Source organism: Kribbella sp. NPDC004138, from assembly GCF_053603655.1.
Genome location: NZ_JBSGFZ010000028.1, coordinates 1 through 55729, shown reverse-complemented (window position 1 = coordinate 55729; position 55729 = coordinate 1). Strand labels below are relative to the sequence as shown.

The following is a 55729-nucleotide window of genomic DNA, read 5'->3' as shown; positions in this document are numbered from 1 at the left end:
CCGGAGTAGGCGTCGCCGGACTGTTTCTGGTCGCTGTCACCGCCCGCCGGACTGCCGGACACGCAGCCGGCCAGCGCCAGCACGAGAGCGGCAACAACAGCGAGTCGGAGTCTGAGCAGGGGTCGGGCCATCATTGGCTCCTCAGAACGGAATGTCCTAAACCTGGCTTACAGACACCAGAGTGTTCGCCATCTGCCCGGTGGAGTCAACGGAAACTGGGCGGAATTTTCTGGAGTTACCGCTTCCGGTGCTGAAGGTTGTGCGTTACGGTTCCCGTCAGCTTGGTATCTGAAATCTGGGTTTCAGACACGAGGAGCAACATGCCCGGTCTCAAGGGCCGCGTCGTCGGTCAGCACTGGTACACGCCGTACGTGTTCATGCTTCCCGGACTGCTGTTCTACGCCGCGATGTTCGCCTGGCCGGCGGCGATCGCGATCCAGTTGGCGTTCTCCGACTACGACATCGTGCATCCGGTGCGCTTCTCCGGGCTGGACAACTTCGTCCGGCTGGCGCACGACCCGCGGGTCTGGATCGCGCTGCGGAACTCGCTGCTGTTCGTACTGATGTTCCTGCCGCTGACCGTGGTCGCGCCGCTGTTCCTGGCGATGCTGGTGAACCTCAAGCTGCGCGCGATCCAGGCGTTCCGGATGCTGTACTACCTGCCGGTGATCACGTCGATGGTCGCGGTGGCGGTCGCCTGGCGGTACGTGTTCAACCGCGAAGGCGTCGTCAACTGGCTGCTCGGCCTGTTCGGCGCCGGACCGACCGACTTCCTGCTCGACCGGCACTGGGCGCTGCCGACCGTGGTGCTGCTGGAGGCGTGGAAGAACGCCGGTCTGTTCATGATGATCTACCTGGCCGGCCTGCAGGCGGTGCCGTCGGACCAGCTCGAGGCCGCGACGATCGACGGCGCGAATGCCTGGCAGCGGCTGCTGCACGTCGTCGTACCGTCGCTGCGGCCGACGTTCGCGGTAACGCTCGTGCTCAGCATGCTCGAGGCGATGCGCGCCTTCGAGTCCGTCTACGTGCTGACCCGCGGCGGGCCGCTCGACTCCACTCTCACCCTCGGCTACTACATCTGGTCGAAAGCCTTCGAGGACTACGACATGGGCTATGCGAGCGCCGTCGGCCTGCTGCTGTGGGCGATCATGATCGTCCTGGCCGGCTTCAACCTCCTGGTGACCCGGCGGAGGGACGTCTGATGGCCCGCAGATTGTACCGGCCGAAGCGGCGGATCAACGGCCGGCGGATCGGTGTGTACGTGCTGCTGATCGCGGTCGCGGCGCTGTTCGTCGGGCCGTTCCTGATTCTGCTCAGCGCGGCGACGAAGCCGGCCAGTCAGGACGTGTTCGGCTTCCCGCCCGACCTGATCCCGCGGCCTCCGGTGGCCGACTGGTTCCGCGAAGCCTGGACGACGATCCCGTACGCGCGCTTCCTGGTGAACTCGGTGATCTATGTCGGCATCACGGTCCCGGTGTACCTCGTGGTGTCCGCTCTGACGGCGTATCCGCTGGCCCGGATCGCGTTCCGCGGCCGCGGGGTGTTCTTCATGCTGTTCCTGTCGATCATGTTCCTGCCCGGCGAGCTGATGCTGATCCCGCGGTTCCTGGTGATGAGCCAGCTCGGCCTGACCGACACGTTCGCCGCGGTGATCCTGCCGGCCGTCCTGTCGTCGCTCGGGATCTTCCTGCTCCGCCAGGCGTTCTCGCAGATCCCGGACGAGATCGTCGAGGCCGCCCGCGTCGACGGGGCGAACGAGTTCGCGATCTTCTGGCGGATCTGCGTGCCGATCGTCGCGCCGACGCTCGCCGTGCTGGCGATCCTCGGCTTCGTCTCGGTGTGGAACAGCTTCATCTGGCCGCTGGTCGTGCTGACCAGCCAGTCCAAATTCCCGATCGCCCTCGGGATCGCCTACCTCAGCGGCGTCGCCGGCACCGACGTCCGCGGTCTCGCCGCCGGCACCGTGATCTCACTGGTGCCGGTCGTCATCGTCTTCCTCCTGCTACAGAAACGCATCCTCAACAGCATGGGCGGCGCAGTCAAAGGCTGACCTCCCCACCACCCTTGTGAGGCAATCATGAACCCCACCCGCCGCACGTTCGTCCTCGGAACCACAGCGGGCGGTGTCGCTGCCTGGGCCGGCCTCCCGGCCCTCTCAGCGTCCGCCGATCCACTCGTCTACGACTCACCCGAAGCCTTCGACGCCGCCCAGGCGGGCTACCTCGCCTCCAACGCCCAGAACAACGAGGCCGGCCTGTACGCCTGGGGCGAGTCCTACTTCCTGCTCGGCCTGCTCCGGATGTACGAGGCCTACCAGGACGAGCGCTATCTGCGCACGTTCGAGGACCGCGCACGGCACCTGATGAAGACCACTGACCACGCCCGGAAGGTCCGGGACTACGCGGGCCGCTCCGGCAAGGTCTGGCGCACGGCCGGGAACTACACCGCCGGCCACGGCATCCTTGCCGACGGCAATGGTGCCCCCGCGGTTCAGCTCCGCTGGGCCGGCACCCGGTCGGCCGAGTCGACCGCCGAGGTCCTGAACGTTGCCGACGGCACCTTCGACCTCGTCCTCCGCAACCCCGCCACCACGACCGTCGTCACGCTGCCGGCGGTCAGCCTCGATCCGGCTTCCCCGGCGTACGTCGTGACCGCGGTCAACAACGCCTACAACGCGTCCCTGCGCTGGACGGCGGTCGACCTCCGCACGACTCCCGCCGCGGCGCCCGCACCGGCGGCGGCCACGATTCCGTTCACGTCGCAGTACTACGTCTTCGCCGTGCATACCGGGATGATCGCGTTCCCGCTGGCACGCTACGCGCGGATGGTGTTGCAGTCCGCCACGCTCCGGCGCGGGCCGCGGCAGGAGTTCGCGCGAGAGGTCCTCGACGCCGCCACCGCGGCAGTGGCGTTCCACGACCCGGAGTGGGTCTCGCGCGCGGACGGCACCGGCGACTACGTGTGGCCGAAGGGCGCGCCGATCCCGTTCGACGGCACCATCCAGCCGTACAACCAGAGCCAGGGCATCGGTCAGGTGCTGGTCGAGCTGTTCCGCGTGACCAAGCAGCCGAGGTACCGGACGCGCGTGCTGCAGATGCTGAAGGCGTACGAGCCCGCGCTGCGACTCGATGGTGAGGCCTACGTCTGGACCTACTGGCCGCCGTACAGCGAGCTGTACACCGGGTACGCGAAGACCGCGGGGATCTCGGAGTACACCCCGTCGTACCCGGCCGCGAAGCAGATCGAGGACCTGAGCCACGCCGCGATCAGCACCGAGTTCGTGCACGCGGCGTACGACGCGGGGATCGACGGCGGGCTCGCGACCGACATCCAGCGCTTCACGAAGACGTTCACGCAGAAGCTCGTCCGATCGGCGACCGAGGTCTGGTACCGGGTCGACGGGACGGGTGTCGCGGTGCCGGCGAACGCCGTGCAGTGCGCGCGCTGGGGCGAGTACGCCGAGCAGGATCTGCTCGTCTACCAGCAGTCCCTGCGCGTGTACGACGCCGTACAGCTGGTTCCGGTGCAAGGCTCGCACGCGTTGGGGATCGCCTACCTGAACTGGGCCAAGAACTCTGGTTGGAGGAACAAGTGAGACTGCTCCGGATCCACGCCGACGACGGACTGCGCGATGCCGTACTGGCCGACGACGGCCGGGTGGTGACGTTGCCGGGAGCGTCCGAGGCGTTCGACCCGGACCGCTGGCGGGAACGCGCCGCCGCGGCCACCGACGCGCCGGTGGAGTTCGGGGCGGTGCGGCTCGCCGCACCGCTCAGCCCCGGGAAGATCGTGTGCGTCGGGCTGAACTACGCCGACCACGCGGCCGAGGGCGGGCAGCAGGCGCCGGCCGAGCCGATCCTGTTCCTGAAGGCGCCGGACACCGTGGTCGGTGCGTACGACGACGTGGTGATTCCGCGCGGCGGTGAGAAGACCGACTGGGAGGTCGAGCTCGGCGTCGTGATCGGCCGGACGGCGGCGTACATCGAAGACGAGGCGACGGCGCTCGACCACGTCGCCGGATATGTCCTGGTGAACGACGTGTCCGAGCGGCACTTCCAGCTGGAGCGCGGCGGGCAGTGGGACAAAGGCAAGAACTCGGCCACGTTCTGCCCACTCGGGCCGTGGATCCTGACCGCGGACGAGGTGCCGGACCCGCAACAGCTCAAGCTCGGGCTGGACGTGAACGGCGAGCCGCTGCAGGACAGTTCGACGGCCGAGATGATCTTCGGCGTCGCGCACCTGGTGCACTACATCTCGCAGTTCATGACGCTCTACCCGGGCGACGTGATCAGCACCGGGACTCCGGCCGGCGTCGGCGCGGGCCAGAAACCGCCGCGGTACCTGCGCGAAGGTGACGTCCTGCGGGTCTGGGCCGACGGCCTGGGCGAACAACGCAACAAGCTCGTCGCGGCGCCGTGACGAGCGCGTACCTGACCGCGATCACCGAACTGCTCGGGCGGATCGAGGCGGAGGAGCAGGAGTCGATCGCGGCGGCCGCGGTCGTCCTCGCGGACCAGATCGCCGCCGACCGGCTCGTCCACGTCTACGGTCCGGGCGGGCATTCGAACCTGGCGGCGCAGGAGATCTTCTTCCGCGCCGGCGGGCTGATGCACGTCTCCGCGATCCTCGACGAGGGCACCCTGCTGTCGAACGGCGCCCTGCGCTCGATGGCGGTCGAGCGTACGCCGGGGTACGGCCGGATCGTCATCGACACCGCGGGCCTCGGCGCGGACGACGTGCTCGTGCTGGTGAACGCGTACGGGATCAACGCGGCCCTGATCGACGCGGCGCTCGCGGCGAAGGAGCACGGCGTACGGACGGTCGGGGTGAGCTCGCGGCTGCACGCGGAGCGGACCGCGCCGGACCATCCGGCGCGGCACCCGTCGCGGGCAAACCTGCACGACCTCGTCGACGTCGCCGTCGATACCAAGGTGCCGATCGGCGACGCGGTGATCGAGCTCGACGGACTGCCGGAGCGGGCCGGCGCGGTCTCCACGTTCGCGAACGCCTTCACGCTGAACTCGATCGTGCTGCGAACCCTCGAGGAACTGGTCGCCCGCGGCGTCACGCCGCCGATCTGGCGCAGCGGCAACGCCCCGGGCGGCGACGAGGCGAACGCCGAGTTCCTGGAGAACTTCCAGCATCGGGTCAAGTGGCTCTGACGACAGGACGTAGTCGTCTACGTATACGTCGCCGTGAGCGTGCGATGCGCCGCGAAGACGGGCCGGGGCCGGATACCTCCTGTCGTCAGTGCACAGCCGCGGCGATGCTGTCGGCGATCGGGGTGGTGGGCCGGCCGATCAGGCGGGTGAGGTCGCTGCCGCGGCCGGTCAGCAGGCCGCGCTCGACAGCCTTGTCGATGTCGACGAGCAGTTCGGCGAGCGGCTTCGGCAGGCCGGCGCCGGTCAGGATGCCGAGCAGCACCTCGCCGGGCACGTTGTTGTAGGCAACTTCCTTGCCGGTCTTCCGTGAGAGCTCGGCGGCGTAGTCGGCCAGCGACCAGTCGGTGTCACCGTTCAGCTCGTACGCCGCCTTGTCGTGGCCGTCCGTGCTGAGGACGACAGCCGCGGCCGCCGCAAAGTCGCGCCGGGCGGCAGTGGCGAGCCGGCCGTCGCCGGTGCTGCCGACGACACCGTGCTCGAGCTGCGTCGCGAGCTGCTCGGTGTAGACCTCGTTGTAGAAGCCGTTGCGCAGGAAGGTGTAGGTCAGGCCGGAGTCGAGGATCGCCTGCTCGGTCGCCTTGTGGTCCGCGGCGAGGGCGAGGTCGGCCTCCGGGCCGCCGAGGATGCCGGTGTAGGCGATCCGCGCGATGCCGGCGTGCTTCGCGGCGTCGATGACGGCCTGATGCTGAGCGAGCCGGTTGCCGACCTCGCTGCTGGAGATCAGCAGGACCGTGTCGCCGGGGCCGAAGGCCTTCGCCAGCGCGTCCGGGTCGTTGTAGTCGGCGATCCGGACCTCGACGCCGCGGTCCGCGAGCGGGGCCGCCTTCGAGGCGTTCCGCGCGACCGCGACGACCTGCTCGGCGGGCACCCGCTGCAGCAGCTCGTCGATGACGAGCGTGCCCAGGTGACCGGTGGCGGCGGTGACGACGATACTCATTCCTGCTCCTTGTCGTTGACGTTCTGTCATCGACAGTAGGCCGCGTGTGCGAGCCGATCTATGTCCATAGAGCGCTGATTTATGTCCGATCGTCTTGATCGGTGCGCGTATCATGCCAGGTATGGATGTGCTCGCCGATGTCGTCGCCGCGATGCGGACCGGTCCGGCCGCGTCCGGGCGCACCGACGTCCGGGGTCCGTGGGGCCTGCGGTTCGTGCACTCGTTCGGCGCGACGTTCCACCTGATCCTGCAAGGTACGGCGTGGTTGCTGCCGCCCGACGGCGACCCGATCCCGCTGGGGCCGGGCGACGCGGTGCTGCTGCCGCGGGGCGCCGAGCACGCGCTCGCCGACCACCCCGACTCGCCGCTGGTCGACTTCGACCCGTCGGTCGAGGAGCCGCAGCAGGGGCAGGGCGCGCGGTCGCTGCTCTTGTGCGGGACCTACCGGCTCGACCGCGAGCGCCCGCACCCGGTCCTGAGCAGACTGCCCGACGTGGTCGTCGTCCCGGCGAGTCCGGCACGCCACCGGTCGTTGCACACGGCAATCAGCATCCTCGGCGAGGAGCTCGACGCGCAGCGCCCGGGCGCGGCGGCGGTCGTGCCGGCGCTGGTCGACGCGTTGCTGGTGCTGATCCTGCGGGCCTGGTTCGAGAACAACGACTGCCCGACGGATCGCGGCTGGGCGCGGGCGCTGACCGATCCCGCGGTCGTGCAGTCGCTGGAGCTGATCCACGAGCAGCCCGGTGCGGCGTGGACGGTGGCCGACCTGGCGTCCGGCGTCGGGTTGTCGCGGGCCGCGTTCGCCCGGCGGTTCACCGAGGCGGTCGGGGAGCCGCCGCTGACGTACCTGTCCCGCTGGCGGATGACGACCGCGGCGCGGTTGCTGCGCGACCACGACCGCCCGCTCGCCGCGGTGGCGAAGGAGATCGGCTACACGTCGGAGTTCGCGTTCGCGAAGGCGTTCAAGCGCGACTTCGGCGTACCGCCGGGGACCTACCGCAAGCAGCTCATTCCGGCCTGAGGGTCGCCACCAGTTCGCCGCGGCTGCGGACGCCGACCTTGGCGAAGGCCGACTTCAGGTGGTCCTGGATCGTGTGCGGCGAGATCGACAGCCGGTCGGCGATCGCGCCGGTGCTGTGCCCGGAGATGACCTCCAGGCAGATCTCCCGCTCCCGCGTGGTCAGGCCGTACGCCGCGAGCAGCATGCCCAGCAGGTGGTGACCGCTCGCCGGCTCGATCGTGACGACGACCTCGTCGGCGGTGTCACCGAGCAGCCGGCTGCCCTGCAGCAGGACCCATTCGCCGGCCGCGGTCTGCACCCGCGCCTGGAACGTCCCGGACGACGCTGCGCGCGTTCCGGTGACGACGGCCCGCAGCAGTACGCCGAAACGGCCCGGCGCGATCTCGTCCAGCTCGTCCTGCCAGGTCCGGGCGGCCGCGGTGATCGCCCGCGGCTCGCCTGCCGGGCCGGTGACGACGATCGACGGACCGACCCCTCCGCGGTACCCGTGCGCGTCCGTGCGAACGGCGACCCGCGTCGCCGCGCCGATGACCGGCGCCACCGACCCCAGGAACTCCACCTCCCGGTCACTGAAGTCCGGGCCGCTGCGGACGAACCCGGCCGCGCCCCAGCAGTCCCCGTCGACGACGAACGTCGTCCGGACCTCGTGCTCGATCCCGAGCGGCCGCCACACCTCGTTCAGCCGCCGGTGCCCGACGACCTCGCGGTACGGCAGGTCCGACAGCCGGGCAACCTGGTGGGACGTGCGGGCCAGTTCGGCGAACGAGTTCGGCACCGTTCCGGCGTACTCCGTCTCTGCCAGCAGCGGCTCGTACTCCGGTGGGGTCCGGGCCGCGCCGCTGGTCATCGAGCTGATCACGAGCGTTCCCGGATCGATCCCGGCCCAGCAGGTGAGCTCGCTGCCGACGACTTGTTCGACCACCTCGATCGCGGCAGCGTGGAGTTCGGCGACCCCCATCCCCGAGGTTGCGAGTGCCGCGATCTCCCGGCGCGCGGCCCGCGCCCGGCCCTCCCACATGCGCTCAGTATGCGCCGCCGTCCCGGTGCCGCCTATCCCTGAAATGTGGGGATTCCGGCGGCCCGGAGGAGCCCGTCCGCACGGGATACCGCCGGCGTACGGCGCTCCCTACCGTCGCAGCCATGAACGAGACAGCCAGGAACGAGACAGTGCACCTCAGCAACGCGGGCAGCGGCGTCGAGTACGTCGCGCCGGACGCGACCGTGACCGTGAAGATCGGTGCCGAGCACACCGATGCGCAGTACGAGCTGTTCGAGATCGACGCGCCGCGCGCCGACGCGTCGCCGCCGCACACCGAGTCGTGGAGCAAGGCGTTCTACGTCCTGCAGGGCCGAATCCTCGTCCAGGCAGGGGATCGGGGCTACGACCTCGGTCCCGGCGCCTCGATCAGCATCCCGGCCGGCACGGTGAACACGTTCTCCGTGCTGACTCCGTCGGCGAAATTCCTGACCATCAGCCAGACCGGCCGGATGGGTGCGTTCTTCGCCGATCTGGCCGGGGTCGATCCCACCGACTACGCCGCGCTGGGCGAGATCACCGGCAGGCACGGCGTCACGGTGTCGCTGTGAGGTCGCTGTGAGTACCGCCGCGCAGGTCCTGGCGATCGCGATCGCGGTGATGCTGGGATCGGTGTGGCTGATGGAGTCGTTCTTCTACCGCCACCCGCGGCTGTACCCGATGTTCCTGCTCGAGCGGCGGGACTTCGACGCGGTCCGGCTGTGGATCGTGAACCTCGGCTTCTACAACCTCACGACCGGCATCGCGCTGGCGCTCGGCGTCGTCCTGGCCCGGACCGGGCACCTACCGCAGGGTGAGGCGCTGGTCGCGTTCACCGCCGGGCAGCACCTCTTCCTTGCGCTCGTGCTGCTCGCAACGGAGCGGCGACTCTGGTTGAACACCTTGCTCGAGGGCGTTCCGGCCGCCGTTCTGCTGGTGCTCGTCCTGCTGTAGGAAATTTACCAGTTCTGCGCAATCATGGGCACGGAGCACCACGCACACTCAAGGTTCCCGAACGGTCACCAGGAGTTCGACCGGTCCGGGGGCCTACCGCCCTGAGTACCCGTGAAGGTGAGGCTCATGAGCCCAATCAGTCGCAGGACCTTTGTTCTCGGAGGACTCGCCGCAGCCGGGGGTAGCGCCCTCTCGGCGCTCCCGCTGGTCGCGGCCCAGTCATCCGTTATCACCGCCACCGCCGCCGTCCCGTATCCCTTCCAGCTCGGCATCGCGTCCGGCGAGCCGGACGCCACCAGCGTCGTGCTCTGGACCCGTCTGGCGCCGTCGCCGCTGAACGCCGACGGCCAAGGCGGGATGGCGAACGCCGACGTCGCCGTCGACTGGCAGGTGTCGACCACCGACACCTTCAGCACCCTGGTCGCATCCGGAACGGTCACGGCGCAGTACGCCTCCGCCCACTCGGTGCACATCGTCGCCGGCGGCCTCAGCCCGGACGCCGACTACTACTACCGCTTCCGCGCCCAGGGCCATCTCTCACCGGTCGGCCGCACGCGGACCGCGCCGGCCGTCGGCACCAACGGACGTGACCTGGTGATGGCGTTCACCTCGTGCGCACACTACGAGGAGGGCTACTACACCGTCTACCGGCGGATGGCCGAGGAGAACCCGGGCCTCATCCTCTTCCTGGGCGACTACATCTACGAGTACGGCGCGACCGCCGGCCGGCCCCGTCTGCACGCGGGCACGAGCGAGATCGTGTCGCTCGCGGACTACCGCCGCCGGTACGCGCAGTACAAGTCGGATCCCGACCTGCAGGCAGCGCATGCGGTCGCGCCGTGGATCGTCGTACCGGACGACCACGAGGTGGAGAACAACTACGCGAACATGGTGCGGGCGGACAGTACGCCCTCGCTCACCACGGCGCAGTGGACCGCGCGCCGGACGGCGGCGTACCAGGCGTACTACGAGAACATGCCGCTGCGGCCGGCGCAGGCCAACAGCGGCAACTCGATCCCGTTGTACCGCCGGTTGCGCTGGGGGAGTCTCGCGACGTTCCACATGCTCGACACGCGGCAGTACCGCAACGACCAGGCCTGCGGCGACGGCTGGAAGGTGTGTTCCGACGCCGATCTCGCCACCCGCAGCCTGCCGGGCAACACCCAGGAGACCTGGCTGCTCGACGGTCTCAACCAGCACTACGGCACGTGGGACATCCTCGGACAGCAGGTGTTCTTCGCCCGCCGGTTCGACGCGGCCGGTGCCGGGAGCATGGACTCGTGGGACGGCTACCGCGCCTCCCGGGCCCGCATCCAGCAAGGCTGGATCGACCGCGGCACTCGCAACCCTGTGGTGCTGACCGGCGACGTCCACCGGGCTTGGGCCAGCGACCTGAAGGCCGACTACAGCAACGCGAGCTCGGCTGTCATCGGCTCCGAACTGGTGACCAGCTCGGTCACCTCGAGCGGTGACGGCGACGGGTCCACCACGATCCCGAACCTGGCGGAGAACCCGTGGCTGAAGTTCTACCAGAACCGACGCGGCTACATCCGGACGACGATCAGCCCGACGCAGCTGCGGGCCGACTTCCGTGCGGTCGCGAAGGTGTCGGAGCACGACGGCGCGGTCAGCACGGCGAAGTCGTTCGTCATCGAAGAAGGCCGGCCCGGATTGCAGGCGGTGTGACGATGAAGAGAACTCTGGCGATCACCGCACTGGCAGCCACTGCGCTGACCTTCACCGCGACCACGGCCGACGCGCACATTGCCGCGCCCACCTGGGTGACGGCGAACAGTGTGTCCACCGGCGACCAGGACGCCGCATCCGTCGCGATCAACCGGAACGGGTACGTCGCTGTGGCGTGGGAGGACGACCGCGACACGGACAACGCGACCGACCCCGTGCACAGCGAGATCTACCTGCGCCTGTTCCGAAACGGCACAGCTGTGTACGAGACGAAGCTGTCGGCCGGCGGCAGCAGTGGTGTGACGAACTGGCGGCACCTGCACCCGGACGTCGGCCTGGACGACAAGGGCAACGCTGTCGTCGTCTGGCAGGACGACCCGGACGGCAACGGGTACTACAACATCCCGTACCGCGTCGTGAACACTGCCGGCACCGTCACAGCCTCCGGCAACGCCAACAGCAGCGCCACTGGTCAGCAGATCAACCCACGCGTCGCTGTGGACCCGGACGGCGCGCCGTCCGGTGCTGCCGTCGCGTTCACCGTCGCCTGGGAAGACATCCAGACCGGTACGCCGGCCACTGTGAAGGCGGCCGGCTACACCGGTCCGACCACACGTGCCTGGGAGGTGACCGCCTCGCAGACGACCGGCCAGCACCACAACCCGGATGTGGCCGTTTCGGCGTCCGGTGACGCGGTTGTCGTGTGGGACGAGGACGGCGACGCCAACGGCGACTACACCATCGGACTGATCCGGCTGGCGCGCGCGAACGGCGCGGCCACGCTGTCGCGCCGCGTCGCCAACGTGAACACCACCGGCCAGCAGACCCATCCGGCCGCGGCGGCCAACTTCAACGGCGACTTCGCGGTCGCGTGGGAGTCGGCGGGCGTCTGGACGCGCCTGTTCAACAGCGCGGGCACGGCCAGGTACGGCGACGTACAGGTCGCGGCGGCCGGTGCCGGGCCGTCGATCGGTATCGATGACCAGGCGCAGACCGTGGTCGGCTGGACAGTCCCAGGTGCCGACCCCGACGTCTGGGTGCGCGGCTACGGGGCCGACGGGACCGACACAGGCCGACTGTCGTCGCAGCGGCTGAGCTCGGTGCCGGAAGGTCGTCAGGAGCAGATGACAGTGGCGGTCTCGCCGTACGCCGAAGTTGCTGTGGCCTACACCGACGACCATGACAGCAACACCTACGACCAGGTCTACCTGGGCACGGGGATCTCCAACAACAGCTGGTGAATCAGTGCGTCGTGGGGGACACCGTGCTCAGCACGGTGTTCCCTGCGTCGACCACCTCGAGGTGGTCGATGTCGCCGAGCGGGATCGAGGTACTGACCGGGACGTCTGCTTTGTAGCTGCCGTTCGCTGCCCACCAGCCGGCTTTCTCGACGGTCCCGTCGCGGCCGTGGACGACCAGCACGCAGTGCTCGTACGGCTTCAGATCGGTCAGTCGGAGCTGGATGTCTGTGCCCCAGCCCCGACTGGTCAGTTGGGCTGTCGTGTCGATCCCACCGACCCCGTCCGTCGCTGTCCAGGTCGCTGACGCCGGTGCGGTCAGCAGACCCCAGCTGAGGACACCAGTAGTGACCGCTGCCACCGACGCGGCGACAGGCGCGGCCCACCTACGTCGCGCACGCTTCTTGCTCAGCTGGAGCGGCGCAGGCTCCGGCTGATCCGCTTCGATCTCCTCGACCGGCACTGCGTGCAGCAGCCCCGGCAGATGCGCGAACTGCAGCAGGGTCTCGCGGCACGCCGTACACGACGCGAGATGCTCCTCCACCGCACGACGCTCGGACGCCTCCAGCGCACCGAGCACGTAGGCGCCGATCGACATCGTCTCCGGGCACGTCATGATCCGGTCACACCTCGTTCCTCCAGTGCTGCGCGCAGCGCGTGCAGTGCGTAGTAGCTGCGTGACTTCACCGTGCCCGGCGGTACGCCGAGGACGGCCGCCGCCTCGTTGACGGTGCGCCGGCGGTAGAACAGCTCGACGATCACCTGCCGGTGGTCCGGGCTGAGCCCCCGCAGTACGTCGACCACCTGCCACACCTGCAGCACCCGGTCGATGTCGTCGCCGAGCGCCGGGAACTCCCGGTCGTCGATCGGCACCTCCGTCACCCGGGCCCCCTGCCGGCGCCGCCCGGAGATCACCAGGTTGCGGGCGACCGTGAACAGCCAGCGCCCGGCCCGGTCCGGATCCAGGTCGGCCGCGTGCGTCCAGGCGCGCGTCATCGTCTCCTGCACGATGTCCTCGGCGTGCTGCCGGTCGCCCACCGAGCGCAGGACGTATCCGAACAACGGCCGCCGGTACTTGTCGTACAGCGCGCGGATCACTGTGTCGTCATCCACACCCAAGGAGTACGCACGGCGGCGGTGGAAGGTTCAACTGAACCGTCGCGCCGGATCCCGCGTATCTGCTGGGGGAGAGGAGATCCTGATGAAAACCACAATCTTGTTGCTAGGCGCAACGGTGGCGGCGCTGGCCGGGCTGACTGCCTGCGGCGGCTCCCAGCCGGCTGCGGGAGGCGGCGCGGCGCCGGCGGGCGCCGCGGTCTCGGTCAAGGACGTCAACGGCGTCGGGCAGACACTCGTCGACGCCTCCGGGAAGACGCTGTACTTCGCCGACCAGGAGGCCGGCGGCGCGATCAAGTGCACGGGCGGCTGCCTGAGCTTCTGGATTCCCGCGACCGGGAACTCGCAGGCGGTGCAGGGGCTGGCCACGATCAAGCGGTCCGACACCGGTGCGGAGCAGCTCACGTTCCAGGGCAAGCCGCTCTACACCTTCAAGCTCGACACCGCCGCGGGCGAGGCCAAGGGCAACAACTTCTCCGACGCCTTCTCCGGCGTCGGTTTCACCTGGCACGCGGCCACCACGACGGCGGCCGCAGCCCCGACCAAGGCGCCGTCGTCGTCGGGCGGCGGCTACGGCTACTGACGCGCGTAGACCGCGGTCAGCCGGCCGCGGGCGATGCTCTTGCCGTCGATCGCCTCCAGCGCCTCGCCGACGTCGGCGCCGTTGGGGAGACCGGTCGGCCCGGACAACGCGTAGACGGTGAAGCGGTAGTGGTGCGTGCCGCTCGGCGGGCAGGGCCCGTAGTACCCGGTCTTTCCGCCGGAGTTCTTCGCCTGCTTCACGCCCGGCGGCACGCCGCCCTCCGCGAGCGTGGCGGCGGTCGCCTCGAGATCGAGCACGACCCAGTGGGTGAACGTACCGCGCGGTGCGTCGGGGTCGTCGACGACCACGGCCAACGCTGCGGCGTTGGCCGGGATCTGTTTCCAGGTGAGCGGTGGAGCCACGCCCGCGCCGTCGCAGGTGTACTTGCGCGGGATCGTCTCACCGTCGCGGAACGCCGTACTGGTGACGGTGATGCTGTCCGGTGCGGTCACGGCCGGCTCCTTCCCCGACTGGTCGGCACCGCAGGCTGCCGCGCTCACCAGCACGGCAGCCCACAGCACCAGTCGCATACCTTCAACGTACTACCGGTTCACCGGCCCGGGACGAAGACGACTGCGTCGCCGACGGCTCGCTCGGCGCCGCCGGTGCTGCTCGGGTGGTTGACGACGGTGCCGTCGCCGAGCGCCATCGCCGTCGAGCCGCCGCCGTCGAGGTTGATGGCGTCGTGCAGGCCGAGCGCGTTCGCTACCGCCGCGGTCTCGGCCATCGTGGTGCCGACGCTCGTGGTCTGCCGGCCGTCGATCGTGGCCAGGACGATCGTCCCGCCGCGCGTGGTCCCGGCGATCGTGCGCGGATTGCGGTCGAAGAAGCTGCCGGTGCCGTCCGGTACGACGATCTCGCCGTTCTTCGTGAGCTGGTAGCGGCCGGTCACGCCGTACAGTCCGCTGCGCAGCGCGACCTTGCGGCCGCTCTCGTCCGACACCGCGAGATCCGTGCGCAGGCAGCCCTTCGCCAGTTGGAGCAGCGGGACGGTGTCCCGGCCGGTCGCCTGCAACGACGTCTGGCTCGGGCTGAGCGTCGTGCCGCGCGTGGTCGCCGTACGGACGACGCAGCCGCGGCGGTCGAGCACGACCTCGACGCCGGCACCGGCCGGGGTCGAGGCGCCGAACTCCGGCGTGAACCGCACGACGTCACCCGGTACCGCGCACGCGGTCTGATCGGGCAGCGTGGCGCACGCCGTCGGGACGACCGCCGGGTGATTGAGGAACTCGAGCGGGAACTCGGCGCCGGTCGCGCGGTTGCGGACGGTGCCGGTCCAGCGCAGGTGGCCGGTCACGACTCTGTTGCTGTTGGCATCGATCACCAGATTGGCCTCGGTCGGGTCGGTGAGCGGCTCGCTGAGCAGCTTGCCGTCGAAGAGGCCGAGGCCGACCGGATCGCCCGGGTACTGCGGGTTCGCGGTGAACGTGAAGAACGACGCGTTCACGCCCGCCAGGGCGCCGGCCGACTTCACCAGGTCGGAGGTCTTCTCGACGCGGGCCAGGTCGGGCCCGTACGTCGCCTTCAGGTGACCGCGGGCCGTCCGCGGGTCGATGGTGAGCACGTTGACGACCCACGGGCCGCGCGGCGTCGTGTTGATCTGGTCGGCCGGCGCCGGGTCGGTACCGCGCACGATCCGGGTCAGCGTGACGCCGCGCGCCAGCGTCCGGTCGGTGCGCGTCTCGGCCAGATCGGCGTCGCCGAGCGGCAAACCCTGCGTGGCCTGCTCTCCGGCGGGAACCGCGGTGGCGGTGGGAACGCCGACGGTCAGGGATCCGAACACCGCGGCCGCTGCCAGCGCGGTCGTGAAGACTCGAGCGGAAGTAGTCATACCCCATCCTCGAAGGATGTGGTGGAATCTTTCTAGACCTCGCCCCGACTCGTAAGCATCTTCCAGGTTACGGTTCAGCGCCGCTCGACCAGCCGGATCACCGGCAACTCCCGATCGGTCTTCACCTGGTACTCGGCGAAGCGTGGCGCCGCCTCGACGATCCGCTCCCAGGCCGCGGCGCGCTCCGCTCCGTGCAGCTGCTCCGCGCGGACCGCGACGGTCTGCCCGTCGACGTCGATCCGGACTTGATCGGGGTTGGCGGCGAGGTTGTAGTACCAGGCTGGATTGCCCGGGGCGCCGGCCGCGGAGGCGACGATCAACCGGCTGCCGTCGGCTGCCGGGAACCAGCCGACCGGGGTCATGCGCTCCGCACCCGTCTTCCGCCCGACGGTGTGCAGGACCAGCGCGTCGAAGCCCATGAACTTGCCGCCGCGGCGCCGGATCCGGCGGGCCAGCAGCGTGTTGATCCAGCGCAGCATGCGGCCTTTCGGCTGCCGGGCGCCGCGGGTCCCGGGGCGGGTGTCGAAGCTCATCGGCTCGGCACCCCTTCCGGTGTGTGGACGGTGCGGGTCGTGACGACCTTCTCGTCGTGGGTGAAGGGGCGTCCGTCCAGGTTGAAGCTCCAGGACACGGTCGGCGTGATCCGCAGGTACGCCGCGGTGCCGAACTGGCCGTCCCGCTCGACGAGCTCCGCCTCGCCGTAGATCCGCAGGTAGCGGGGGATCCACGGGCGGGCCGACACCAGGTCGTCGACCACGAACGCGACCTTCGTGTTCCCGTCCCGGACGTTGCGGTACTTGCGGGTCCGGACCGGGTCGATCCCGCCGATGTAGAGGTGCGTGCCGTCGTACTCGAAGCCGACCGGGACGGCGTCCGGCTGGCCGTCGTCCGCGACAGTGGCGAGCCGGCCCAGGGGTTGCGACCGCAGGTAGGCGACCTCCGCTTCGCTGAAGGACATCGATCCTCCTCGATAGTTCATGGCATTTACTGTATGCGTCATTAACTATACATCCCATGTACCGTGGAGTGGTGAGTGAGACGGAGACGCCGCCGGAAGCGGCTCGCGCGTGGCGCTTCGCCGGATTGGCGCAGGTGCACGGCGCAGACCTGGACCCTGCGGAGATGGATGCGGTGACTGGGCTCGTGCAGGTGACCGGTCTGGTGCAGGGCCTCTACGGCGGCATCTCCGAGCGCCACGACCTGACACCGCAGCAGGCGAGGCTGCTGTGCGTCCTGCTGGACGGCCCCAAGGGCATGGCCGAGCTCGCGCAGTGCTTCGGCGTCGAGAAGGCGGCGCTGACCGGCCTGATGGATCGCGCCGAGAAGCGCGGCCTGGCCGAACGGTCGCCCGTTCCTGGCGACCGCCGGGCGGTGAGGGTGACGCTGACCGAGCCCGGCCGCCGCGCTGCCACCGCGTTCCATGCCGAGGTCGGAAAGGCGCTCGACGACCTCGTCGGGCAGCTCAGTGCGGCTGACCGGGAACACTTCCGGGCAGTCCTGGCCGGGATCGTCGCGAGGTGCCGCACGTCACCGTCCAGCTCCTGAGCATCCGGGTTCGACGGACAGCGCTTACCTCTACCATCGTCAGCGTGTCCAGCCCGCTGAGTACCTGAGATGTCCGCCGTCGTCGGTGCCTTCGGCGCATTGGTCGCGGTGGCCGTGCTCGGGTACGTCGTCGGCGTTCTCGGCGTACTGCGCTCACAGGACGAGCTCGTCCTGTCCCGGCTGGCGTTCTTCGTCGCGACGCCGGCGCTGCTGTTCACGACCGTCGCGCGGGCCGACCTGCAGGCGATCTTCTCGGTCGTCCTCGTCACCAACCTGATCAGCCTGTTCGTGGTGCAGGTGGTGTTCCTGCTGATCGCGGCGGTGATCTGGCGGCGGAGCAGGTCCCAGGCGACGATCGGTGTGCTCGCGTCGTCGTACGTGAACGCGGGCAACCTCGGCGTACCGGTGGCGGCGTACGTGCTCGGCGACGGTGCGTTGGTCGCACCCATCGTGTTGTTCCAGGTGCTGATGATGGCGCCGGTCGCGTTCGCCGTACTGGACGGTGACCGGCAGGGGAGCGGGCGGCGCATGTCGCTGCGGACCGTCGTCACGCGACCGCTACGCAATCCGCTGACCGTGGCGTCACTGCTCGGGCTGCTGGTGTCGCTGCTCGGGGTGCGGTTGCCGGAGCTGGTGATGCGCCCGATCGACCTGATCGCCGCGGCGGCGGTACCGGTCGCGCTGATCGCCTACGGGCTGAGCCTCAGCGCCGGGACGAAGGACTCGATCACCTTGCGGCGTGACGTCGTACTGGCCGTCGGGCTGAAGACGTTCGCACAGCCGCTGGTCGCGTACGCGGTTGCACGCTGGGTCCTCGACCTGCACGGCCCCGCCCTACTGGCCCCAACCTTGCTGGCCGCGCTCCCCACCGCCCAGAACGTCTACGTCTACGCCGTCCACTACCGAGCCAGCCGAACCCTCGCCCGAAGCGCAGTCCTCCTCAGCACCCTGCTCTCCATCCCAGTCATGATCCTCATCGCCGGCCTCCTCACCTGACCTGGCCGACTGGCTCAGCGCCAGGCGGACAAGAGTTGCTCAGGACCGACCGCTTGGACGCCCTCGACCGCAACCCCCGCGCGGGCGACCGCGATCAGCGGGGTCGCCTCGCTCGCGCCCGGGAGCTGAGATCGATGGACATGCAGCCGGCTCAGGTCGTGTGTGTCGAAGGACTTGCGCTCCAGCCATTTGATCGAGCCGACGGCGGTGATGCGCTGGGCGACCGGGCCGCGATCCGCAGCGACCAGATCGATCTCGGGATCGTTGGTTCGCGTCCAGTAGCCGCCGATCGCGCCGGTGCCGTGGGGGAGCCCCTCGGCCGGCAGGCGGAACAAGGACTCGCGCACCACGGGTTCGATGGCTCGGCCGCGCCATGACGGCCAGGACTCACGGATGCGTGCCAGCGTGAGGTCGCCGCGCCCGCGCTCGACCTCGGTGAGGTGCGGGCCCAGGAAGGCCAGCCAGAAACGAAGGTGTGGATCGACGATGTAGTACCGCGTCTCCTTCGACGGGCGGGTGGACAGCGGCGTTACCGCCTCGACCACACGCTTGGCGGTCAGGAGGTGCAGTGCGCGATTGAGGCTGGTGGCGGGCAGGCCGCCGGCGGCCCGGCCGATCATCGTATGGGTCCGTTCGCCGGATCCGATGGCCGAGAGCACCAGCCTGGCGTGGGCGTCCGCGGGGAACTCGGCGGCGAGCGAGCGTTCGCCGCTGACGATCAGCGCTGTTGTCGGATCGGCGAGTGCCGATCCGAGGTAGTCGAAGATTCCGGCGTTCGTCGGCCAGTCCTCGAGGATCAGTGGGAGACCACCGGAGATGAGGTACGCGTCGAACGCCTCGGCCGGCTCCAGCCGCAGCATGTCCGCGACGTCGGCCGGGCTCAGCGGGGGCACGACCATCTCCGTCCTCCGCTGATGGAACGGCCGGTCGTAGTCGTTCAGGCGCTCCATCATGGCGAGGTCCGACCCCACGCAGAGCAGCAGCACCGGTTTGCGGGACAGTTCACGGTCGTAGAGCTTCTGCAGCGTGCCTTCGAACCCTGGGTCGTTCGCGATGAGGTACGGCATTTCGTCCAGGACGACGACGCTGGGCTGGTCTGCGGGCAGTGCGGCCGCCAGCAGCCGCAGGGCCGCATCCCAGTCGTGCGGCGTCTGTCCGGCGAACAGTTTGGCCTGCGGGAGTGTTGAGCCGGCTCCTGCCTCGACGAACAATCGGACGTCTGTGGTGGCGTTCGACTGGGCGGACGCTGTGAAGAACAGGCTGGGAAGCCCGGAACGCTCGATGAACTCCTCGACGAGCCGCGACTTGCCGACCCGACGGCGCCCACGCATGAGCACAGCCTTGCCCGGACGTCCTGTCCGACCGCGGTCCTCGACCCGACGCAGCAGCCTGTCGAGCGTTTCGAGTTCCCGGATCCGGCCGTAGAAGTGATCCATGTGCACCGTCCCTCAGAGACCCACACATGATACAACCAAAAATGAACGTACCAAACTTGGTTGTCTTTGTTATCGCATTGCTTTGAAGGCTTCTTCGGCGACGGGTTCTACCTGGTCGACCGTGACGCCTTCGTTGGCGACCTGGGCGATGACGGTGAGGCTGTTGGAGCCGCGGTAGCACTGGGTGAGGAGATTGCCGACCGCGTCGATACACGTGGAATGGCCGATCTTCTTGATCTTGTCCGGACTCGCACCGGAGTCCGCGACCACCTTGTCGACGTCGACCCGGCCGCGCAGCGCGATCACGACGTAGAACCGGTCACCTTCGAGGCTGCCGTACGCCTCGACCATCACCTTCTTGCCGTCGTTGATCTGACTCAGCCGGTCACGGATCTGGTCGAGCTGAGCCTCGGTGCGGATCTTCGGATCGGTGATCCGGTCCAGTCCCGCGACCTTCGCCGGCGGGGTGATCGCACGCTCGGCGTTCAGCCTGCTCAAGGGCCCGAGACCCCAGACATACCCGAGCAGGGCCAGCACCCCCAACACCACAACAGCCCCACCCACCGTCACCCAGGGCCCACGAACCTTGAACCGCCGCAGCCCCTTCTTTCCCGCCTTCCCACCCGCAGCCGCCTGCCCGTCCGCAGCTTTCTCCCCATCTGCAGCGGTCTTCCCAGCCGCCGGCCCGTCAGCTTCCGCAGTCACGGTAGCCACCCCGCCACTACCCACCTGCTCACGCGAGCCCGGGTCCGCCGCGCCAGCCCTCGTCCCCATCCCGCCAGCACCAACCGCCGCACCGGCTCCCGAGGCGGCGCCCGTCGTACCCGCGCCCGAGCCGGGATCAGGCGTCGGGGTCGCCGGGGGATCGGACGGCTCGGGGGAGGCGGGAACTGCGGGGAGTTCGGCGGTGTCGGCGGCGGTGTCGGCCGGGGTGTCGGCGCTGGTGTCGGCCGGGCTGTCAGATGGGGCCGCGGCGGGGGTGTGTTCGGCGGGGTGGTGGGCTGGTCCTTTGGATGCGCCGGGTTGGTGGGGTCGCTCATCGGTTGGCTCCTCGGACGGTCGGGTCACGGGGTGCAGCGTTTGGCTCGCCCCGATGGTTCCACATGATGACAAACCGATCTCACAGGGTGAGGATTCACCCGGCGGAACGCGTGAGTGCCCGCCTCCCCGGGCCGGGGCGGCGGGCACTCGGCGGACCCGGTCAGAGTGTCGCGACGACCTTGACCGCATCGGAGTCATCCGCGTTCCAGACGATCTCGCCGGTGATCCGGCCGGCGGCGCGCAGGTCGGGCTCGGCCCGCTCGGCCAACGACAGTCGCGCGGCGGGACCGGTGACCTCGACCTTGGAGACCTCGGTCTTCATCGAGACCTGCGCCTCGGACTTCGCACCCCGGATTCCCGCGAGCACCTCGGAGACCGCGTCCAGCACCTCGGGCTCCTGCGCCGCGACCGCGACGTCACCGTCCGGCGTCGGCCAGGACGCCACGTGGATCGAACCCTCCTGCCACCACGACCAGACCTCCTCGGTCGCAAATGGCAGGTACGGCGCGAGCAGCCGGAGCTGGACCGACAACGCGACCGCCAGCGCGGCCTTCGCGGAGGCGGCCGGCGCCTCGCCCTGCCCGCCATACGCCCGCTCCTTGACGAGCTCGACGTAGTCGTCGCAGAAGGTCCAGAAGAACCGCTCGCTGATCTCCAGCGCGCCGGTGTAGTCGTACCGCTCGAAGGCTGCGGTGGCGTCGGCGACGACCGCGCGCAGCCGCTGCAGCATCGCGAGGTCGACCGGCTCGGTGACCGCGGACGTGTCGACCGTGGTCGCCCCGAACCCGAGGACGAACTTCGACGCGTTCAGGACCTTGATCGCGAGCCGGCGCCCGACCTTCATCTGCGACTCGTCGAACGGCGAGTCCAGGCCCGGCCGCGCCATCGCCGCCCGCCAGCGGACCGCGTCGGAGCCGAACTTCTCCAGGATCTCCGACGGGACGATCGCGTTGCCCTTGGACTTCGACATCTTCTTGCGGTCCGGGTCGACGACGAACCCGGAGATCATCGACCGCGCCCACGGCAGCGAGCCGTTCTCGAAGTGCGCGCGGACGACGCGGGAGAACAGCCAGGTGCGGATGATCTCGTGCGCGTGCGTGTTCAGGTCCATCGGGAAGGTCCGGCCGAACAGGTCCTCGTCCCGCTCCCAGCCGCACGCGATGTGCGGGGTCAGCGACGACGTCGCCCAGGTGTCCATCACGTCGGGGTCGGCCTCGAACCCGCCCGGCTTGCCGCGCTGCGCCTCGTCGTACCCGCGGGGAGCCTGCGAGGTCGGGTCGATCGGCAGCTCGGCCTCGGACGGCATCAGCGGGTGGTCGTAGTCGACCTCGCCGTCGGCGTCGATCGGGTACCAGACCGGGAACGGGACGCCGAAGAAGCGCTGGCGGGAGATCAGCCAGTCACCGTTCAGCCCCTCGACCCAGTTCAGGTAGCGGTGCCGCATGTGCTCCGGGACCCAGGCCAGCTCGTTGCCGCGCTCGATGAACTCCTGCTTGAGGCCCGCGTCGCGGCCGCCGTTGGTGATGTACCACTGCCGGGTGGAGACGATCTCGAGCGGCTTGTCGCCCTTCTCGTAGAAGTTCGCCATCCGCTCGGTCTTCTTCGGCTCGCCGTCCAGGTCGCCGCTGTCGCGCAGCTTCTGGACGATCAGCTCGCGCGCGCTGAAGACGGTCTTGCCGGCGAGCTCGCCGTACAGCTCGGAGCCCTCGAGCCACGCCGGGGTGTCGCGCAGCAGCCGGCCGTCGCGGCCGATGACCGTGCGGACCGGGAGCTGCAGCTCCCGCCACCACTGGATATCGGTCTGGTCGCCGAACGTGCAGCACATCGCGATGCCGGCGCCCTTGTCCATCTCGGCGGCCTCGTGCGCCAGGACCGGGACCTCGACACCGAACAGGGGCGACGTCACCGTCGTCCCGAACAGGTGCTTGTAGCGGTCGTCGTCCGGGTGCGCGATCAGCGCGACACAGGCCGGAATCAGCTCCGGCCGCGTGGTCTCGATGTAGATCGGGCCGTCGGCGCCGTGGAACGAGATCCGGTGGTAGGCGCCCGGATACGGCCGGGCCTCGAGCTCGGCCTGCGCGACCGCGGTCTGGAACGTGACGTCCCACATCGTCGGCGCCTCGGACAGGTAGGCCTCGCCGCGGGCGAAGTTGCGCAGGAAGGCGCGCTGCGACGTCCGCCGGGAGTCCTCGGAGATCGTGGTGTAGAGGTGCTCCCAGTCGACGCTCAGGCCGACCCGGCGCCACATCGCCTCGAAGGCCTGCTCGTCGATGTGGGTGAGCTCACCGCACAGCTCGACGAAGTTCTGCCGGGAGATCGGGAGCTGCTTCTTCGGATCCGGCTTCTCCGGCGGGGTGAAGTCCGCGTCGTAGGGCAGCGACGGGTCGCACTTGACGCCGTAGTAGTTCTGGACGCGGCGCTCGGTCGGCAGGCCGTTGTCGTCCCAGCCGATCGGGTAGAAGACCTTCTTGCCGCGCATCCGCTGGAAGCGGGCGACCAGGTCGGTGTGGGTGTAGCTGAAGATGTGCCCGACGTGCAGCGACCCGGAGACCGTCGGCGGCGGGGTGTCGATGGAATACACATCGGCACGCTCGGCGGTGCGGTCGAAGGCGTAGGTCTGCTGCTCCTTCCATACGGCAGCCCACTTCTCCTCGAGGCCGTCGAGGCTGGGCTTGTCTGGAACGCGGGACGTCTGGCTCATGCGCACAATGTTAGTGGTTGTCAAGGGGTGCTTCCGACCGGTTATCCACAGCGCTCTCTAGACTTGGCCTCCTGATGAGCGACCTCTCCTTCGCCGAAGTGTCGGCACGGCTCCAGCAGCGCTGGCCGGAGCACAAGATCGAGCCCACCCTGGAGCGCGTCCGGCGGCTCGTCGAGCTGCTCGGCGACCCCCAGAAGGCCTACCCGGTGGTGCACCTGACGGGCACCAACGGCAAGACGTCCACGGCCCGGATGATCGACACCCTGCTGCGCGAGGCCGGGCTGCGTACCGGCCGGTTCACCAGCCCGCACCTGGAGTCGGTGCGGGAGCGGATCACGCTCGACGGCGAGCCGATCAGCGAGGAACTGTTCGTCGAGGCGTACGAGGAGATCGCGCCGTACCTGGACCTCGTCGACGCCGAGCGGGAGCACCCGCTGACGTTCTTCGAGGCGATGGTCGGGATGGCGTACGCCGTGTTCGCGAACACCCCGGTCGACGTCGCGGTGATCGAAGTCGGCCTCGGCGGGACCTGGGACGCCACCAACGTCGCCGACGGCACGGTCTCGGTGATCACCCCGGTCGCGGTCGACCACGCGCACCTGCTGGGCGCGGATCCGGTCACGATCGCGGGCGAGAAGTCCGGCATCATCAAGCCCGGCGGTACGGCGGTGATGGCGCAGCAGAGCCTGGACGTCTTCGAGGTCCTGCTCCGCCGGTCCGCCGAGGTGGGCGCGCAGGTGGCCCGCGAGGGGATCGAGTTCGGCGTCGTCAGCCGGACGCTCGCGGTCGGCGGCCAGGTCGTCTCGATCAAGGGCCTCGGCGGTGAGTACGACGAGCTGTTCCTCCCGCTGCACGGCGAGTACCAGGCGCACAACGCCGCCACCGCGGTCGCGGCCGTCGAGGCCCTGCTCGGAGCGAGCCCGGAGACCGACGGCCGGGTCACGACCGAGCTGCTCCAGGCCGGCTTCGAGCAGATCACCAGCCCGGGTCGCCTCGAGGTGGTCCGGCAGAGCCCGACGATCGTCGTCGACGCCGCGCACAACCCGCACGGTGCCGAGGCGACTGCGGCCGCGGTGTCGGAGGCGTTCCAGTTCCAGCCGCTGATCGGCGTCCTCGGCTGTATGAAGGACAAGGACGTGTACGGCGTCCTCGAGGCCTACGAGCCGATCATGGAAACCGTCATCTGCACCCGGAACAGCTTCGTCGAGCGGTCGATGCCGGCCGAGGAGCTCGGCGAGCTGGCGGCCGAGGTGTTCGGTGAGGAGCGGGTGCTGGTCCGCCCGCACCTGATCGACGCGATCGACGACGCGATCCGGCTCGCCGAGGAGAACGCGGTCGCGCTGGGCAGCGGCGGCGTACTGATCACCGGCTCCGTCATCACCGCCGGTGAGGCGCGGGCGCTGCTGGTCCGCAAGGGCAAGGACCAGACATGAGGTCGCTCGCGTCGATCGTGCTCGCGTTCGAGTCGGTCGTCCTGGCTCTGGTCACCCCGGTGATGATCTCGGTCGCCGACGTCCGCCCCGCGGTGGCCGTCCCCGTCTGCGTCGGGTTGTTCGCGCTGGCGCTCGTCGCGACCGGTCTGCTCCGGTTCCGGGCCGGGTACGTGCTCGGCTCGCTGGTCCAGGTCGGCGCGGTCGGGCTCGGCTTCGTCGTCCCGGTGATGTTCGTCCTCGGCCTCGCCTTCGCGGCCTTCTGGGTCGCGGCGATCGTCCTCGGCCGCCGCATCGAGGAGACCAAGAGAGCGCAGGAGCAGCTAGGCTCAGCCGGCCAGACCACTTCGAAAGAGAGTTGACAGATGTCGCAGCGCACCCTGGTCCTGCTCAAGCCCGACACGGTACGCCGTGGCCTGATCGGTGAGGTGCTGGGCCGGTTCGAGGCCAAGGGGCTCCGGATCGTCGCCATGGACCTGCGCACGATCGACGGCGAGCTGGCCGACCAGCACTACGCCGAGCACGTCGAGAAGGCCTTCTACCCGCCCCTGCGGGACTTCGTGGTCAGCGGCCCGATGGTCGCGATGGTCCTCGAGGGCGACGAGGCGATCGAGGTCGTCCGCGCGCTGAACGGCGCCACCGACGGCCGCAAGGCCGCGCCCGGCACGATCCGCGGCGACCTGTCGCTGTCCAACCGCGAGAACCTCGTGCACGGCTCCGACTCCGAGGAGTCCGCCGCCCGCGAGATCAAGATCTGGTTCCCCGACCTGCCGTGAACCAGCCCGGACTCCCCGACCCCGGCGTGCTGCACCCGATGCCCGGCCAGTCCCGGGTGGTGCTCCTGAAACCGCTCGTCACCTCGCCGCTGATCGAGGTCGGGGAGTTCTCGTACTACGACGACCCGGACGACCCGACCGCGTTCGAGACGCGCAACGTGCTGTACCACTACGGCCCGGAGAAGCTGGTCATCGGGAAGTTCTGCGCGCTGGGCGAGGGCGTCCGCTTCGTCATGAACGGCGCCAACCACCGGATGGACGGCCCGTCGACGTTCCCGTTCCCGATCATGGGCGGCTCCTGGTCCGAACACTTCGACCTGATCACCGGCCTCCCCGGCCGCGGCGACACCGTGATCGGCAACGACGTCTGGCTCGGCTACCGGACTCTGGTGATGCCCGGAGTCCGGATCGGCCACGGCGCGATCGTCGCCTCGGGCTCGGTCGTGACCACCGACGTCCCCGACTACGGCATCGCCGGCGGCAACCCGGCCAAACTCATCCGCCGCCGCTACAGCGACGCCGACGTCGACCGCCTCCTCACGATCGCCTGGTGGAACTGGCCTCTCGACCACCTCACCAAGCACCTTCCGACCATCATGTCCGGAAGTGTCGACGACCTGGAGAAGGCCGCCGAATCGCTGTAATTGCACGGCCGTTGCGGACTGCAGGTGCTCGGACCGATACGATCTGTCTTGGGCGGACGGGTCGTGTCGGTCCACGGGCTGTGCGCGGGCGGCGCTTAGCCTGGTCGGGGGTCGAGTGGGAGGTGCCGCGGTGGCGAACAGCATGCTGGGCCGCGACATGGCGGTAGATCTCGGGACGGCGAACACGCTGGTGTATGTGCGTGGCCGGGGCGTCGTGCTGAACGAGCCGTCCGTGGTGGCGACGCGGACCGACGAGCCGCAGGAGGCGGTCGCGTTCGGTCACGAGGCGAAGAAGATGATCGGGCGGACGCCGGGCAACATCACCGCGATCCGGCCGCTGAAGGACGGCGTGATCGCCGATTTCGACGCCGCCGAGCAAATGCTGCGGTACTTCATCCAGCGCGTCCACCGCCGGCGGTACTTCGCGAAGCCGCGGATCGTGGTCTGCGTGCCGTCCGGGATCACCGCGGTCGAGCAGCGCGCGGTCCGCGACGCCGGGTACATGGCCGGCGCCCGCAAGGTGTACATCATCGAGGAGCCGATGGCCGCCGCGCTCGGATCCAATCTCGAGGTCCGCGACGCGACCGGCAACATGGTCGTCGACATCGGCGGCGGGACGACGGAGGTCGCGGTCATCTCGTTCGGCGGGATCGTGACCAGCCAGTCGATCCGGGTGGCCGGCGACGCCATCGACAAGGCGATCGTGAACTACTGCAAGAAGGAGTTCTCGCTGCTGCTCGGCGAGGCCACCTCGGAGCAGATCAAGATGACGATCGGGTCGGCGTTCCCGACCACCGACGGCCCGGACAGCGAGATCCGCGGCCGGGACATGGTCTCCGGCCTGCCGCGCACCGTGAAGGTGTCGTCGGCGGACATGCGGCAGGCGATCGAGGAGCCGATCACCGCGATCGTCGACGCGGTCAAGGCGACGCTGGACAAGACCCCGCCGGAGCTGGCCGGCGACATCGTCGACCGGGGCATCGTGCTGACCGGCGGCGGCGCGCTGCTGAAGGGGATGGACGAGCGGCTGCGGCACGAGACCGGCATCCCGATCCACGTCGCCGAGAACCCGCTGGACGCCGTCGTGCTGGGCGCCGGCAAGTGCGTCGACAACATCGAGACCCTCAACCGCATCCTGGTCACCGACAACCGGCGCTGAGGTAGCAGGCGATGCTCAAAGACCTCGGTACGCCGTCGACCCGGAGCGCGTTCCGCTCGGCAGGGGAGGCCCCGCTGCGTTCGGCGGGTACGCCGCGCGAAGTGCGTCGCCGCCGGACCGTTCTGCTGCTGGTGGTCCTGGCCTGTTTCACGCTGATCGTGCTGGACGCCCGCCGCTCGGCCGGATCCCCGGTCGAGCCGTTGCGGGAGGCCGCGGCCGGTGTCTTCGGCCCGCTCGAGTCCACCGCCACCTCGGCCCGGCAGCCTGTGGACAACCTCCGCGACCGCTTCGCGGAAATGGATAGGTTGAAAGCAGAGAACGAAAAACTGAAGAAGGACAACGAGGACCTGACCAGGGAGCTGAACACCTCCGACTACGCCCGCAACCGGGCGCAGGAGCTGGACAAGCTGCTCAAGGTCGCCCCGGCGTACACGATGACGCCGGCCCGGGTGATCGGTATCGGTGGCGCGCAGAACTTCAGCCATACGGTGACGATCGACGCCGGGACGGCGGACGGTGTGCGCACCGACATGACGGTGCTGAACGGGACCGGTCTGGTCGGCCGGGTGGTGCGAGTCACCCAGGGGACCGCGACCGTGCTGCTGATCGGCGACCGCAACTCGACCGTGGGCGGCCGGCTGAATGCGACGATGGCGCTCGGTTTCGTTTCCGGACGGGGAGACGTGGCCGGCACCCTCGACTACAAGCTGGTCGACCCGAAGGCGCGGCCGAAGGCCGGCGACCGGATCGTCACCTGGGGCTCGAGCGGCAACGCGCCGTACGTGCCGGGTGTCCCGATCGGCGTCGTCACCTCGGTGACGCCGAACCAGGGCGCCCTCGGGTCCACCGCGACCGTCAAGCCGTTTGTCGATCCGACCCGGATCGACACCGTCGGCGTGGTGACCGGGCCTCCCGCCCGGCCGCCGCGCGCACAAATCACCGGGAAGGGGAACTGACGTGATAGCACTACGCATCGGGTTGGCTGCCCTGTTCCTGATGATCGCCGTCACGGTGCAGACGTCCGTGCTGACGAACATCGCGGTCGCCGGCGTGACCTGCGACCTGACGCTGATCGTGGTGATCGCGCTGGCGCTGTCCCGCGGCCCGGAGTGGGGTGCGATCGCGGGGTTCGCCGGCGGCCTGATGCTCGACGTCGTGCCACCGGCCGACCACACCGCCGGCCGCTGGGCGCTGGGCCTGGCCATCGCCGGCTACGTCGCCGGGCTGATCCGCCGCGAGACGTCCGGCAGCCCGGTCGGGCCGCTCGGTGTCGCGTTGACGGTCGTGCTCGGGACCGCGATCTCGTTCTTCCTGTACTGCGCCACCGGATCGCTGCTACACGACCCGACGGTCGACTGGAGCGAGTTCGGCGTCCGCCTCGGCATCGCCGCCGGGTACGACGTGGTCGGCGCGATCGTGGTGATCCCGCTGGTCATGTGGCTGATGGGCCGCCTCAAACCAGCTCGTGAGCGCAGGCGAGTGACGCCATGAGCTGGGACGGTTTCGAGGCGCCGTTGAAGGCGCGGCTGCGGTTGTTCGTGATCGGGGTGCTGGTCTTCTCCTTGCTGTGCACGCTGTTCGGCCGCCTCTGGTACATGCAGGTGATGTCGAGCGCCGACTACAGCCAGGCGGCCACCCAGCAGCACATCCGCCAGGTCCTGATCCCGGCGCCGCGCGGCACCGTCGTCGACTCGCAGGGCCGGACGCTGGTCGGCAACCGGGTCTCGGTGGTGATCACGGTCGACCGGTCCGTGCTCGCCAAGCTCCCGGACAGCCAGCAGAACGTCGTCCTCGCCCGGCTCGCGAAGGTGCTGGGCCAGAAGCCGAAGGACCTGAAGGCGCGCACGATGCTGTGCGGTGAGCCGGGCGCGTCCAAACCGCCCGCCTGCTGGAACGGCACGCCGTACCAGCCGATCCCGGTCGCGAAGGACGTCAGCGAGCAGGTCGCGATCGAGGTGATGGAGCGCCGCGAGGACTTCCCGGGGATCGCCGCCGACTCGCAGACGCTGCGCGCCTACCCCTCGCCGTTCAAGGTGAACGCGGCGCACATCCTCGGCTACCTGTCGCCGATCACGACCGAAGAGCTCGAGGACATGGACAAGGCCGGGCAGGACTCGGTGCCGCACCGCTCGGACCTGGTCGGCCGGGCCGGCGTCGAGCGGTCGTACGACAAGCTGCTGCGCGGCACGCCCGGTGAGAAGGACGTGATCGTCGACGCGGTCGGGTACACCACCGGCATCAAGAAGCAGACCGCTCCGGTCCCGGGTGCCACGCTGGTCACCACGATCGACGCGCGGATCCAGGCCTCGGTCGAGGCGCAGCTGAAGAACGCGATCATGACCGCGCGGAAGCAGTACGACAAGATCACCAAGAAGAAGTACGTCGCGGACTCCGGCGCCGCGGTCGTGATGGACACCAAGACCGGCCGAATCGTCGCGATGGCCAGCTACCCGACGTACGACCCGGGCGTCTGGGTCGGCGGCATCACCCAGCGCGAGCTGGACGCGCTCTACTCGACCAAGTCCGGGACGCCGCTGGTGTCCCGCGCGCTGCAGGGCCAGCTGGCGCCCGGGTCGACCTTCAAGCCGATCACCACGGCCGCGGCGATGGGCGCCGGGTACAGCCCGAAGACGCGGCTCGACTGCTCGTCGTTCTTCGAGGTCGGCAACCGCAAGTTCAAGAACTACGAGTCCGCGTCGTACGGGATGATCGGCTTCGACCAGGCGCTGGCGCTGTCCTGCGACACGTTCTTCTACCGGATCGCGTATGCGCTGTGGCTCAAGGAGGGCGGCAATTCCAGCGACGTCACGACCCGCGACCCGTTGGTCGAGATGGCGCAGAAGTTCGGGCTCGGCAAGCCGACCGGGATCGATCTGCCCGGCGAGGTCAGCGGCCGGATCGCGGACCGCAAGTGGAAGAAGACGTACTACGACGCGCAGAAGGACTACTACTGCAAGATCGCGGACAACCCGCCCGCCGGGACGTCGGCGTTCCTGAAGCAGTTCTCCCGCGAGTTCTGCGTCGACGGGTACAAGTACCGCGCCGGTGACGCGGTGAACTTCGCGATCGGCCAGGGCGACACCACGCTCACCCCGCTGCAGCTCGCGACCGTCTACTCGGCGCTGTCCAACGGCGGCACGCTGTACGAGCCGCGCGTCGTCCAGTCCTGGATCGGCGCGAACGGCAAACCGCACGAGATCAAGCCGGTCGTGAAGGCGAAGCTCCCGGTGCCGCGGAACACCTTGAAGTACATCGACACCGCGCTGAAGCAGACCACGGTGTCGGGCACGGCGGCGTGGAAGTTCCAGGGCTTCCCGCTCGACAAGATCCCGGTCCGCGCCAAGACCGGGACGGCCGAGGTCTACGGGAAGCAGACCACGTCGTGGCTCGCGTCGTACACCGATCGGTATGCCGTGGTGATGATGATCAGCCAGGCCGGTACCGGTTCGGGCGCCGGCGGTGACGCAGTCCGCAAGATCTACGAGACGCTGTACGACATCAAGCCGGCGCCGCCCGCCCAGCAGAAGCCGGGGCAGTGAGATGGCACTGCTGACTCCGATCCGGACCCGGCCGCGGATGGACCGCCGGTCGACGGTCTGGCACGTCGACTGGGTCCTGGTCCTCAGCGTGGTTGCGCTGTCGTTCCTCGGCGCGATGCTGATCTGGTCAGCGACCCACAACCGGACGTCGCTGACAGAGGGCAACCCGAACGCGTTCCTGGTCCGGCACGCGCTGAACTTCGCGATCGGCCTGGTGCTCGCGGTCGGCGCCGCGATCACCGACCACCGCCGGGTCCGGATCCTCGCCCCGCTGCTGTACGTCGCCTCGGTGATCGGCCTGATCCTGGTGCTGGTGCCCGGCGTCGGCTCGACGATCAACGGATCCCGGTCGTGGATCCAGCTGCCGTTCATGTCGATCCAGCCGAGCGAGTTCGCCAAGCTCGCGGTGATCGTCGGCATGGCGCTGCTGATCGCGGAGAAGAGCGAGACCGACCGTCATGAGGACGCCCGCACCCTCGACGTCGCGCAGGCGGTCGCGGTCGCCGCCGTGCCGGTGGTGCTGGTGATGCTGCAGCCGGACCTCGGCACGGTGATGGTGCTCGGGTCGATCGTGTTCGGGATCATCGCGGTCTCCGGCGTCCCGAAACGCTGGATGCTGGGGCTGCTCACCGCGGGCGTGCTGGTCGCGGCGATCGCGATCAAGCTGCAGGTGCTGAAGACCTACCAGATCGACCGCTTCACCGCGTTCATGCACCCGTCGTCGGACCCGCAGGGCATCGGGTACAACGTGAACCAGGCGCGGATCGCGATCGGCAACGGCGGCGTGTTCGGGCAGGGCCTGTTCCACGGCGGCCAGACGCAGAACGCGTTCGTCCCGGAGCAGCACACCGACTTCGTGTTCACGGTCGCCGGCGAGGAGCTCGGCCTGATCGGCGCCGGCGCGATCATCGTGCTGTTCGCGATCATCCTGTTCCGCGGGTTGCGGATCGCGGTGAACGCGCGGGATGTGTTCGGGCGGCTGGTGGCGACCGGGATCGTCTGCTGGTTCGCGTTCCAGGCGTTCGAGAACATCGGGATGACACTCGGCATCATGCCGGTCACCGGCCTGCCGCTGCCGTTCGTGTCGTACGGCGGTTCGTCGATGTTCGCCTGCCTGCTCGCGATCGGCCTGCTGCAGAACATCCACCTCCGCTCGCACCGCTACTGACCCGCCGACTGACAGGTCAGGTACGCTGCTCCCTGCTCGGCCCCCGCCCGGAGCTCGGAAGGTCCGCCCCATGACGAGGTTTGTGATGCTCGCCGTTCTCGCGCTGTCGCTGTCCGCCTGCGGCGGAGGTGACGACAAGCAGAGCGCCGCGCCGCCGGCTGCCACTCCGACGCCGAGCCCGACGGCCTCGGCACCGGCCGCGCCCGTCGCCCGGACGACCGCCGAGCTCACCAAGGCGCTGCTGGAGCTGGCCGACCTGCCGGGCGGCTTCACCGAGGACAAGGAAGAGCCCGACGAGGACGCCAAGCCGTTCTCCTCGCCGAGCAGCCGCTGCAAGACGCTCGTGAAGTACCTGAACGCCACCAAGGCGCCGGGGTCCAAGGCCAGCGTGGCGCGGACGTTCACCGGCGGTCAGGAAGGCCCCTACATCGACTTCGGCCTCGACTCGATGAGCACCGCCGAGAAGGTCGCCGAGCTGCGCGACTCGTACGCCGAAGCGGTCGAGTCGTGCCCGAAGGTGACGCTCAAGACCGACGGCGCCGGCAGCACGTCGATGAAGGTCGAGGCGATCACCGCCCCGGAGTACGGATCGAAGCCGTTCGCGTTCCGGCTCACCGGCACCAGCGGCCCGAAGCGCGGACTCGAGTACGCCGCAGTCGTGACCGGCGTCGACGACGTGATCGTGTCGGTCGGCGTTCTCGCCGGCCAGGGCACCGAACTCGACGCGGCCACCGAGGCAGCGGTCACGAAGGCGCGCCACGTGCTCGAGCCGGCGTGACCGGCGTCACAACCCTCGTCGTCACGCCGGCCGTGGGGCGGACCGTCGTGTTGGCATGGAACAACGGATGGATTTCAGCAGGATCGCCCCGGCCGCCTTCCGGGCCGTGTTCGGTGTGGAGAGCTATGCCCAGAGTCAGGTCGACCATACGCTGCTGCACCTGATCAAGGTGCGTGCGTCGATGGTCAACGAGTGCTCGTTCTGCGTGGACATGCACACCACCGACGCTCTCAAGGACGGCGAGACCACGCAGCGACTGTTCGGGCTGGCCGCGTGGACCGAGTCGCCCTTCTACGACGAGCGCGAGCGGGCTGCCCTGGCCCTGACGGACGCGGTCACCCTGCTCGGGCGCGGCGGCGTGCCCGATGACGTGTGGGACGCCGCGGTCGCGCAGTTCGGCGAAGAGGGCACCGCGCACGTGCTGCTGGCGATTGGCATGATCAACCTGTGGAACCGCCTGATGATCGCGACCCGGAAGCTGCCGGAGGTCACGGGCTGACGAGCACGCTGACCGAGTTCGCGTCGGCGCGCGGGATGCTCGCCGGGCTCGCGTACCGGATGCTGGGGAGCTGGCACGACGCGGAGGACGTGCTGCAGGACGCGTACGTTCGCTGGTCGGCCGCGGACCGTACCGACGTGGCTGAGCCGCGCCGCTACCTGACCCGAGTGGTGACGCGGCTGTCGGTCGACGTACTGCGAACCCGGCAGGCGCGCCGCGAGAGCTACATCGGCGAGTGGCTCCCCGAGCCGGTGCCGGCCGACACCCTCGAGCTGGATGACGTGTCGCTGGCGCTCCTGCACCTGATGGAGCGCCTCACTCCTCCGCAACGCGCCGTCTATGTGCTGCGGACCGCGTTCACCCTCCCGTACGACGAGATCGCCGAGATCCTCGACCGTACGCCGGAGGACTGCCGCCAGCTGCACCGCCGGGCCCGGCAGGCTCTGGACGACGACCGGCCGCGGTTCCGCCCGTCGGCGGCCGAGCAACGCCGCCTGCTCCTGGACTTCGTGGCCGCCGCCCGCGAGGGCGATCTGGCACGTCTGGAGTCGATGCTCAAGGACTCTGTCACGTCCTGGACCGACTCCGGCGGGCGCCTCCGCGCCGCCCGCAGGCCAGTCATCGGCCGTGAGAGGGTCGCGCACTTCTTCGCGCACATCTACACCCGCCCCGGCTTCGCCGTCACCGCGGTGGACCTGGCCACCGGGCCTGCCTTGAAGGTCCTGGTCCGCGGCGAGCCCCACGTCCTCACCGTGCACACAGACGGCTCCGGGATCACCGCGATCCACCTCCAGGCCAACCCGGAGAAGCTGTCAGCGGTAGAGCGGTAGAGCACCCGTGAGCGAGTCGATCGACTGGCGCGGGCCGTAGAGCGCGAGGCCCAGGTACTGGATGTCCTCGGGCTTCGTGCCGGCGAGCGTGCTGGACATCTGTTCGTAGGTGCGCGCCCGCTGGGCGACCTGGTGCATGTCGTGGACGGTCACGTCCGGGCGGGCGGCCGCCTGCGCGCGGAGGGCCTGCAGGTCGTCCCCGCGGAGGATTGGGATCGGGTGGGCGCACATGCCGGTGTGCGGCGTTCCGGAAGCGTCGGCGGTGTCGGGGCCGACGGTGTCGTCGTGATGGCTGCCCAGGCCGACGCCGAGCAGGGCGGCGGTGTTGAGGGCGACGCCGATGGGAGCCTCGGTCGCGATGATCACGACCATCTTGTTCGTCAGCACGGCGAGAACCGTAGCCCGTTGGGCGGTGATTCGCCGCTGATCCCGAACATCGTTCGGTGGATCTGCGAAACTGGGCGGCATGGACGAACTTGATACGGCGCTGCTGCGGATGCTGCAGAACGACGCCCGCCGTACGAACCGCGACATGGCGGCCGAGCTGAAGATCGCGCCGTCGACCTGTCTGGAGCGGATCCGCGGGCTGCGCGACCGCGGCGTGATCAGCGGGTATCACGCGGCCGTCGACCTGAAGGCGATCGACCGGTCCACCCAGGCGATCATCTCGATCAAGCTCCGGCCGCAGGCGATGGCGGTGGCGACGGCGTTCCAGGCGTACGTGATGGACCTGCCGCAGACGCTGGACATGTTCATGGTCTCCGGCGGCGCCGACTTCCTCGCCCACGTCGCCGTCAAGGACACCGAGGCGCTCCGCGACCTGGTCCTGGCGCTCGCCAAACGCCAGGAGATCGCCGACATCCGCAGCTCGGTGGTCTTCGAACACCACCGCCGTACGACGATCATGCCCCTACCAGACCACTGACCGCGTGCGGCCGGGCGGGCCCGACGACAGCCCGCGGGGTGTGGGAACAGGAAATAGCCTGTCTCGCGCCCCCGTAGCTTGTCTCCCCATCAACCCGGCTCTCCGCGGCCCGATCCTGCCGTGACCGACGTCCGCTGTGCGTCAGCTACAAGGGTTGTGGTCTGCGGAGACCCGCAGCGGTGACCGGGGACCTGAAATAGCAGGGCTCTGGCTACCGGTTCAGGTCTCGAGTTGCCGCACAAGAGCCGAAGCTGTCTCGCGTTCCCGTCGCTTGTCTCCTCATCAACCCGTCGGGGTCGGGCGGCGCATCACGGTGGGTGTGGCGGGGGATGGGGTTTCGTAGGGTGGTGGGTATGCGACTCAATTACGTGGAGACCGGTTCGGCCGATGCGCCCGTCGTACTGCTCGGGTCGTCGCTCGGGGCGAGCCAGGCGATGTGGGCACCGCAGGTCGACGTACTGGCGCAGCGGTTCCGGGTGATCGCGTTCGACCATCGCGGTCACGGCGGCTCCGACGTACCGGAGGGGCCGTACACGATCGACGACTTGGGCGGCGATGTCGTCGAGCTGCTGGACACGCTCGAGGTCCAGCAGGCGTCGTACGTCGGGATCTCGCTCGGCGGCGCGGTGGGCCTATGGCTCGCGCAGAACGCCCCGGAGCGGTTCCATCGCTTCGCGCTGCTCTGCCCACCGTCCAACCTGGCCGAGAACCCGCAGCCGTGGACCGACAGGGCCGCGCAAGTACGCGCCGAGGGCACCCAAGCCATCGTCGACGCGACTCTCGGCCGGTGGTTCCTCCCGGAGTTCACCGACACCGACCCGATCCGCCAGATGCTCCTGGCCTGCCCCGCTGAGGGGTACGCCGCCTGCTGCGAGGCGCTGAGCACCCTCAACCTCATCCCCGGCCTGGGCACCATCACCGCCCCCGTCCTCCTGATCACCACCGACTCCGACACCTCCGTCCCGCCGGAAACCGTCGTCCCGCTGGCCGGCCAGATCCCCGGCGCCCACCTCGAAGTCATCGAGAACGCCGCCCACCTGGTCACCTACTCCCACCCCGACGTCATCAACCCCCTCCTGCTCGCCCACCTCGGCTGAGCACTGTCCGAGGCGGCCGCTACGCTCCGACGCACATCGGCGAGGGAGGCCAAGGGTGGGGCGTTGGGCGACGTACCTGATCGGACGTGAGCGGGAGGATCCACCGGCGGCGTACGCGCGACACAGCAAGACCGTGCCGGGCTGGGTCTGGTGGGAACTGCCGCTCGCGCAGGGCGCTGCGTGGGATCCCGGCCCGGGACACACCGTCGTGGCGCACATCTTCGACAGCGATGTCGCCGACATCCGCGGCCTGACCGCCGGAAAGGTCAGTTGGCGATGGGTGTACGGCGAGGCCACCCTTGCTGCGTTCGAGGAGCGGCCGGTCGACCATCTCGAACTCGAGGAAAGCCTGCCGGATCGGGCCGAGGAAGCCTCGCGCGCGATCGCGGAATGGGCGGCCGGCGCCCGGCTCACGACGGACCGCGAGGTGTTGACCGACATCCTGCAACGCGGACACACCTTCGCCGAAGAGGGCGTCGGCGAACTGCTGGAGAGCCTGGGCATCGTGTCCGGCGACAGCCCGGTCGAATACCAAGATCTGGATCCGGTGGTCGATGCGTACGGCAGGCCCTTCGACGAGGCCGGGCCCGCCGAAGCGGAACCGCCCCGACCGGCCGGGGAGACCATGGCGGGAGTTCTGGCTGCCGCCATCGACCACACTTCGCCCGGTTGGCGGGGGTTGGTGGCCAGGAACTTCCTGCACAGCTTCGGCGAACCGCCGTCGATCGTCACGCTGAACGGCTCCGCCTACATCGCGTTCGATCCACCGATCTCGGTGGGTGGTGTTGCCGGCGACTCCGACCGTGAGTGGGCTTCGGGGCTGTACGGAGTAAGCGGTGGCTGGCAGGAGGTACCGCCCGAGCACGCCGGCAGCATGCTTGCGGCAGCGGCCTGGGCGCTTGCGCATGTGGGGACACAAGGTCGACCGGCCGACGAGGATCGACTACTGCTGAACGTCGAAGTCCCGCTGGACTATCCCGACGGAGTCGAGGCCCCCGGGCGGTATCCGGACACCAGCAAGAACGAGTGGTGGCGGCACTCGATCGCGGATCCGGTACACGTCGGCATCGAGCTCGCGATGGGTGAACGGCTGCTGGACCGCGCCGATACCGTCGCCGACTGGCTCGACTACGGTCGCACGTTGCTGTACACGACGTTGGCCGAGAAATTCGAGCAGGCCGGAGGGACCGTCCACCGCGGCGACGGCGAGGTCCCGGGGTTCGGTTTGACGCTGGGCGTGAGCTACAGATCGGTTCGCGGCCGCTACGGCAGCGCAGGCGGTGACGACCCCTCGTGGCATCGCGTGGTGAAGCGGCTTCGAGCCGGGGAGCTGACCTCGGTCTCGCTGGGAGCGGCAGTTGCGGACGGCTACGGAAGTGTGCGGGATGTCCAGCCGTGGGGCGACCTGTCGATCGGGGCGCAGTTCGCCGCGGATGAACGCCTGTACAGCCTGCCCGCCCATCTGACCGTGAAGATCTCCGACCCGATGCGCGGACTGGTCCGCGGACCCTTCGTCGACGATCTGGTCGGTCGAGCGGTGGCCTCATTGCCGGTCGCCGGAGGTTGGGTCGACGCAGCCCGGATCTTGTACCTGGGCGACGGTTCGTCGCGCTACGAGTCGTTCGCCGGTGTGCCGGTCGGCGAGCAGCGGGATCCACGGAGCAGTGTTCGTGGGCCTGCGTGGCGGGTGTTACTGGGGCCCGGGCACCTGGAGTTGCTCGGAGGCCGGGCCGCTCTGGAAGCGTCGGGGATCTTCACCGATTTTCGTCAGATCGGCTCGCTGTTACAGGTTCAGTGCGGTGCGCAACCGGTGGACTGCACGTGGGAGCGCCGTGCGGCGATGGTCGACGTACTGGCGCCGGTGTTGCCCCCGTGGCCGGAGCGATGATGGTCTGACGGCGGACCGCGGTTAGGCTGGTAGGCGCTCCGAATCGCTGACTGGAAGTTGTCTATGACTGTGGAATCCCTGTTCCCGCGCCTGGAGGCGTTGCTGCCGAGTGTGCAGAAGCCGATCCAGTACGTCGGTGGTGAGCTGAACTCGGTCAGCAAGGAGTGGGACGCGGTCAGTGTCCGGTGGGCGCTGATGTACCCGGACGCCTACGAGGTCGCGCTGCCGAACCAGGGCGTGCAGATCCTGTACGAGGTGCTGAACGAGCGGGACCACATCCTGGCCGAGCGGACGTACTCCGTCTGGCCGGACATGGAGAAGGTGATGCGGGACAACGCGATCCCGCAGTTCACGCTGGACAGCCACCGGCCGGTGCGGGCGTTCGACGTGTTCGGGCTGTCGTTCTCGACCGAGCTCGGCTACACGAACATGCTGACCGCGCTCGACCTGGCCGGCATCCCGCTGCACGCCGCCGACCGGACCGACGAGGACCCGATCGTGCTGGCCGGCGGGCACGCCGCGTTCAACCCGGAGCCGATCGCGGACTTCCTCGACGCCGCGGTGCTCGGTGACGGCGAGGAGATCGTGCTCGCGATCTCCGAGGTGATCCGGGAGTGGAAGGACGAGGGCCGCCCGGGCGGTCGCGACGAGGTCCTGCTCCGGCTGGCGAAATCCGGCGGTGTGTACATCCCGAAGTTCTTCAGCGTCGACTACCTCGCCGACGGCCGGATCCAGCGCGTCACGCCGAATCGCGCCGGCGTACCGTTCCGGACCGCGAAGCACACGGTCATGGACCTGGACGCGTGGCCGTACCCGAAGAAGCCGCTGGTCCCGCTCGCCGAGACCGTCCACGAGCGGTACTCGGTGGAGATCTTCCGCGGCTGCACCCGCGGCTGCCGGTTCTGCCAGGCGGGCATGATCACCCGGCCGGTGCGTGAGCGGAGCATCACCACGATCGGCGACATGGTCGAGAACGGGCTGAAGCAGTCCGGGTTCGAGGAAGTCGGCCTGCTCAGCCTGTCGAGCGCCGACCACAGCGAGATCGCCGACGTCGCGAAGGGCCTCGGCGACCGGTACGAGGGCAGCAACGTCTCGCTGTCGTTGCCGTCGACAAGGGTCGACGCGTTCAACATCACGCTGGCCAACGAGTTCTCCCGCAACGGCCGGCGCAGCGGCCTGACGTTCGCGCCCGAGGGCGGGTCGGACCGGATGCGCAAGGTGATCAACAAGATGGTCACCGAGGAGGACCTGATCCGCACCGTCGCGGCGGCGTACAGCCACGGCTGGCGGCAGGTGAAGCTGTACTTCATGTGCGGGCTGCCGACCGAGACCGACGAGGACGTGCTGGCGATCGCCGACCTGGCGAAGAAGGTGATCGCGACCGGGCGGGAGGCCTCCGGCCGGCGCGACATCCGCTGCACGGTGTCGATCGGCGGGTTCGTGCCGAAGCCGCACACGCCGTTCCAGTGGGCGGCGCAGCTCGGCCCCGAGGAGACTGACGCGCGGCTGGCGAAGCTCGGCGCCGCGATCCGCTCGGAGAAGCAGTACGCGAAGGCGATCGGTTTCCGGTACCACGACGGCAAGCCCGGCATCATCGAGGGCCTGCTGTCGCGCGGTGACCGCCGCGTCGGCCGCGTGATCGAGGCGGTCTGGCGCGACGGCGGCCGGTTCGACGGCTGGAGCGAGCACTTCTCGTACGACCGCTGGGTCGAGTGCACCGAGAAGGCCCTCGCCGGCGAGCCGGTCGACCTCGCCTGGTACACGACGCGCGAGCGTGAGTACGCCGAAGTGCTGCCCTGGGACCACCTGGACTCCGGGCTGGACCGCGACTGGCTCTGGGAGGACTGGCAGGACTCGCTGGAGGAGGACGGCGCGATCGAGGTCGAGGACTGCCGCTGGACCCCGTGCTTCGATTGTGGAGTGTGTCCACAGATGGGCACGGAGATCCAGATCGGCCCGACCGGGAAGAAGCTCCTCCCACTTTCAGTCGTCTAGTTGCAGTAGTACGCCGGGGTCGGCGTCGTCTCGGTCTGGTCCTGCCAGTGCGCGACGCCGACGTAGTACCCGCAGCCGGTGCCTTCGTCGAACCAGGCGCCGCCGCCGGAGTAGGCGTACGTCTCCGCGACGGTGGTGAACGGGCCGGACGCGCTCGAGCCCTTCTGCAGCTCGACCCGGACCTCGGTCACGCTGTTCGAACACCCCTCGAGACCGACGGCGACGTACAGCATCAACGCCGAGTACCCGACCGACTTGGCTGTCACCAGATCGCACGCCTGCGTGCCCGAGGTCGAGGCCTGGGCCGGCGTCGCCACGGCAAGACCGGCGACGGCAGCAGCAGCGGCCGCGACCGCACCAACGAGTTTCCGCATCTGAGCACCCTTCAGTTGGAAACCTACAGAGTGTCAGCAGATTAGGTCACTCAGTTACAGCCGTCGAGCCCTTCGGCGTGGCGTGCAGCAGCAGTTCGGTGAGCAAAAGATCGTCAGCGCTGCCCAGAACGAGGTCGGCGGCCGCCACCGCGGCGGCCTGCACGTACGGATTGGGGACGGCGACCGCGTACATCCCGGCCGACTGCGCCGCCGCGACGCCGTGCGCCGTGTCCTCCACCGCGACCGCCCACGGTACGTCGAGCCGCCGCAGGGCCAGCTCGTAGATCGCCGGGTCGGGCTTGTGCGCGGCCACCTCGTCGCCGGTGACGATGTGGTCGAACAGGTCGACCGCGCCCACCCGCTCCAGGTGCGGCAGCACCCACGTACGCGGTGAGCTGCTGGCGATCGCGACCTGGAGGCCCAGTTCCCGCGCGGTCGCGATCCAGTCCCGGATCCCGGCCCGGAAGTCGAGCTCGGCGTGCAACCGGTTCCGGTGCGCGACGCGGCGGGCGTGGCTCGCCGTGCGGTCGAAGCCGGCGCCGACGGCCGCGGCGAGGACGGCGTACCGCTCCTCGGTGATGTCGCCGCCGTGGCCGGGCCAGAAGCCGGTCAGGTCGAGCTCCAGGCCGTGGTGGGCCCACTCGGCCTGCCAGCTCTCGACCATCGTCGTCTCGGTGTCCATCAGCAGGCCGTCGAAGTCGAAGACGATCGCCGGTACGTCGACCGGCACCAGCCGGGTCGCCAGCCGATGGATCTGGGCCGCGCTCAGCCCCAGCCAGGACAGGTACGCGCGCGCGCCGCCGAGCTCGTCGAGATGCTCGAGCGATCCGATGATCGTCTCCGGGCGGGTCCGCGAGAATTCGGGCCCGTCCTGCGTGCCGAGGTGGACCTCGCTGATCGCGTAGTCGGCGGCGATCTCGGCGCGCGGCACGCCGGCCAGCTCGAGCAGCACCGCGACGGTCAGACCGGTCCGGTCCTTGCCCGCCTTGCAGTGCACCACGACCGGCCGGTCCGCGGGCGCGTCCGCGATCGCGGCGAAGATCCGGCCGACGTGGGCGGCGTTCCGCGTCAGGCTGTTGCGGTAGACGTCGAGCAGCCGCGGCTCCGCCTCCGGATCCCGCAGCCGCTCGGCGTCCGGGTCGATCCAGGGGATCCGCCGGTACGCCGGTGTGCCGTCGAGCGGATGTGGTTGCTTCAGCTCCCAGTCGGACCGCAGATCGAGGACGAGTCCCGCGTCGAGAGCGACGAGGTCGTCGTGCACGGTGCCGAGCGCATCGGTCCGCACCAGCGCCCGCGAGCGCGTCGGTACGCCGTACCGGGTCGGAAGTCCGCCGACGTCACGCGCATTCGGGCTCCACATGCGTGTCAGCTTAGGACAACGCCTCCCAAGGACTCGAAGTCGTGCCAGCTTCCGTCGAACGCCTTGTGGGTCAACGCGGAATCCGTGCCGACCGCGAAGACGTCGAGCCGGCCGGGACCCCAGGCGACCACCGAACCCGCCGGTTGCGGACGCCGGCGAGCGGCCGCGGGCTCCAGCCAGCCGGCCAGCGCGGCGATGTTCATCCGCAGGATCTCGGCGGCGAACGCCCAGTCGACGAAGGCGAGCGTGTCGTTCGCGGAGTGGATGTGGCCGTTCGCGCTGTCGCCGCCCTCGATCGTCAGCACGGCGGGTATCCCCGCGGTGATGAACGGGACGTGGTCGCTCGCGAACGGGTTCAGCGAGGTCTCGACGTGCAGGCCGGTGTACGTCGCGGCGGCGGTCGCCAGCGCGCCGATCTGTGCGGACGACACCGCCGCGCCCTCGAGCAGGACGGTCGGTGTCGCGGTGTTCCGGGTGCCGATCATGTCCATGTTCAGGACCGCGCGGACCCGGGTCCGCTCGGCCGGCGGCAGCGCCGCGACGTACTGCTTGCTGCCGAACAGGCCCTCCTCCTCGCCGCCGAACAGGATCAGCCGGAGGTCGTGCTGCCAGGGGCTGCCCGCCAGCAGCCGGCCGAGTTCGAGCACACCGGCCGAACCGCTCCCGTTGTCGTCGGCTCCCGGCGCCGCCGCGGCCGAGCCGCCGGCGAGGTTGATCGAGTCCAGGTGCGCGGTGACGATCACGAGTCCGCGGTTGGCGCCGACGCCCGCCCGGTCGCCGACCAGGTTCGCCGACTGCCCGGCGCCGACCGTGATCGGCGTCCGGCCCGTCTGGTAGCCGAGGGCAACCATCCGGTCGGCGGCGAAGTCCATCGCCTGCGCGAATCCGGCGCTCAGCGAGTGCCTGGTCGGCAGGTTCGCGAGCCAGGTCAGGTCGTTCTGGTACGACGCTGTGGACACGTCGGCGACCAGGTCCGCGACGAACGGATCCGCGCGCGCGGCGACGACCGGAGGGACATCGACGACCGTGGTGCCGGCGCGGAGGGGCTCGATCCGCCAGCAGTTGTTGGACCGTCGGCGCGGCTTGTCGGCGGCCGAGATCACCAGATGCCGGCCGTGATCGAGCACGGGGGCGACGTCCGGGTAGTCGTTCTGGAAGCTCCGGCCCATCTGCGTGACGAGCAGCAGGCCGGGCGCGGTGCGGGAGGCGCGCCCGAGGCGCTGGTCCGCGGGCACCCAGAGCAGGGTCTTGTCCCCGAACCGCGCCGCCCGCGCCCCTCCGGCGGCATCCGCGGTCGGTACAACGAGATAACGCACAGGTGCAGCGGTCATGTCACTCCTCCCCGCCCCGGGACTTCAGTGCTGCCAGGTGATGTCGAGGCGGTCGGCTGTGGTGGTGAAGTGGGCGGGGGTGCCGGAGCCGGCGGTCAGGCGGCCGTCGGCCGCCCAGCGTCCTGTCGGCCCGGGTTCGGGGGCGTCTCCGCGACCGATCAGGTACTCCACGAAGCTGCCGTCGGCGCGGAACTCCACCCCCCGCCGGCCGCGGGCCGGCGGGAAGGCGAAGTCGTCGCGGCGGTAGACGCTGATCCCGTCGTGGTCCTCCTCGGCGGAATGCGTCCAGTGCCCGATCGGCGAGGCGGTCAGATCTTCACTTCCTGTCCGATCGCGGCGGGTGTCTCGGGGATCGTGACCTTGAAGTCGCTGATCACGCCGCCGAGCGCCTCGTACCCGGTGACCGACGGTCCCCAGGCCGAGCCGTCCCACCACTTGTGGTAAAGCTGCTTGTCGGTGCCGGTGACGAACACGTCCAGCCGGTTCGCGTCCCACGAGACCACGCGCGGCTCGTCGGTGCAGATCCCGCCCATGTACTCGTACCCGGTGACGGACGGTCCCCACGCGGAGCCGTCCCACCACTTGTGGTACAGCGCGGAGTCGGTGCCGAGGACGAACACGTCCAGCCGGTCGGAGCCCCACGAGACGACGGTCGGCGCCGACGTACACACACCGCCCATGTACTCGTAGCCCGACCAGGACGAGCCGTCCCACCACTTGTGGTACAGCGCCGAGTCGGTGCCGATCACGAACAGGTCGAGCCGGTTCTCGCCCCAGGCCACCACCCGCGGCGGCGAGGCGCAGACCCCGCCGAGGTACTCGTACCCGTTCCAGGACGAGCCGTCCCACCACTTGTGGTAGACCGCGTTGTCGGTGCCGAGCACGAACGCGTCCAGCCGGTTCTCGCCCCAGGCAACGACTTCGGGCGGGCTCATGCAGATCCCGCCGAGGTACTCGTAGCCGTTCCAGGACGAGCCGTCCCACCACTTGTGGTACAGCGCCCGGTCGGTGCCGAGGACGAACGCGTCGAGCCGGTTCGGGCCCCAGGTCGCCAGCCGCGGCGGGCTCGTACAGACGCCGCCGAGGTACTCGTAGCCGTTCCAGGACGAGCCGTCCCACCACTTGTGGTACAGCGCGTGATCGGTGCCGAGGACGAACGCGTCCAGCCGGTTCGGCCCCCAGGACGCGACTTCAGGAGCGCTCATGCAGATCCCACCCTGGTACTCGTAACCCGCGACGGACGGTCCCCAGGCCGATCCGTCCCACCACTTGTGATACATCGCCAGGTCGGTGCCGAGCACGAACGCGTCCAGCCGGTTCGCGCCCCAGGCCACCACCGATCCGGCCGGTTCCGGCGTCCCGGCGGCGCCGCCGCCGAAGTCCGGCAGGTCCTTGCGGACGGTGTCCAGGCAGGCCTGCATTCGGGTCACCTGGTCGGCCGTGAACATGACCATGCCGCGGTCGTCGGTGTAGTCCATGTAGTCGTAGAACAGGTCGCCGTTCGGCCCGTTGCTGCACGTCACGTGCGGGAACGTCGGTACGCCGAAGTTCGGGCCGGCCGCGTTCGGGGTGTCGGCGCACTCGTCGCTGCCGCTGCAGCCGCTGCCGTCGTCACCCCAGATGTGGAACAGGTTCAGGTAGTGCCCGACCTCGTGGGTGGCAGTGCGCCCGAGGTCGAACGGCGCCGCCGCCGTACCGTTCGTGCCGAACCCGCTGTGCAGGATCACGACGCCGTCGGTGTTCGCCGGTCCGCCCGGGAACTGCGCGTACCCGAGCAGGCCGCCGCCGAGCTGGCACACCCAGATGTTCAGGTAGTGCGCCGTGTCCCAGGGGTCGATGCCGCCGGTCGCCGACGACTTCACCTTGTCGTCGGTGCCGAAGCTCGTGCTGGTGGTCTGGGTCCGGGTGATGCCGGTCGTCGGGTTCCCGTTCGGGTCCTCGGTGGCCAGGTAGAACTCGATCCTCGAGTCCGTGATCAGACCGCTGAAGACACCCGGCACGATGCTGATGTCCGGGTTGGTGGCGCGGTAGTCGCGGTTCAGCACGTCGATCTGGCTGTCGATCTGGGCCTGCGAGATGTTCTGCGCGTTGGTGTTCCAGACGACGTGCACGACGACCGGGATGCGCGCGATCCCACTGAAGCGCTCCTCGCCGGCGACGTACGCCATCGTCGCGGTCTCGAGCGCCGACCGCGCCGCGGCGTACCCGGGCGAGGTCGACAGCAGCCGCCGGTGCACGTCCATCACACCGCACTCGCGACGGGTCGGGTACTCGGTCCGCCCGCCGTCGGTCGCGCCGCTCATACCGGCACCACCGGCCTGGCCGCCGCTCATGTTCGCGGCCGGCGACCCGCCACCGCCCATGCCGGCCGCGGGCGATCCGCTGCTGGTCATGTTCGCCGTACCGCTCGATGCGGCCGGGCTGTTCATCCCGGCCGTCGGCATGCCGTCCGCCGCGGGCTGTCCGTTCGCGGTCTGCACGTCCGGCTCGGTCGCCGGTGACTCGCCCGGCATCCGGTGCTCGTCGCGGTGCTTGTCCGCTCGCCCGTTGGCCTTCCTCGGCATCTTTCCCCCTTCCGCGGGGGCACCCGAGCAGGCCGGCGTACGCCGAACCGAAGCGATCACCCCCAGCGCGCCCTCGATCGAAGACGGTCCTGCCGTCTTCCCCCACCGAACAGTCGGCCCCCAAACGCCCTGCTCTGCGATTTACGATCCGCCGATCACCGACCGCGCACAAGGCTTCGTACACCCGGCAGTCAACTTCGCCGGAACCCCTTGTGGCGGTTGGAGAATTTCAGCAGCGGCCTGGTGGGAGGTGGGACCCTGGCAGGGTGAAGAGTTTGACCGACTGGTTGCTGGGTCTGCACGGCATCGCCGTGTACGGGATGGTCGGCTTGCTGGTCTTCGCCGAGGACGCGTTGTTCGTCGGGTTCGTGCTGCCGGGGGAGACCGCGGCGGTGCTCGGCGGGGTGACGGCCGCGCTCGGGCACACCTCACTGCCGGTGATCCTGGTGGTCGTCGTCGGTGCGGCGATCCTCGGCGACACCGTCGGCTACGAGGTCGGGCGGTACTTCGGGCCGCGCCTGCTCACGCACCGCGTGCTGCAGCGACGGGCGGGACGACTCGAGGCAGCGCGGAAGCAGCTCGCGGAGCGGGGCGGTGCGGCGGTGTTCCTCGGGCGGTTCGTGGCGTTCCTGCGCGCGACGATGCCCGCCTTGGCCGGGATGTCCGGGATGCGGTACCTGAAGTTCCTCGCGTTCAACGCGGCCGGCGGGATCGTGTGGGGCACGGCTGTGGTGCTGCTCGGGTATCTTGCCGGCAACTCGTACACCCGCGTGGAGAAGACGTTCGGCCGCGTCGCGGCCCTGGTCGTGGCCGGCGTCGTCCTGGCCGCGATCGTTGCCTGGCGGGTCCGCCGGCACCGGGCCGAACGGGTGCGGTAGGTCAGATCGCGCGTTCCCACATCGTGCGCTGGGCCACCGGACGGAAGCCGAGCTTGGTGTTGACGGCGATCATCGGCGCGTTCTCCGGGGCATTCCAGGTGTGGAGTACGGCGGGGAGCGGGACGCCGGCTTGCAGGGCGCGGAGGTTCGGGGCCTTCACCGCGATGCCGAGGCCCTTGCCGCGGTGGCTACGGCGTACGTAGGTGTCGTACTGGTTGAGGCGCTCGGGCGTTTCCGGCGTACCGCCCATCTGGGTGTACGCCGCGAGCTCGCCCGAGGCGGTGTGGACGACGGCCGTGGTGTAGGTGAACCGGCCCTGGGCGAGCCGCCGCTCTTCGGTGTCGCGGACCAGCTCGGGCGTCCACCGCACCGCCGCGGTCGTGCGGTCGCCGGTCGGTACGTCCTCGCTCATCCCGCTGAGCAGCTCGACGAACTGCGGCATCCAGTCGTCCGGCGCGTGCTCCCGCCACTGGACGATCTCGTACCCGTCGACCGGATGCTCCGGGAGACCGGCCAGCGGCAGCTCGGCCACCTGATGCAGCTCGGCATGCTTCTTCACGAACCCGCGCGCCGCGGCGAACGCCGTACCCGGGCTCTCACCGGTCACCGGATCGCCGGCCATGTTCGTCCCCGAGACGATGCTCCGGCCCTCGGCCTTCGCGCGGTCGATCGCGGCGTCGAGCAGTCTCGTCGCGACCCCGCGCCGCCGGTACTCCGGCGCGACGGCCAGTTCAACGTCGACGGTGTCCGTGTTCCCCACCAGCCACCAGTCGAGCCACGCGATCCCGAGCCACGCGTCCCCGTCCACCAGCCCCAGCCCGTCCGCCCGCACCTCGGCATGCTCCCGAGCCATCACCACCCGAGCCTCCTCCACCCCCATCCCGGCCGGAAACTCCAACTCCTCCCGCCGCACCCCGAACTTCACCGCATAAAACCGCCGGAACACGTCCGCATCCGATCCGTCAACCCTGATGATCTCCACCCGCCGACCTTATGCACCCACCCCACGCCCCGCTCCCCAATTACACCTGCGGCGTGCACGGCGGACAGGTAGTGCACCGCCGAGACACCGTACGCGCGCTCCAATTCACGCTCAGGTGCACTACCCGACGGACCGACACCTCCTGTCGAGCTGCACACCCGAACTAGCATCCCCGGATGCCGCAGCACCACTTCGGGGTGTACGCACGGATCCGCGACGCCGGCCGGCTCCTGTTGGTTCAGAAGATCCGCGGGCCGTACACCGGTCTCCTGGACCTCCCCGGCGGTCGCCCCGAACCCGGCGAAACCTGGCCACAAACCCTTGAACGCGAACTCCAGGAAGAACTCGGCCTGACCGTCAGCACCATCGGTGACTTCCGGCCCTTCGCGATTCACGTCCGGCAGTCGTCCACCGGCACGCCGATCGACTTCCACCACCACGGCGTGGTCATGGACCTCACCCTCCCCTCACCACCCGCAGCGGTCACCTCCCCGGACACCGCCGGCCACGAGTGGTTCGACCTCCACACCGACGACAGGACGCGCCTGAGCGCCGCCGTACGCGCAGTCGTCGGGAACATCTGCCGGGGTCTGTGAACAGGTAATAGCTTGTTCACAGCTCCCTGGAGCTGTCTTCACCGGAGGGACGACAGTTGGGTGGCAGCTCGAGCAAAACGTCCACCAACTGCTCGCCGGTCAGCGACTGGTAGTGCTCGACGACATGTGCCGGGACCTCTCGCCCGGGTTCGGTCCACTGCCGCCCGGGATGCCGGCCGAGCGGGTCGGTGGAGACCAGGACGACGGGCAAGGCTAGTGGTGGGGGCGGAGGGCTCGGTTGGCGGCGGGTTCGGCTATTTGGGCGCGGAACTCGTTGGCGGGGTAGACGCCGAGGATGCGGACCTCGACGGAGAAGAAGGCGAGTTCCTCGAGGGCGAGGGCGACGTTGGGGTCCTCGGGGTGGCCTTCGATGTCGGCGTAGAACTGGGTGGCGAAGAACATGCCGCCGAGCTGGTACGACTCCAGCTTGGTCATGTTGACGCCGTTGGTCGCGAATCCGCCGAGCGCCTTGTAGAGCGCCGCCGACACGTTCCGCACGCGGTACACGAACGACGTGATCACCGGGCCGGAGTCCACCGGCGGTACGTCGGGCTCGCGGGACAGGACCAGGAAGCGGGTCGTGTTGTGGTGCTCGTCCTCGACGTCCGAGGCCAGCGTCTCGAGCCCGTACAGCCCGGCCGCGGCCCGCGGTGACAGCGACGCGACGGTCGGGTCGCCGAGCTCGGACACCTCGCGCGCCGCGCCGGCCGTGTCGTCGGCGACGACCGTCGACCAGCCGTGCTCGCGGATGATCTTGCGGCACTGCCCGAGCGCGTGCACGTGGCTGCGCACGGTCCGGATCCGGTCGAGCGACGTGCCCGGGACGCCGAGCAGCTGGAAGTGGATCGGCAGGAAGTACTCGCCGACGATGTGCAGCCCGGACTCCGGCAGCAGGTGGTGGATGTCCGCGACCCGGCCCGCGATCGAGTTGTCCACCGGGATCATCGCCAGCCCGGCCCGGCCGCTGCTGACCGCCTCGAGCGCGTCCTCGAACGTCGTACAGGGCAGCTGCTCGCGGTCCGGGAACATGTCGGTGCACGCCATCGCCGAGTTGGCGCCTGGCTCACCCTGGTAAGCGATCGGTCCGTCCACGATCTCCCAGGGTAGACCCACCCGATCTCACCAACCGGATCAGGTGTCCGTCTTGCGGACCTTCTCCGGCGCCCCGGTGACCGCGCGGCCCTCGAGGGCCTTGGCCTTGGTGGCGTACATGTCGATGTACTCCTGGCCGGACAGCTCCATGATCTTGTACATGATCTCGTCGGTGACCGCGCGCAGGATCAGCCGGTCGCCCTCCATGCCCTCGTACCGCGAGAAGTCCAGCGGCTCGCCGAACTTCACCGTCGGCGAGGCGAACGACGCGACGACCTTCCCGGGCGGGGCGACCACGTCGGTGCCGATCACGCCGCACGGGATCACCGGCACCTTGGCCTCCAGCGCCAGCCGCGCAACCCCGGTCCGGCCCTTGTACAGCCGGCCGTCGTGCGAGCGCGTGCCCTCCGGGTAGATCCCGAACAGCTCGCCGCGCTCGAGCACCTTCATCCCGGCCCGCATCGCGCCCTCGGAGGCCGACCCGCCGGACCGGTCGATCGGCACCTGGCCGGTGCCCTTGAAGAACCCGCGCTGGAACCGGCCCTTGATCCCGGCGCCGGTGAAGTAGTCGGACTTCGCGACGAACGTGACGCGCCGGCGCAGTACCAGCGGCATGAAGATCCAGTCGGAGTACGAGAGGTGGTTGCTGGCGATGATCGCGGGCCCGGTCTCCGGGACGTTCTCGGCGCCGACCACGTTCGGCCGGAAGATCCGCTTCACCGGCGGTCCGACGATCACGTTCTTCAGCACCCAGTAGATGCCCTTGCCGTCGCCGTCACCGGCATCCACGACCGCAGGGTCCGGCTCCCGCCGCGGCGACTGTGCCGGTTCCGTCATCGAATTCCCTTCATCTGAGAGGACGCAGCCTCACGCTTCCCCGACCCTCATGATGCCGCACGATCGCCAGCTTGGCTCGTACCGTCGCAACGCGGGAACTCCTCACACGCCCGGCCGGAGCTTCGTAAGCTGCTGACGGCACCGTCGCCCAGGTGGGGGAGAGAACCATGCGCATCAAGCTCCTGACCGCGGTCCTCGCGCTGCTCGCCGGCGTCCTGGCGGCGCTGCCCGCGGGGGCGGCCGCGCCGGACGCGACCGTCGTGGCGATCCAGGTCACCGGCCCCGCCGCGTCACGGTTCAACCTGGTGGTGATGGGCGACGGCTACACCGCGGCCGAGCTGCCGAAGTTCCGGGAGCAGCTGGACAAGCACTTGAACATCCTCTGGAGCATCGAGCCGTTCAAGTCGTACCGCAACTACGTCAACGTGTACGCCGTCGAGATCGCCTCGCCCGAGTCCGGCGTCGACTGCGATCCGGGCCTGACCGACCCGAAGCGCGACACCCCGTTGCAGATGGGGTTCTGGGGCGGCTGCAACCCGGGCAGCGTGCAGCGGCTGCTGACGGTCAGCCAGGCGGCCGCGACCCAGTACGCCGACCTGGTCCCCGGCACCACCAGCGCCAACCGGCAGATTCTTGCTATCGGCAACAGCGACACGTACGGCGGTGCGGGCGGGACGTACGCCACCGCGTCCGGCGGCAACGCGCTCTCCGCCCTGATCACGCCGCATGAGCTCGGCCACTCGCTCGGCGGGCTGCAGGACGAGTACGACTACTACGCCCGCGGCGAGCGCGGAGCGCCGTACCAGGGTCCTGAGCCGTCCTCGATCCACCACACGTTGCTGACCGAGCAGCAGATGCTGGCGCAGCAGAAGAAGTGGTACCGCTGGCTGGGGGAGCCGTCCGAGTCCGGCGGGACGATCGGCCGGTACGAAGGCGGGATGTACGCCGGTTCGGGCGTCTGGCGGCCCAGCGCGCACTCGATGATGAAGGCCCTCGGGTACTACTTCGACCAGCCGTCGCGGGAGCGGATGACGCAGCGCCTCTCCGCGAAGGCGAATCTGTTCCAGGACAGCACCCCGACCGGCCGCGTCGCTCCTGACCAGACCGTCTGGCTGGAGACGCTGCATCCGGTCGACCACGAGCTCGACGTCACCTGGACGCTCGACGGGACGGCGCTGCCGACGGCGAACGCGCGGAGTGTGGACCTGTCGGCGCTCGACCTCGCGCCCAGCACGCACACGCTGTCGGCGACGATCGTCGACCCGACCGAGTTCATCCGCGATCCCGCCGTCCGCCCGACCGCAGTCCGATTGTGGACAATCGACCCGGCTGCCACCGCACCGCAGCCCACGACGCCGACGTTCACCACCTCGACCTCGACCGAGCACCCGGCGAGCGCCGACGAGGTCGTGTACGCCGAGACCGCGCAGTCTGCCGGTGCGATCACGTGGAAGGTCGACGGTCGGATTGTCGACAATCCGGGTAATGACCGCGACCTCGACCTGGCGCCGCTGGCGCTGACCGGCCGGCACACGCTGACCGCGACAGCCGGCACCGAGACACGCACCTGGGACGTCGACGGCATCCAACCGGTGGTCACACCAACGATGTCGAAACCCCTGCTCACAGTGCAGAAACCGAGCGGACCCGAGTACATCTACAACGACGCGTTCACGATGGGGCTGGCGGCGCGCGACGACAGCGCGGGGTACGTCGTCCCGGAGTTCCGCGTCGACGGCGACGGTTGGTACAACTACTACGGCTGGCCGACCGACGCGTCCGCGCCGTTCCGGTTCACCGCCGAGGGGACGACGATCGACCAGCTCGTGTACGGCAAGCTCGGCGTACCGCGGGTCGTGCCGTGGGACGACGTGCCGCCTGGATACGGGCGCCATCGGGTCGAGTACCGCGCCATCGATGCCACCGGCAACATCGGCGACCCGCGTTCGTTCGCCGTCACGCTGCTGCGCCCGGCACCGGCCTGCACGACGACCGTCACCGGGACGCACGACGGCGCGCTGTACGTGCACACAGGCGTCACCTGCTTGACCGGCGCGACCGTGAACGGCCCGATCCTCGTCGCCGCCGGCGCGTCTCTGGTGGCGACCGACTCGCGCCTCAACGGCCCGGTCCGGGCCGATCAGGCCGCCGATCTGCACCTGCTGCGCTCCATGATCACCGGGCCGGTCAGTGCGAACGGCGTCAGCCGCAGCCTGGTCGCGGTCGGCAGCACGGTCCAGGGGCCGCTCTCCGTCACGAACAGCCGCACGACCGACCCGGCCACGCTCGCCGGGAACACCGTCGACGGCCCGCTGATCTGCTCCGGAAACGCTCCCACACCGACCAACCTGGAGGCGCCGAACCAGGTGTCCGGGCCGCGCTCAGGGCAGTGCGCGAAGCTCTGAGCGAGCCGGACATGCACGTGAGCCTCGCCGACATGTTCGCGGCGAGGCAGCGCCTCTAACTTTTCTGGTGCGGGGAGTTCCCGCCGTACTGGAGGAGAGAGATGAACGGACTGCGGGTGGCCTCGTTGATGCTGGCGACGATGACGACGGGGCTGGTGGCCGGCGTGTACGCGATCTACGCGAACGCGTTCATGCCGGGCCTGGCGAAGACCGACGACAGGACCTTCGTCAGCGCGTTCCAGGCGGTCGACCGGGCGATCGTGAACCCGTTGTTCCTGGGCCTCGGCTTCGTCGGCGCCCTGCTCTTCACGCTGCTCGCGGGGCTGTTCAGCCTCAAGGAGAAGGCGCTGCCGTGGATCGCGGTCGCGTTCGTGCTGTACCTGGTCTCGGTGATCCTGACGATCGCGGTCAACGTCCCGCTGAACGACGCGCTCAAGGCGGCCGGGGACCCGGCGACGATCGACGTCGCCGCGGCCCGCGCGGCGTTCGACGAGGCGAAGTGGGTGACCTTCAACCTGGTCCGAACGCTGCTCGCGCTGGTCTCGTTCGGGATCCTCGGCTGGGCCCTCTATCTGACCGGCAAGTCCGCGGTCCAGCCCTGAGGTCGTCTGGCCGGTAGCGTTCGTCGCGAACCGGCGACTGGGGAGGCAGCGGTCACGAGCGCCTTGTGTGTCGCCGTCTGGGGCGCGGTGAGCCTGCTGGGTACGTCGTGGCTCTGCGGCGCGACGTCGGCGCCGAAAATACCTGTGCGGTCAGCCTGCCCGGCGATGTGTCGCTGGTGTGGCGCATCCTCGCCGTGATCGTCGCCGGCTACCTGCTCCTCCTCGTCACGCTCGACCTCGGCGAGCAGGCGCGGCAACGGCTCGGTCAGCGTCGGGTGGCGTCGCTCGTGTGGTCCGCCCCGCTGCTCGCCGGGCTTTGCGGTCGGCGCGGGCCGGTGCCGCGCTCGCGCCCGACCCCTCCGGAACGCTCCGCCGAACGCTCGACGGCCTCCTCGGCACCGAGGCGATCGCCGTCTCGGCCGTCGTCACGGTGCTGGCGGCCCCCTGGTGGATCACGGTGGTGACCCGGCTGCCGTCGGCGCTGCGCCACGCACGCCGGCGGCAGGAGACCATCGAGCGGCTCCGGCGCGACGGCCGCCGGTTCCCCGGAACCGTGACGCTCGGCGACGTCAGGGTCTGGCTCGGGCGCAATCCCGAGCTCGACGTCGTCATCGCGTATGAGTCGCCGGCCAGAACCCGCGTGCTGCCGGGGCGGATGCGGACCTCGCCCGACCGGGTGCCCGCCGACGGCAGCCAGGTGGTCGTTTTCGACGATCTCCGCGGGGTCGTGCACGTCGAGCTGGACCTGGACGCCGAGTTCGCCTTCGAGCCGGAGGAGCGGTACACCGCGTCCGAATGAGCGCGAGGCGGCCGGTCTTTGACACACTGTCGGCGTGCCACCAGTTCAAGCTCCGCCGTCGCAGCAGCTGCCCGCCGTCCAGAAACTGCGGGTGAGGTTCGCCAAGCGCGGGCGGTTGCGATTCACCTCACACCGCGACTTCCAGCGGGCGTTCGAGCGCGCCGTCCGGCGGGCCGAGCTGCCGGTGGCCTTCTCGCACGGCTTCAGCCCGCACCCGAAGATCTCGTACGCCGGCGCCGCGCCGACCGGGGCCGCCTCGGAAGCGGAATACCTGGAGATTTCGCTCACACAGGAGCGGGACGCCGAGCAGGTCCGGGCCGCGCTCGACGAGGCGCTGCCGCCCGGTCTGGACGTCGTCGAAGTGGTCGTCGCCGGGCCGGGTGCGCTGGCGGAGCGGCTGGAGGCCAGTGAGTGGCGGATCGCGTTGCCGGGGGCGGATCCGGAGGCGGCCGCGGCGGCGGTGCAGGCGTTCCTCGACCGGGAGGAAATTCCGGTCGAGCGCATGACCAAACGAGGGCTTCGCTCGTTCGACTGTCGGGCTGCCGTTCTCCGACTCACCGTCGCGAGTGAACCGGGGTCGGTTGCGGCGTGTGCGATACTGCAAGTGGTGTTACGGCACGGAACCCCGGCCGTGAGACCCGACGACGTTCTCGCCGGCGTGCTCGAGGTAGCGACGCTCCCGGTGACGGGCCCGGCTCTTTTGACCAGGCTCGCCCAGGGCCCGCTCACCACGGACACCGGCACGGTGGAAGACCCGCTCGCTCGTGACCGCGACGCCAACCAGGCGACCGCGACCGGCCAGGCAGGTCCCCACCAGACGCACACAGCGGAGGGCGACGCCGCCGCTCCCTCTGTGCCCTGAGCGCGGGCGGAGCGGATCCAGCAGGCTTCCGCCGTACCGCGGCCCGTGCAGTACCCGAGGGCCAGGTGGGGCGAACCGTGACCGCCTTGTGGCCGCGCCCGGACCCGTGACAGGGGTCGCAGGATGCGCCGGAGGGCTTGAGGAGACCCGCACTACATGCTCGACAACGAGCCGACCACCGAAGCAGCCGAAACCGCTGCCCCCGACCAGCCCGCCGCCTCTGCGCGCAGGACCGCCAAGAAGGCCGCGGCCGCGAAGAAGACCAGCACGCCGCGCAAGCGTGCGGCGAAGAAGACCGTCGCCGACGACGTGACGGCGGTCCCGACCCAGTCCGACGACCAGGCGGCCGACCCGGCCCCGGCGCCGGCGAAGAAGGCGGCCGCCAAGAAGGCCGCCGCGAAGAAGACCACGGCCACGAAGGCCGCCGCGAAGGCCCCGGCCAAGAAGACCGCCGCCAAGCGCCCCGCGAAGAAGGCGGCCGGCCAGGACGCGTTCCCGGAGTTCGCCGAGGAGACCGCGACGTCCACCGCGGACGCCGGCCCGGTCGTCGAGAACGCGCCGGTCGCGAAGAAGACCACCCGCAAGCGCACCGCCAAGAAGGCGGCCGCCACGCTTCCGGCCGAGGACTCCCCGGTCACGGACGGCCCCGTCGCCGACGCCACCGCCGACGTCACCGCCGGCGCGGTTGCGGCGCCCGCGGACGAGGCGCCGGCCCGCAAGCGCACCTCCCGCCGCCGTACGTCGAAGACCGCAGCCGTCGACCCCGCCGTCGACCCCGCCGTCGACTCCACTGCCGTCGAGGCGCCTCGCGAGACGGCCGCTGACGCGGACGGCGGTCGCAGCACCCGCCGGGGCCGCAACACCCGGGCCCGGGCCGCAGCCGAGGACGGCGCCGACGCGCCGACCGCTGCCCCGGCTGAGGCGGCCGCCGAGGCTCCGGCCGAGGAGACGAGCACCCGGCGGCCGAGATCATCTTCGGTTTCGTCTTTCTGGTCCTCTTGGCCATCGCCTTCGCCAAGGTCGTCGTACCGAAGTTCGAGAAGGCTTATGCCGATCG

General features: G+C 69.7%; 56 protein-coding genes and 1 pseudogene (1 of these 57 cut by a window edge). 36 read left to right on the top strand and 21 right to left on the bottom strand.

Annotated elements, in window-relative coordinates; genetic code table 11:
- Positions 1-131, bottom strand: the start of a protein-coding gene (locus ACWEOO_RS33505; RefSeq protein WP_452146442.1) for an ABC transporter substrate-binding protein. 1174 nt of this gene lie to the left of the window's left edge; 131 of the gene's 1305 nt are visible here — the first part of the coding sequence; its start codon is at positions 129-131; the stop codon falls past the left edge of the window.
- 189 nt (positions 132-320) lie between these two features.
- Here ACWEOO_RS33505 and ACWEOO_RS33500 point away from each other — a divergent pair, with 189 nt between their 5' ends.
- From ACWEOO_RS33500 to ACWEOO_RS33480, 5 genes are read left to right on the top strand one after another with little or no spacing between them, the layout of a single operon-like run.
- Positions 321-1202, top strand: a complete 882-nt coding sequence (locus tag ACWEOO_RS33500) for a carbohydrate ABC transporter permease (protein ID WP_452146441.1) — start codon at positions 321-323, stop codon at positions 1200-1202.
- Positions 1202-2050, top strand: a complete 849-nt coding sequence (locus ACWEOO_RS33495; RefSeq protein WP_452146440.1) for a carbohydrate ABC transporter permease — start codon at positions 1202-1204, stop codon at positions 2048-2050. Before ACWEOO_RS33500 ends, ACWEOO_RS33495 begins: the two co-directional genes overlap by 1 nt.
- 27 nt (positions 2051-2077) lie before the next feature.
- Positions 2078-3595 (top strand): hypothetical protein, encoded by a 1518-nt coding sequence (locus ACWEOO_RS33490; protein ID WP_452146439.1) that lies wholly within the window; start codon positions 2078-2080, stop codon positions 3593-3595.
- The gene (locus tag ACWEOO_RS33485; protein WP_452146438.1) at positions 3592-4419 is read left to right on the top strand and encodes a fumarylacetoacetate hydrolase family protein; all 828 of its coding nucleotides are present in this window, start codon (positions 3592-3594) and stop codon (positions 4417-4419) included. Before ACWEOO_RS33490 ends, ACWEOO_RS33485 begins: the two co-directional genes overlap by 4 nt.
- A complete protein-coding gene (locus tag ACWEOO_RS33480; protein ID WP_452146437.1) occupies positions 4416-5162 on the top strand; it encodes a sugar isomerase domain-containing protein in 747 nt (248 codons plus the stop codon). Before ACWEOO_RS33485 ends, ACWEOO_RS33480 begins: the two co-directional genes overlap by 4 nt.
- An 85-nt stretch (positions 5163-5247) precedes the next feature.
- Here ACWEOO_RS33480 and ACWEOO_RS33475 read toward each other — a convergent pair whose 3' ends face one another.
- Positions 5248-6099, bottom strand: a complete 852-nt coding sequence (locus ACWEOO_RS33475; RefSeq protein ID WP_452146436.1) for an NmrA family NAD(P)-binding protein — start codon at positions 6097-6099, stop codon at positions 5248-5250.
- A 121-nt stretch (positions 6100-6220) separates the two neighbouring features.
- On the opposite strand from ACWEOO_RS33475, the gene ACWEOO_RS33470 reads away from it, so the two are divergent.
- Positions 6221-7120 carry an AraC family transcriptional regulator gene (locus tag ACWEOO_RS33470; protein ID WP_452146435.1) on the top strand — a complete coding sequence of 300 codons (900 nt, stop codon included), beginning with the start codon at positions 6221-6223 and terminating at the stop codon, positions 7118-7120.
- Here the strand turns inward: ACWEOO_RS33470 and ACWEOO_RS33465 are convergent.
- Complete coding sequence (locus ACWEOO_RS33465; RefSeq protein ID WP_452146434.1) at positions 7107-8138, bottom strand: helix-turn-helix transcriptional regulator; 1032 nt, start codon at positions 8136-8138, stop codon at positions 7107-7109. The genes ACWEOO_RS33470 and ACWEOO_RS33465 overlap by 14 nt on opposite strands.
- A 122-nt stretch (positions 8139-8260) precedes the next feature.
- Between ACWEOO_RS33465 and ACWEOO_RS33460 the strand changes: the two genes are divergently transcribed.
- The 4 genes from ACWEOO_RS33460 (at position 8261) to ACWEOO_RS33445 (ending at position 12016) form a co-directional block, all read left to right on the top strand.
- The gene (locus ACWEOO_RS33460; RefSeq protein WP_452146433.1) at positions 8261-8707 is read left to right on the top strand and encodes a cupin domain-containing protein; all 447 of its coding nucleotides are present in this window, start codon (positions 8261-8263) and stop codon (positions 8705-8707) included.
- Positions 8708-8714: 7 nt separating this feature from the next.
- On the top strand, positions 8715-9089 hold the full coding sequence (locus ACWEOO_RS33455; protein ID WP_452146432.1) for a DUF1304 family protein: 375 nt from the start codon (positions 8715-8717) through the stop codon (positions 9087-9089).
- A 126-nt stretch (positions 9090-9215) separates the two neighbouring features.
- Complete coding sequence (locus ACWEOO_RS33450) at positions 9216-10775, top strand: alkaline phosphatase D family protein (RefSeq protein ID WP_452146431.1); 1560 nt, start codon at positions 9216-9218, stop codon at positions 10773-10775.
- 2 nt (positions 10776-10777) lie between these two features.
- Positions 10778-12016 carry a hypothetical protein gene (locus ACWEOO_RS33445; RefSeq protein WP_452146430.1) on the top strand — a complete coding sequence of 413 codons (1239 nt, stop codon included), beginning with the start codon at positions 10778-10780 and terminating at the stop codon, positions 12014-12016.
- Position 12017: 1 nt separating this feature from the next.
- Here ACWEOO_RS33445 and ACWEOO_RS33440 read toward each other — a convergent pair whose 3' ends face one another.
- Both ACWEOO_RS33440 and ACWEOO_RS33435 read right to left on the bottom strand, forming a co-directional pair.
- Positions 12018-12629, bottom strand: coding sequence for an anti-sigma factor family protein (locus ACWEOO_RS33440; protein WP_452146429.1), 612 nt, complete (start codon positions 12627-12629; stop codon positions 12018-12020).
- Positions 12626-13126, bottom strand: coding sequence for a sigma-70 family RNA polymerase sigma factor (locus ACWEOO_RS33435; RefSeq protein ID WP_452146428.1), 501 nt, complete (start codon positions 13124-13126; stop codon positions 12626-12628). The genes ACWEOO_RS33440 and ACWEOO_RS33435 overlap by 4 nt, the downstream gene beginning before the upstream one ends.
- Positions 13127-13214: 88 nt before the next feature.
- Between ACWEOO_RS33435 and ACWEOO_RS33430 the strand changes: the two genes are divergently transcribed.
- A complete protein-coding gene (locus ACWEOO_RS33430; protein ID WP_359937933.1) occupies positions 13215-13712 on the top strand; it encodes a COG4315 family predicted lipoprotein in 498 nt (165 codons plus the stop codon).
- Here ACWEOO_RS33430 and ACWEOO_RS33425 read toward each other — a convergent pair.
- From ACWEOO_RS33425 to ACWEOO_RS33410, 4 genes are all read right to left on the bottom strand, one after another.
- On the bottom strand, positions 13706-14242 hold the full coding sequence (locus ACWEOO_RS33425) for a YbhB/YbcL family Raf kinase inhibitor-like protein (RefSeq protein ID WP_359937930.1): 537 nt from the start codon (positions 14240-14242) through the stop codon (positions 13706-13708). The two genes, ACWEOO_RS33430 and ACWEOO_RS33425, sit on opposite strands and share 7 nt — an antisense overlap.
- Before the next feature lie 20 nt (positions 14243-14262).
- Complete coding sequence (locus tag ACWEOO_RS33420; RefSeq protein ID WP_452146427.1) at positions 14263-15543, bottom strand: phosphodiester glycosidase family protein; 1281 nt, start codon at positions 15541-15543, stop codon at positions 14263-14265.
- Between the two features lie 74 nt (positions 15544-15617).
- Positions 15618-16076, bottom strand: coding sequence for a nitroreductase/quinone reductase family protein (locus tag ACWEOO_RS33415; RefSeq protein ID WP_363712269.1), 459 nt, complete (start codon positions 16074-16076; stop codon positions 15618-15620).
- A complete protein-coding gene (locus ACWEOO_RS33410; protein WP_452146426.1) occupies positions 16073-16501 on the bottom strand; it encodes a PPOX class F420-dependent oxidoreductase in 429 nt (142 codons plus the stop codon). Before ACWEOO_RS33410 ends, ACWEOO_RS33415 begins: the two co-directional genes overlap by 4 nt.
- 71 nt (positions 16502-16572) lie before the next feature.
- Here ACWEOO_RS33410 and ACWEOO_RS33405 point away from each other — a divergent pair, with 71 nt between their 5' ends.
- Both ACWEOO_RS33405 and ACWEOO_RS33400 read left to right on the top strand, forming a co-directional pair.
- Positions 16573-17088 carry a MarR family winged helix-turn-helix transcriptional regulator gene (locus ACWEOO_RS33405; RefSeq protein ID WP_452146425.1) on the top strand — a complete coding sequence of 172 codons (516 nt, stop codon included), beginning with the start codon at positions 16573-16575 and terminating at the stop codon, positions 17086-17088.
- 69 nt (positions 17089-17157) lie between these two features.
- Positions 17158-18084 (top strand): AEC family transporter, encoded by a 927-nt coding sequence (locus ACWEOO_RS33400; protein WP_452146424.1) that lies wholly within the window; start codon positions 17158-17160, stop codon positions 18082-18084.
- 14 nt (positions 18085-18098) lie between these two features.
- On the opposite strand, the gene ACWEOO_RS33395 is transcribed toward ACWEOO_RS33400, so the two are convergent.
- The 3 genes from ACWEOO_RS33395 to valS form a co-directional block, all read right to left on the bottom strand.
- Entirely contained in the window at positions 18099-19520 is a 1422-nt protein-coding gene (locus tag ACWEOO_RS33395; RefSeq protein ID WP_452146423.1) for an ATP-binding protein, read from the bottom strand.
- A 69-nt stretch (positions 19521-19589) separates the two neighbouring features.
- Positions 19590-20225, bottom strand: a complete 636-nt coding sequence (locus ACWEOO_RS33390; RefSeq protein WP_452146422.1) for a hypothetical protein — start codon at positions 20223-20225, stop codon at positions 19590-19592.
- A 496-nt stretch (positions 20226-20721) separates the two neighbouring features.
- Positions 20722-23262: a valine--tRNA ligase gene (gene valS / locus ACWEOO_RS33385; protein WP_452146421.1), complete on the bottom strand. Its 2541-nt coding sequence runs from the start codon at positions 23260-23262 to the stop codon at positions 20722-20724.
- Positions 23263-23336: 74 nt separating this feature from the next.
- Here valS and ACWEOO_RS33380 point away from each other — a divergent pair, with 74 nt between their 5' ends.
- The 12 genes from ACWEOO_RS33380 (at position 23337) to ACWEOO_RS33325 (ending at position 34085) form a co-directional block, all read left to right on the top strand.
- Positions 23337-24695 carry a bifunctional folylpolyglutamate synthase/dihydrofolate synthase gene (locus tag ACWEOO_RS33380; RefSeq protein WP_452146420.1) on the top strand — a complete coding sequence of 453 codons (1359 nt, stop codon included), beginning with the start codon at positions 23337-23339 and terminating at the stop codon, positions 24693-24695.
- Complete coding sequence (locus ACWEOO_RS33375; RefSeq protein ID WP_359937904.1) at positions 24692-25054, top strand: DUF4233 domain-containing protein; 363 nt, start codon at positions 24692-24694, stop codon at positions 25052-25054. The genes ACWEOO_RS33380 and ACWEOO_RS33375 overlap by 4 nt, the downstream gene beginning before the upstream one ends.
- Before the next feature lie 3 nt (positions 25055-25057).
- Positions 25058-25468: a nucleoside-diphosphate kinase gene (ndk, locus tag ACWEOO_RS33370; RefSeq protein WP_359937901.1), complete on the top strand. Its 411-nt coding sequence runs from the start codon at positions 25058-25060 to the stop codon at positions 25466-25468.
- 38 nt (positions 25469-25506) lie between these two features.
- Entirely contained in the window at positions 25507-26112 is a 606-nt protein-coding gene (locus tag ACWEOO_RS33365) for a CatB-related O-acetyltransferase (protein ID WP_452146505.1), read from the top strand.
- Positions 26113-26242: 130 nt separating this feature from the next.
- Positions 26243-27271 (top strand): rod shape-determining protein, encoded by a 1029-nt coding sequence (gene mreB, locus ACWEOO_RS33360; RefSeq protein ID WP_425554054.1) that lies wholly within the window; start codon positions 26243-26245, stop codon positions 27269-27271.
- 11 nt (positions 27272-27282) lie between these two features.
- Positions 27283-28227, top strand: coding sequence for a rod shape-determining protein MreC (gene mreC / locus ACWEOO_RS33355; protein ID WP_452146419.1), 945 nt, complete (start codon positions 27283-27285; stop codon positions 28225-28227).
- Between the two features lies 1 nt (position 28228).
- Positions 28229-28762 carry a rod shape-determining protein MreD gene (mreD, locus tag ACWEOO_RS33350; protein ID WP_359937892.1) on the top strand — a complete coding sequence of 178 codons (534 nt, stop codon included), beginning with the start codon at positions 28229-28231 and terminating at the stop codon, positions 28760-28762.
- On the top strand, positions 28759-30810 hold the full coding sequence (gene mrdA, locus ACWEOO_RS33345) for a penicillin-binding protein 2 (RefSeq protein ID WP_452146418.1): 2052 nt from the start codon (positions 28759-28761) through the stop codon (positions 30808-30810). Before mreD ends, mrdA begins: the two co-directional genes overlap by 4 nt.
- A 1-nt stretch (position 30811) precedes the next feature.
- Positions 30812-31978: a rod shape-determining protein RodA gene (rodA, locus tag ACWEOO_RS33340; protein WP_452146417.1), complete on the top strand. Its 1167-nt coding sequence runs from the start codon at positions 30812-30814 to the stop codon at positions 31976-31978.
- A 70-nt stretch (positions 31979-32048) separates the two neighbouring features.
- Positions 32049-32756, top strand: coding sequence for a hypothetical protein (locus ACWEOO_RS33335; RefSeq protein ID WP_452146416.1), 708 nt, complete (start codon positions 32049-32051; stop codon positions 32754-32756).
- A gap of 67 nt (positions 32757-32823) precedes the next feature.
- Positions 32824-33255, top strand: a complete 432-nt coding sequence (locus ACWEOO_RS33330; RefSeq protein WP_359937880.1) for a carboxymuconolactone decarboxylase family protein — start codon at positions 32824-32826, stop codon at positions 33253-33255.
- Entirely contained in the window at positions 33204-34085 is an 882-nt protein-coding gene (locus ACWEOO_RS33325) for a sigma-70 family RNA polymerase sigma factor (RefSeq protein ID WP_452146415.1), read from the top strand. The genes ACWEOO_RS33330 and ACWEOO_RS33325 overlap by 52 nt, the downstream gene beginning before the upstream one ends.
- Here the strand turns inward: ACWEOO_RS33325 and ACWEOO_RS33320 are convergent.
- Positions 34068-34472, bottom strand: a complete 405-nt coding sequence (locus ACWEOO_RS33320) for a DUF2000 domain-containing protein (protein WP_452146414.1) — start codon at positions 34470-34472, stop codon at positions 34068-34070. The two genes, ACWEOO_RS33325 and ACWEOO_RS33320, sit on opposite strands and share 18 nt — an antisense overlap.
- A gap of 79 nt (positions 34473-34551) precedes the next feature.
- Between ACWEOO_RS33320 and ACWEOO_RS33315 the strand changes: the two genes are divergently transcribed.
- The 4 genes from ACWEOO_RS33315 to ACWEOO_RS33300 all read left to right on the top strand — a co-directional run bounded on the left by ACWEOO_RS33315 (position 34552) and on the right by ACWEOO_RS33300 (position 39990).
- The gene (locus ACWEOO_RS33315; protein ID WP_359937871.1) at positions 34552-35010 is read left to right on the top strand and encodes an Lrp/AsnC family transcriptional regulator; all 459 of its coding nucleotides are present in this window, start codon (positions 34552-34554) and stop codon (positions 35008-35010) included.
- A 353-nt stretch (positions 35011-35363) separates the two neighbouring features.
- On the top strand, positions 35364-36107 hold the full coding sequence (gene pcaD, locus ACWEOO_RS33310) for a 3-oxoadipate enol-lactonase (protein ID WP_452146413.1): 744 nt from the start codon (positions 35364-35366) through the stop codon (positions 36105-36107).
- 55 nt (positions 36108-36162) lie between these two features.
- Positions 36163-37995 (top strand): hypothetical protein, encoded by a 1833-nt coding sequence (locus tag ACWEOO_RS33305; RefSeq protein WP_452146412.1) that lies wholly within the window; start codon positions 36163-36165, stop codon positions 37993-37995.
- Between the two features lie 63 nt (positions 37996-38058).
- Positions 38059-39990 carry a TIGR03960 family B12-binding radical SAM protein gene (locus tag ACWEOO_RS33300; protein WP_452146411.1) on the top strand — a complete coding sequence of 644 codons (1932 nt, stop codon included), beginning with the start codon at positions 38059-38061 and terminating at the stop codon, positions 39988-39990.
- On the opposite strand, the gene ACWEOO_RS33295 is transcribed toward ACWEOO_RS33300, so the two are convergent.
- From ACWEOO_RS33295 to ACWEOO_RS33275, 5 genes are all read right to left on the bottom strand, one after another.
- Positions 39987-40364, bottom strand: coding sequence for a hypothetical protein (locus ACWEOO_RS33295; RefSeq protein WP_363712307.1), 378 nt, complete (start codon positions 40362-40364; stop codon positions 39987-39989). The two genes, ACWEOO_RS33300 and ACWEOO_RS33295, sit on opposite strands and share 4 nt — an antisense overlap.
- A 46-nt stretch (positions 40365-40410) precedes the next feature.
- Positions 40411-41724 (bottom strand): HAD-IA family hydrolase, encoded by a 1314-nt coding sequence (locus tag ACWEOO_RS33290; RefSeq protein WP_452146410.1) that lies wholly within the window; start codon positions 41722-41724, stop codon positions 40411-40413.
- Positions 41725-41729: 5 nt separating this feature from the next.
- A complete protein-coding gene (locus ACWEOO_RS33285; protein WP_452146409.1) occupies positions 41730-43055 on the bottom strand; it encodes a M20/M25/M40 family metallo-hydrolase in 1326 nt (441 codons plus the stop codon).
- A gap of 24 nt (positions 43056-43079) precedes the next feature.
- A complete protein-coding gene (locus tag ACWEOO_RS33280; RefSeq protein ID WP_452146408.1) occupies positions 43080-43253 on the bottom strand; it encodes a hypothetical protein in 174 nt (57 codons plus the stop codon).
- 110 nt (positions 43254-43363) lie between these two features.
- A complete protein-coding gene (locus ACWEOO_RS33275; RefSeq protein WP_452146407.1) occupies positions 43364-45619 on the bottom strand; it encodes a M43 family zinc metalloprotease in 2256 nt (751 codons plus the stop codon).
- Between the two features lie 266 nt (positions 45620-45885).
- Here ACWEOO_RS33275 and ACWEOO_RS33270 point away from each other — a divergent pair, with 266 nt between their 5' ends.
- Entirely contained in the window at positions 45886-46497 is a 612-nt protein-coding gene (locus tag ACWEOO_RS33270) for a DedA family protein (protein WP_452146406.1), read from the top strand.
- Position 46498: 1 nt separating this feature from the next.
- Here ACWEOO_RS33270 and ACWEOO_RS33265 read toward each other — a convergent pair whose 3' ends face one another.
- Positions 46499-47479 (bottom strand): GNAT family N-acetyltransferase, encoded by a 981-nt coding sequence (locus ACWEOO_RS33265; protein ID WP_452146405.1) that lies wholly within the window; start codon positions 47477-47479, stop codon positions 46499-46501.
- Between the two features lie 176 nt (positions 47480-47655).
- On the opposite strand from ACWEOO_RS33265, the gene ACWEOO_RS33260 reads away from it, so the two are divergent.
- The gene (locus ACWEOO_RS33260; RefSeq protein ID WP_452146404.1) at positions 47656-48075 is read left to right on the top strand and encodes an NUDIX domain-containing protein; all 420 of its coding nucleotides are present in this window, start codon (positions 47656-47658) and stop codon (positions 48073-48075) included.
- A 213-nt stretch (positions 48076-48288) separates the two neighbouring features.
- Here the strand turns inward: ACWEOO_RS33260 and ACWEOO_RS33255 are convergent, their stop codons facing one another.
- Positions 48289-49167: a prephenate dehydratase gene (locus tag ACWEOO_RS33255; protein ID WP_355689308.1), complete on the bottom strand. Its 879-nt coding sequence runs from the start codon at positions 49165-49167 to the stop codon at positions 48289-48291.
- Positions 49168-49206: 39 nt separating this feature from the next.
- A complete protein-coding gene (locus ACWEOO_RS33250) occupies positions 49207-50004 on the bottom strand; it encodes a lysophospholipid acyltransferase family protein (RefSeq protein WP_359937830.1) in 798 nt (265 codons plus the stop codon).
- Between the two features lie 167 nt (positions 50005-50171).
- Here ACWEOO_RS33250 and ACWEOO_RS33245 point away from each other — a divergent pair, with 167 nt between their 5' ends.
- The 5 genes and pseudogenes from ACWEOO_RS33245 to ACWEOO_RS33225 all read left to right on the top strand — a co-directional run.
- A complete protein-coding gene (locus ACWEOO_RS33245) occupies positions 50172-52409 on the top strand; it encodes a M64 family metallopeptidase (RefSeq protein WP_452146403.1) in 2238 nt (745 codons plus the stop codon).
- 101 nt (positions 52410-52510) lie between these two features.
- Positions 52511-53011, top strand: a complete 501-nt coding sequence (locus ACWEOO_RS33240) for an anthrone oxygenase family protein (protein ID WP_452146402.1) — start codon at positions 52511-52513, stop codon at positions 53009-53011.
- Between the two features lie 289 nt (positions 53012-53300).
- The gene (locus tag ACWEOO_RS33235) at positions 53301-53810 is read left to right on the top strand and encodes a hypothetical protein (protein WP_452146401.1); all 510 of its coding nucleotides are present in this window, start codon (positions 53301-53303) and stop codon (positions 53808-53810) included.
- Between the two features lie 34 nt (positions 53811-53844).
- Entirely contained in the window at positions 53845-54672 is an 828-nt protein-coding gene (locus ACWEOO_RS33230; protein ID WP_452146400.1) for a TIGR03936 family radical SAM-associated protein, read from the top strand.
- A 156-nt stretch (positions 54673-54828) separates the two neighbouring features.
- Positions 54829-55729, top strand: a pseudogene (locus ACWEOO_RS33225) (ribonuclease E/G); the annotation flags it as partial.

Coding starts and splice junctions, on each gene's coding strand:
- ACWEOO_RS33500 (WP_452146441.1), top strand. CDS start 321: ATGCCCGGTCTCAAGGGCCGCGTCGTCGGTCAGCACTGGTACACGCCG.
- ACWEOO_RS33495 (WP_452146440.1), top strand. CDS start 1,202: ATGGCCCGCAGATTGTACCGGCCGAAGCGGCGGATCAACGGCCGGCGG.
- ACWEOO_RS33490 (WP_452146439.1), top strand. CDS start 2,078: ATGAACCCCACCCGCCGCACGTTCGTCCTCGGAACCACAGCGGGCGGT.
- ACWEOO_RS33475 (WP_452146436.1), bottom strand. CDS start 6,099: ATGAGTATCGTCGTCACCGCCGCCACCGGTCACCTGGGCACGCTCGTC.
- ACWEOO_RS33470 (WP_452146435.1), top strand. CDS start 6,221: ATGGATGTGCTCGCCGATGTCGTCGCCGCGATGCGGACCGGTCCGGCC.
- ACWEOO_RS33465 (WP_452146434.1), bottom strand. CDS start 8,138: ATGTGGGAGGGCCGGGCGCGGGCCGCGCGCCGGGAGATCGCGGCACTC.
- ACWEOO_RS33460 (WP_452146433.1), top strand. CDS start 8,261: ATGAACGAGACAGCCAGGAACGAGACAGTGCACCTCAGCAACGCGGGC.
- ACWEOO_RS33450 (WP_452146431.1), top strand. CDS start 9,216: ATGAGCCCAATCAGTCGCAGGACCTTTGTTCTCGGAGGACTCGCCGCA.
- ACWEOO_RS33445 (WP_452146430.1), top strand. CDS start 10,778: ATGAAGAGAACTCTGGCGATCACCGCACTGGCAGCCACTGCGCTGACC.
- ACWEOO_RS33440 (WP_452146429.1), bottom strand. CDS start 12,629: ATGACGTGCCCGGAGACGATGTCGATCGGCGCCTACGTGCTCGGTGCG.
- ACWEOO_RS33430 (WP_359937933.1), top strand. CDS start 13,215: ATGAAAACCACAATCTTGTTGCTAGGCGCAACGGTGGCGGCGCTGGCC.
- ACWEOO_RS33425 (WP_359937930.1), bottom strand. CDS start 14,242: ATGCGACTGGTGCTGTGGGCTGCCGTGCTGGTGAGCGCGGCAGCCTGC.
- ACWEOO_RS33420 (WP_452146427.1), bottom strand. CDS start 15,543: ATGACTACTTCCGCTCGAGTCTTCACGACCGCGCTGGCAGCGGCCGCG.
- ACWEOO_RS33415 (WP_363712269.1), bottom strand. CDS start 16,076: ATGAGCTTCGACACCCGCCCCGGGACCCGCGGCGCCCGGCAGCCGAAA.
- ACWEOO_RS33410 (WP_452146426.1), bottom strand. CDS start 16,501: ATGTCCTTCAGCGAAGCGGAGGTCGCCTACCTGCGGTCGCAACCCCTG.
- ACWEOO_RS33400 (WP_452146424.1), top strand. CDS start 17,158: ATGTCCGCCGTCGTCGGTGCCTTCGGCGCATTGGTCGCGGTGGCCGTG.
- ACWEOO_RS33395 (WP_452146423.1), bottom strand. CDS start 19,520: ATGGATCACTTCTACGGCCGGATCCGGGAACTCGAAACGCTCGACAGG.
- valS (WP_452146421.1), bottom strand. CDS start 23,262: ATGAGCCAGACGTCCCGCGTTCCAGACAAGCCCAGCCTCGACGGCCTC.
- ACWEOO_RS33380 (WP_452146420.1), top strand. CDS start 23,337: ATGAGCGACCTCTCCTTCGCCGAAGTGTCGGCACGGCTCCAGCAGCGC.
- ACWEOO_RS33375 (WP_359937904.1), top strand. CDS start 24,692: ATGAGGTCGCTCGCGTCGATCGTGCTCGCGTTCGAGTCGGTCGTCCTG.
- ndk (WP_359937901.1), top strand. CDS start 25,058: ATGTCGCAGCGCACCCTGGTCCTGCTCAAGCCCGACACGGTACGCCGT.
- ACWEOO_RS33365 (WP_452146505.1), top strand. CDS start 25,507: ATGCCCGGCCAGTCCCGGGTGGTGCTCCTGAAACCGCTCGTCACCTCG.
- mreC (WP_452146419.1), top strand. CDS start 27,283: ATGCTCAAAGACCTCGGTACGCCGTCGACCCGGAGCGCGTTCCGCTCG.
- mrdA (WP_452146418.1), top strand. CDS start 28,759: ATGAGCTGGGACGGTTTCGAGGCGCCGTTGAAGGCGCGGCTGCGGTTG.
- rodA (WP_452146417.1), top strand. CDS start 30,812: ATGGCACTGCTGACTCCGATCCGGACCCGGCCGCGGATGGACCGCCGG.
- ACWEOO_RS33335 (WP_452146416.1), top strand. CDS start 32,049: ATGACGAGGTTTGTGATGCTCGCCGTTCTCGCGCTGTCGCTGTCCGCC.
- ACWEOO_RS33330 (WP_359937880.1), top strand. CDS start 32,824: ATGGATTTCAGCAGGATCGCCCCGGCCGCCTTCCGGGCCGTGTTCGGT.
- ACWEOO_RS33315 (WP_359937871.1), top strand. CDS start 34,552: ATGGACGAACTTGATACGGCGCTGCTGCGGATGCTGCAGAACGACGCC.
- pcaD (WP_452146413.1), top strand. CDS start 35,364: ATGCGACTCAATTACGTGGAGACCGGTTCGGCCGATGCGCCCGTCGTA.
- ACWEOO_RS33300 (WP_452146411.1), top strand. CDS start 38,059: ATGACTGTGGAATCCCTGTTCCCGCGCCTGGAGGCGTTGCTGCCGAGT.
- ACWEOO_RS33295 (WP_363712307.1), bottom strand. CDS start 40,364: ATGCGGAAACTCGTTGGTGCGGTCGCGGCCGCTGCTGCTGCCGTCGCC.
- ACWEOO_RS33290 (WP_452146410.1), bottom strand. CDS start 41,724: ATGTGGAGCCCGAATGCGCGTGACGTCGGCGGACTTCCGACCCGGTAC.
- ACWEOO_RS33285 (WP_452146409.1), bottom strand. CDS start 43,055: ATGACCGCTGCACCTGTGCGTTATCTCGTTGTACCGACCGCGGATGCC.
- ACWEOO_RS33275 (WP_452146407.1), bottom strand. CDS start 45,619: ATGCCGAGGAAGGCCAACGGGCGAGCGGACAAGCACCGCGACGAGCAC.
- ACWEOO_RS33260 (WP_452146404.1), top strand. CDS start 47,656: ATGCCGCAGCACCACTTCGGGGTGTACGCACGGATCCGCGACGCCGGC.
- ACWEOO_RS33250 (WP_359937830.1), bottom strand. CDS start 50,004: ATGACGGAACCGGCACAGTCGCCGCGGCGGGAGCCGGACCCTGCGGTC.
- ACWEOO_RS33245 (WP_452146403.1), top strand. CDS start 50,172: ATGCGCATCAAGCTCCTGACCGCGGTCCTCGCGCTGCTCGCCGGCGTC.
- ACWEOO_RS33240 (WP_452146402.1), top strand. CDS start 52,511: ATGAACGGACTGCGGGTGGCCTCGTTGATGCTGGCGACGATGACGACG.